General features: G+C 70.2%; 51 protein-coding genes and 1 riboswitch. Of the genes, 32 read left to right on the forward strand and 19 right to left on the reverse strand.

The annotated features are described in order from the left end of the window. Positions 1-31 precede the first annotated feature (31 nt). The 6 genes from QL987_RS08415 to QL987_RS08440 all read left to right on the forward strand — a co-directional run bounded on the left by QL987_RS08415 (position 32) and on the right by QL987_RS08440 (position 5,767). The gene (locus QL987_RS08415; RefSeq protein WP_290157244.1) at positions 32-928 is read left to right on the forward strand and encodes a sugar phosphate isomerase/epimerase; all 897 of its coding nucleotides are present in this window, start codon (positions 32-34) and stop codon (positions 926-928) included. A gap of 43 nt (positions 929-971) precedes the next feature. Then, positions 972-2,042, forward strand: a complete 1,071-nt coding sequence (locus QL987_RS08420; RefSeq protein ID WP_290157198.1) for a Gfo/Idh/MocA family oxidoreductase — start codon at positions 972-974, stop codon at positions 2,040-2,042. Between the two features lie 3 nt (positions 2,043-2,045). Continuing rightward, positions 2,046-2,915 (forward strand): sugar phosphate isomerase/epimerase family protein, encoded by an 870-nt coding sequence (locus QL987_RS08425; RefSeq protein ID WP_290157200.1) that lies wholly within the window; start codon positions 2,046-2,048, stop codon positions 2,913-2,915. Beyond that, a complete protein-coding gene (locus tag QL987_RS08430; RefSeq protein WP_290157202.1) occupies positions 2,912-4,024 on the forward strand; it encodes a transaldolase family protein in 1,113 nt (370 codons plus the stop codon). Before QL987_RS08425 ends, QL987_RS08430 begins: the two co-directional genes overlap by 4 nt. 16 nt (positions 4,025-4,040) lie before the next feature. Then, the gene (locus QL987_RS08435; RefSeq protein ID WP_290157245.1) at positions 4,041-5,234 is read left to right on the forward strand and encodes a Gfo/Idh/MocA family oxidoreductase; all 1,194 of its coding nucleotides are present in this window, start codon (positions 4,041-4,043) and stop codon (positions 5,232-5,234) included. Between the two features lie 125 nt (positions 5,235-5,359). Then, positions 5,360-5,767, forward strand: a complete 408-nt coding sequence (locus tag QL987_RS08440; RefSeq protein WP_253467653.1) for a tautomerase family protein — start codon at positions 5,360-5,362, stop codon at positions 5,765-5,767. Between the two features lie 55 nt (positions 5,768-5,822). Here QL987_RS08440 and QL987_RS08445 read toward each other — a convergent pair whose 3' ends face one another. Continuing rightward, positions 5,823-6,581 (reverse strand): GntR family transcriptional regulator, encoded by a 759-nt coding sequence (locus QL987_RS08445; RefSeq protein ID WP_290157204.1) that lies wholly within the window; start codon positions 6,579-6,581, stop codon positions 5,823-5,825. Between the two features lie 112 nt (positions 6,582-6,693). Further along, positions 6,694-7,356, reverse strand: coding sequence for an exonuclease domain-containing protein (locus QL987_RS08450; RefSeq protein WP_290157205.1), 663 nt, complete (start codon positions 7,354-7,356; stop codon positions 6,694-6,696). Positions 7,357-7,403: 47 nt separating this feature from the next. Here QL987_RS08450 and QL987_RS08455 point away from each other — a divergent pair, with 47 nt between their 5' ends. The 4 genes from QL987_RS08455 to QL987_RS08470 all read left to right on the forward strand — a co-directional run bounded on the left by QL987_RS08455 (position 7,404) and on the right by QL987_RS08470 (position 10,443). Then, on the forward strand, positions 7,404-7,943 hold the full coding sequence (locus QL987_RS08455; protein ID WP_290157206.1) for a hypothetical protein: 540 nt from the start codon (positions 7,404-7,406) through the stop codon (positions 7,941-7,943). A 61-nt stretch (positions 7,944-8,004) separates the two neighbouring features. Then, on the forward strand, positions 8,005-9,078 hold the full coding sequence (gene ychF / locus QL987_RS08460) for a redox-regulated ATPase YchF (protein WP_111075696.1): 1,074 nt from the start codon (positions 8,005-8,007) through the stop codon (positions 9,076-9,078). Between the two features lie 36 nt (positions 9,079-9,114). Further along, complete coding sequence (locus QL987_RS08465) at positions 9,115-9,408, forward strand: hypothetical protein (protein ID WP_290157207.1); 294 nt, start codon at positions 9,115-9,117, stop codon at positions 9,406-9,408. 135 nt (positions 9,409-9,543) lie between these two features. Continuing rightward, positions 9,544-10,443 carry an Abi family protein gene (locus QL987_RS08470; RefSeq protein ID WP_290157208.1) on the forward strand — a complete coding sequence of 300 codons (900 nt, stop codon included), beginning with the start codon at positions 9,544-9,546 and terminating at the stop codon, positions 10,441-10,443. Between the two features lie 23 nt (positions 10,444-10,466). Here the strand turns inward: QL987_RS08470 and QL987_RS08475 are convergent, their stop codons facing one another. Further along, a complete protein-coding gene (locus QL987_RS08475) occupies positions 10,467-10,931 on the reverse strand; it encodes an XRE family transcriptional regulator (protein WP_290157209.1) in 465 nt (154 codons plus the stop codon). A gap of 150 nt (positions 10,932-11,081) precedes the next feature. On the opposite strand from QL987_RS08475, the gene QL987_RS08480 reads away from it, so the two are divergent. Continuing rightward, the gene (locus tag QL987_RS08480) at positions 11,082-11,423 is read left to right on the forward strand and encodes a hypothetical protein (RefSeq protein ID WP_290157210.1); all 342 of its coding nucleotides are present in this window, start codon (positions 11,082-11,084) and stop codon (positions 11,421-11,423) included. A 61-nt stretch (positions 11,424-11,484) separates the two neighbouring features. Here the strand turns inward: QL987_RS08480 and QL987_RS08485 are convergent, their stop codons facing one another. Then, positions 11,485-11,772, reverse strand: coding sequence for a hypothetical protein (locus tag QL987_RS08485; RefSeq protein ID WP_111075694.1), 288 nt, complete (start codon positions 11,770-11,772; stop codon positions 11,485-11,487). 345 nt (positions 11,773-12,117) lie between these two features. Beyond that, entirely contained in the window at positions 12,118-12,894 is a 777-nt protein-coding gene (locus tag QL987_RS08490) for an isocitrate lyase/phosphoenolpyruvate mutase family protein (protein ID WP_290157211.1), read from the reverse strand. Positions 12,895-13,056: 162 nt separating this feature from the next. Here QL987_RS08490 and QL987_RS08495 point away from each other — a divergent pair, with 162 nt between their 5' ends. From QL987_RS08495 to QL987_RS08505, 3 genes are all read left to right on the forward strand, one after another. Continuing rightward, on the forward strand, positions 13,057-14,244 hold the full coding sequence (locus tag QL987_RS08495) for an aminotransferase class I/II-fold pyridoxal phosphate-dependent enzyme (RefSeq protein WP_290157212.1): 1,188 nt from the start codon (positions 13,057-13,059) through the stop codon (positions 14,242-14,244). Positions 14,245-14,450: 206 nt separating this feature from the next. Then, positions 14,451-14,648, forward strand: a complete 198-nt coding sequence (locus QL987_RS08500; protein ID WP_290157213.1) for a hypothetical protein — start codon at positions 14,451-14,453, stop codon at positions 14,646-14,648. A gap of 2 nt (positions 14,649-14,650) precedes the next feature. After that, positions 14,651-15,031, forward strand: coding sequence for a hypothetical protein (locus QL987_RS08505; RefSeq protein ID WP_111075691.1), 381 nt, complete (start codon positions 14,651-14,653; stop codon positions 15,029-15,031). A gap of 38 nt (positions 15,032-15,069) precedes the next feature. Here QL987_RS08505 and QL987_RS08510 read toward each other — a convergent pair whose 3' ends face one another. The 3 genes from QL987_RS08510 to QL987_RS08520 form a co-directional block, all read right to left on the reverse strand. Continuing rightward, entirely contained in the window at positions 15,070-15,276 is a 207-nt protein-coding gene (locus QL987_RS08510) for a hypothetical protein (RefSeq protein WP_110823655.1), read from the reverse strand. 44 nt (positions 15,277-15,320) lie between these two features. After that, the gene (locus QL987_RS08515) at positions 15,321-16,220 is read right to left on the reverse strand and encodes an SDR family oxidoreductase (protein ID WP_221851164.1); all 900 of its coding nucleotides are present in this window, start codon (positions 16,218-16,220) and stop codon (positions 15,321-15,323) included. A gap of 81 nt (positions 16,221-16,301) precedes the next feature. Continuing rightward, on the reverse strand, positions 16,302-16,799 hold the full coding sequence (locus QL987_RS08520) for a GNAT family N-acetyltransferase (protein ID WP_290157215.1): 498 nt from the start codon (positions 16,797-16,799) through the stop codon (positions 16,302-16,304). 69 nt (positions 16,800-16,868) lie between these two features. On the opposite strand from QL987_RS08520, the gene QL987_RS08525 reads away from it, so the two are divergent. Beyond that, positions 16,869-17,753 (forward strand): LysR substrate-binding domain-containing protein, encoded by an 885-nt coding sequence (locus tag QL987_RS08525; RefSeq protein ID WP_290157216.1) that lies wholly within the window; start codon positions 16,869-16,871, stop codon positions 17,751-17,753. 49 nt (positions 17,754-17,802) lie between these two features. Here QL987_RS08525 and QL987_RS08530 read toward each other — a convergent pair whose 3' ends face one another. The 4 genes from QL987_RS08530 to QL987_RS08545 form a co-directional block, all read right to left on the reverse strand. Next, entirely contained in the window at positions 17,803-18,072 is a 270-nt protein-coding gene (locus tag QL987_RS08530; RefSeq protein WP_290157218.1) for a hypothetical protein, read from the reverse strand. Continuing rightward, positions 18,069-18,551, reverse strand: coding sequence for an FBP domain-containing protein (locus QL987_RS08535; protein WP_111075686.1), 483 nt, complete (start codon positions 18,549-18,551; stop codon positions 18,069-18,071). Before QL987_RS08535 ends, QL987_RS08530 begins: the two co-directional genes overlap by 4 nt. An 80-nt stretch (positions 18,552-18,631) precedes the next feature. Beyond that, positions 18,632-19,369, reverse strand: a complete 738-nt coding sequence (locus QL987_RS08540) for a M56 family metallopeptidase (protein WP_181439315.1) — start codon at positions 19,367-19,369, stop codon at positions 18,632-18,634. Positions 19,370-19,382: 13 nt separating this feature from the next. After that, a complete protein-coding gene (locus QL987_RS08545) occupies positions 19,383-19,757 on the reverse strand; it encodes a BlaI/MecI/CopY family transcriptional regulator (protein ID WP_290157219.1) in 375 nt (124 codons plus the stop codon). Between the two features lie 111 nt (positions 19,758-19,868). Then, positions 19,869-19,976: riboswitch (glycine riboswitch) on the forward strand. A gap of 177 nt (positions 19,977-20,153) precedes the next feature. On the opposite strand from QL987_RS08545, the gene gcvT reads away from it, so the two are divergent. The 7 genes from gcvT (at position 20,154) to QL987_RS08580 (ending at position 30,477) form a co-directional block, all read left to right on the forward strand. Continuing rightward, positions 20,154-21,269 carry a glycine cleavage system aminomethyltransferase GcvT gene (gene gcvT, locus QL987_RS08550; protein ID WP_290157220.1) on the forward strand — a complete coding sequence of 372 codons (1,116 nt, stop codon included), beginning with the start codon at positions 20,154-20,156 and terminating at the stop codon, positions 21,267-21,269. A gap of 5 nt (positions 21,270-21,274) precedes the next feature. Beyond that, positions 21,275-21,652: a glycine cleavage system protein GcvH gene (gene gcvH, locus QL987_RS08555; protein ID WP_111075682.1), complete on the forward strand. Its 378-nt coding sequence runs from the start codon at positions 21,275-21,277 to the stop codon at positions 21,650-21,652. Further along, on the forward strand, positions 21,649-24,582 hold the full coding sequence (gene gcvP, locus QL987_RS08560; RefSeq protein WP_290157222.1) for an aminomethyl-transferring glycine dehydrogenase: 2,934 nt from the start codon (positions 21,649-21,651) through the stop codon (positions 24,580-24,582). Before gcvH ends, gcvP begins: the two co-directional genes overlap by 4 nt. Positions 24,583-24,997: 415 nt before the next feature. Further along, positions 24,998-26,638, forward strand: a complete 1,641-nt coding sequence (locus QL987_RS08565; protein ID WP_290157224.1) for an ABC transporter substrate-binding protein — start codon at positions 24,998-25,000, stop codon at positions 26,636-26,638. Between the two features lie 230 nt (positions 26,639-26,868). Next, on the forward strand, positions 26,869-27,798 hold the full coding sequence (locus tag QL987_RS08570; RefSeq protein WP_204608988.1) for an ABC transporter permease: 930 nt from the start codon (positions 26,869-26,871) through the stop codon (positions 27,796-27,798). After that, positions 27,788-28,738, forward strand: a complete 951-nt coding sequence (locus QL987_RS08575) for an ABC transporter permease (protein WP_221851183.1) — start codon at positions 27,788-27,790, stop codon at positions 28,736-28,738. The genes QL987_RS08570 and QL987_RS08575 overlap by 11 nt, the downstream gene beginning before the upstream one ends. Continuing rightward, entirely contained in the window at positions 28,735-30,477 is a 1,743-nt protein-coding gene (locus QL987_RS08580; protein WP_221851185.1) for an ABC transporter ATP-binding protein, read from the forward strand. The genes QL987_RS08575 and QL987_RS08580 overlap by 4 nt, the downstream gene beginning before the upstream one ends. A 170-nt stretch (positions 30,478-30,647) precedes the next feature. Here QL987_RS08580 and QL987_RS08585 read toward each other — a convergent pair whose 3' ends face one another. From QL987_RS08585 to QL987_RS08595, 3 genes are all read right to left on the reverse strand, one after another. After that, the gene (locus QL987_RS08585) at positions 30,648-31,247 is read right to left on the reverse strand and encodes a hypothetical protein (RefSeq protein ID WP_290157230.1); all 600 of its coding nucleotides are present in this window, start codon (positions 31,245-31,247) and stop codon (positions 30,648-30,650) included. Between the two features lie 178 nt (positions 31,248-31,425). Next, positions 31,426-31,905: a peroxiredoxin gene (locus tag QL987_RS08590; protein ID WP_290157232.1), complete on the reverse strand. Its 480-nt coding sequence runs from the start codon at positions 31,903-31,905 to the stop codon at positions 31,426-31,428. Between the two features lie 153 nt (positions 31,906-32,058). Continuing rightward, on the reverse strand, positions 32,059-33,741 hold the full coding sequence (locus QL987_RS08595) for an ABC transporter family substrate-binding protein (protein ID WP_290157233.1): 1,683 nt from the start codon (positions 33,739-33,741) through the stop codon (positions 32,059-32,061). Between the two features lie 144 nt (positions 33,742-33,885). Between QL987_RS08595 and QL987_RS08600 the strand changes: the two genes are divergently transcribed. The 3 genes from QL987_RS08600 to QL987_RS08610 are packed head-to-tail and all read left to right on the forward strand — an operon-like array spanning position 33,886 to position 38,141. Beyond that, positions 33,886-34,869, forward strand: a complete 984-nt coding sequence (locus QL987_RS08600; RefSeq protein WP_111075731.1) for an ABC transporter permease — start codon at positions 33,886-33,888, stop codon at positions 34,867-34,869. Position 34,870: 1 nt separating this feature from the next. Then, the gene (locus QL987_RS08605; protein ID WP_111075674.1) at positions 34,871-35,881 is read left to right on the forward strand and encodes an ABC transporter permease; all 1,011 of its coding nucleotides are present in this window, start codon (positions 34,871-34,873) and stop codon (positions 35,879-35,881) included. Positions 35,882-35,909: 28 nt separating this feature from the next. After that, complete coding sequence (locus QL987_RS08610; protein ID WP_253467727.1) at positions 35,910-38,141, forward strand: ABC transporter ATP-binding protein; 2,232 nt, start codon at positions 35,910-35,912, stop codon at positions 38,139-38,141. Between the two features lie 87 nt (positions 38,142-38,228). Here QL987_RS08610 and QL987_RS08615 read toward each other — a convergent pair whose 3' ends face one another. From QL987_RS08615 to QL987_RS08625, 3 genes are all read right to left on the reverse strand, one after another. Continuing rightward, positions 38,229-38,879, reverse strand: coding sequence for a hypothetical protein (locus QL987_RS08615; protein ID WP_290157236.1), 651 nt, complete (start codon positions 38,877-38,879; stop codon positions 38,229-38,231). A 23-nt stretch (positions 38,880-38,902) separates the two neighbouring features. After that, positions 38,903-40,741 (reverse strand): alpha/beta hydrolase, encoded by a 1,839-nt coding sequence (locus tag QL987_RS08620; protein ID WP_290157237.1) that lies wholly within the window; start codon positions 40,739-40,741, stop codon positions 38,903-38,905. Between the two features lie 98 nt (positions 40,742-40,839). Further along, on the reverse strand, positions 40,840-41,589 hold the full coding sequence (locus QL987_RS08625) for a CPBP family intramembrane glutamic endopeptidase (protein WP_221849958.1): 750 nt from the start codon (positions 41,587-41,589) through the stop codon (positions 40,840-40,842). A 192-nt stretch (positions 41,590-41,781) separates the two neighbouring features. On the opposite strand from QL987_RS08625, the gene typA reads away from it, so the two are divergent. From typA to QL987_RS08660, 7 genes are all read left to right on the forward strand, one after another. After that, on the forward strand, positions 41,782-43,704 hold the full coding sequence (typA, locus tag QL987_RS08630) for a translational GTPase TypA (RefSeq protein WP_111075669.1): 1,923 nt from the start codon (positions 41,782-41,784) through the stop codon (positions 43,702-43,704). A gap of 103 nt (positions 43,705-43,807) precedes the next feature. Further along, on the forward strand, positions 43,808-45,001 hold the full coding sequence (locus tag QL987_RS08635) for an amidohydrolase (protein ID WP_290157238.1): 1,194 nt from the start codon (positions 43,808-43,810) through the stop codon (positions 44,999-45,001). Positions 45,002-45,144: 143 nt separating this feature from the next. Further along, positions 45,145-45,693 carry a hypothetical protein gene (locus QL987_RS08640; protein ID WP_221849960.1) on the forward strand — a complete coding sequence of 183 codons (549 nt, stop codon included), beginning with the start codon at positions 45,145-45,147 and terminating at the stop codon, positions 45,691-45,693. Positions 45,694-45,768: 75 nt separating this feature from the next. Next, entirely contained in the window at positions 45,769-47,025 is a 1,257-nt protein-coding gene (locus tag QL987_RS08645) for a PIG-L family deacetylase (protein WP_290157239.1), read from the forward strand. Positions 47,026-47,064: 39 nt separating this feature from the next. Further along, the gene (gene fdxA / locus QL987_RS08650) at positions 47,065-47,379 is read left to right on the forward strand and encodes a ferredoxin (protein ID WP_110903275.1); all 315 of its coding nucleotides are present in this window, start codon (positions 47,065-47,067) and stop codon (positions 47,377-47,379) included. A 3-nt stretch (positions 47,380-47,382) separates the two neighbouring features. Further along, positions 47,383-48,501: a succinyldiaminopimelate transaminase gene (gene dapC / locus QL987_RS08655; RefSeq protein ID WP_290157242.1), complete on the forward strand. Its 1,119-nt coding sequence runs from the start codon at positions 47,383-47,385 to the stop codon at positions 48,499-48,501. A 179-nt stretch (positions 48,502-48,680) separates the two neighbouring features. Then, positions 48,681-49,979 (forward strand): citrate synthase, encoded by a 1,299-nt coding sequence (locus QL987_RS08660; RefSeq protein ID WP_111075664.1) that lies wholly within the window; start codon positions 48,681-48,683, stop codon positions 49,977-49,979. 85 nt (positions 49,980-50,064) lie between these two features. On the opposite strand, the gene QL987_RS08665 is transcribed toward QL987_RS08660, so the two are convergent. Further along, positions 50,065-51,335 (reverse strand): M60 family metallopeptidase (locus QL987_RS08665; protein ID WP_290157243.1); only part of this gene is annotated, 1,271 nt, incomplete at its 5' end.

Below are 51,335 nucleotides of genomic sequence, written 5' to 3' on the forward strand. Positions count from 1 at the left end.
CGCCCCCGCCACCGACGCGGCGCCCGCCTCGATCCGCATCGGCACCGCCCCGGACTCCTGGGGCGTGTGGTTCCCCGACGACCCGAACCAGGTCCCGTGGCAGCGCTTCCTCGACGAAGCCGCCGCTGCCGGGTACCAGTGGATCGAGCTCGGACCGTACGGGTACCTGCCGACCGACCCGTCGCAGCTGTCCGACGAGCTCGAGTCGCGCGGGCTCAAGCTCTCGGCGGGCACCGTGTTCACCGGGTTCCACAAGGGCGAGGACCAGTTCCAGCGTGCCTGGGACCAGGCGGTCGCCGTCGCGGGCCTGGCGGCGAAGCTGGGCGCCCAGCACCTCGTGACGATCCCGGACCTCTGGCGCTCCGACGCCACCGAAGAGGTGCTCGAGGCCCGAACGCTCACCGACGAGCAGTGGGAGCGACTCGGCCGCGGCCACGACCAGCTGGGCAAGGCGCTGCTCGAGGAGTACGGCGTGCACCAGCAGTTCCACACCCATGCCGACAGCCACGTCGGGACCTACAAGGAGACCGTGCGGTTCCTCGAGGTCACGAACCCCGCGTACACGAACCTCTGCCTCGACACCGGGCACTTCGCCTACTACGGCGGCGACAACCTCAAGCTCATCGCCGCCCACCCGGAACGAATCGGCTACCTGCACCTCAAGCAGGTCGACACCGACCTGCTGTTCGACGTGCTGAAGAACGACGTGCCGTTCGCGACCGCCGTGTCGCAGGGCATCATGACCGAGCCGCCGCACGGCACCCCGGAACTCGCCCCGATCATCGAGGCCGTGGCCGCGATCAACCCCGAGGTCTTCGGGATCGTCGAGCAGGACATGTACGGCTGCTCGGTCGATGCTCCGGGGCCGATCGCCGAGCGCACCTTCCAGCACATCTTCGGCGCGACCTCCGCCGCGCGCGCCTCCTGACGCGCCGTCCACGCAGCGTCAGCAACCCCAGGAGAAGAACACCATGACCACCACGCAGAACCTCCGCGTCGCCGTCGTCGGCGCAGGCATGATGGGCGCCGACCACGTCCGCCGCATCACCGCCAAGATCTCGAACGCCGACGTCGTCGCGGTCGTCGAACCGGATGCCAGCCGGGCTGCTGCCGCTGCGGCCCTGGCACCGGGGGCGATCACCGCGGCCTCCTTCGAAGAGGCGCTCGACGCCACCGAGATCGACGGCGTCATCATCGCGACCCCCGGCTTCCTGCACGAGCCGATCCTGGTGACCGCGCTCGAGCGGGGCCTCGCCGTCCTCTGCGAGAAGCCGCTCACGACCAGCGCCGAGGACAGCCTGCGCATCGTGGAGCTCGAGCAGGAGCACGCCAGGCGGCCGATCATCCAGGTCGGGTTCATGCGCCGCTTCGACAGCGGGTACCAGGAGCTCAAGGCCCTGCGTGAGTCGGGCGCGAACGGCGCGCTGCTCGCCCTGCACCACGCCCACCGGAACCCGACGACCCCGCCGAACTTCAGCGAGTCGATGCTCATCCACGACTCGGTGATCCACGAGATCGACATCATCCCGTTCCTGACGGGTGAGGCGATCACGAGTGTCGAGGTCAAGAAGCCGCGGAAGAACTCGCTGGCCCCGGCCGACCTGCCCGAGCCGCAGTTCGTGCTGTTCACCACCGAGTCCGGGACGATGGCGATCGTCGAGATCAACGTGAACGCCCAGTTCGGCTACCAGGTCACGACCGACGCCGTGTTCGAGTCCGGCGTCGCCTACATCGGCCGCGACACCTCGCAGACGATCGTGTCCGCCGGGGTCTCCGGGCAGGGCGTCACGCCGTCGTTCAAAGAGCGGTTCGCCGCGGCCTACGACGAAGAGGTGCAGCGCTGGGTGGACGCGGCCCGCGATGGCGGCATCGACGGCCCGAGCGCCTGGGACGGCTACACCGCGTCCGTCGTCGCCGAGGTCGCGGTCCGCGCGCAGCAGTCCGGCGCGACCGAGCACGTCGAGTACGCGGTGACGAAGCCGGCGTTCTACGACCTGACGGCAGCGGCCGACGCGACGGCCGACGCGACGGCCGGGGTGTAGTCCGTGCCGAAGATCGCGCTCGACCCGACCCCGTTCCACCACGACCTGGGTCTGCTGGAGTTCCCGCGGAAGGTCGCCGACCTCGGCTACGAGTACCTGCAGCTGACGCCGCACCGGGACTTCATCCCGTTCCACCGGCACCCGAAGGCGGACGACGACCTGGTCGACGCGTTCGCGGCCGCCTGTGCCGACGCCGGAGTCCAGGTGGCCTCCGTCCTGCCGGTGCTCCGCTGGTCCGGGCCCGACCGCGAGACGCGTGAGACCGCCGTCAAGCAGTGGAAGCGCGTCATCGAGATCACCAAGCGACTCGGCGTGGACACCATCAACACCGAGTTCTCCGGTCGTCCGGAGCGGGCCGAGGACTCCGAGGCGCAGTTCTACTGGGCGATGGAGGAACTGCTGCCGATCATCGAGGACGCGGACCTCCGGGTGCTCATCGACCCGCACCCCGACGACTTCGTCGAGGACGGGCTCGAGGCGCTCCGGGTGATCCGCGGGCTCAACTCGAAGAACATCGGGTTCGTCTACGTCGCCTGCCACACCTTCCACTACGGCGGCGACATGGAGGCGATCATCGACGCCGCCGGTGACTCGCTGCAGCTGATCCACGTCGCCGATGCGTACGACCACCGTCGTTCGCACGGCCTGCGCTACATCACGAACCCGCCCGGCAACCCGGTCCGGGTCCACCAGCACCTGCCGGTCGGGCAGGGCGACGTCGACTTCGACGCGTTCTGGCGTGCGCTCGACCGCGTCGGTTTCTCGGACCGCGACGACACCGTCGCCGTGTCCAGCGTCTTCGCCGAGGACGAGAACGCCGATGCGGTGTCGCGGTTCCAGCTCGACCAGATCACGAAGGGACTCCACCGATGACGAGCACACTCGAGACCCGAGGGGCGGCCGTGGTCGACACTCGTCCGGTCACCCTGCAGGCCACGGAACAGACCCCGACGGCACTGTGGAACGACTCCGCCGACCCGCACGAGCTGGCGACGGCGATCTCGGAGTACGGAGCGGTCGGGGCGACGTGCAACCCGGTCATCGCCTACACCTGCATCCAGCAGGACCCCGAGGTGTGGGTACCGCGCATCCGACAGCTCGCCGAGGAGCACCCGACCGCGGGGGAGTCCGCGCTCGGTTGGATGGCCGTCGAGGAGCTCTCGGTCAACGCCGCCGCGCAGCTGCTGCCGGCGTTCGAGGCCTCGGGTGGCCGCAACGGTCGGCTCTCGATGCAGACCGATCCGCGTCTGCATCGCGACCGTGACGCCCTCGTGGAGCAGGCGGTGCGCTTCTCGGGCCTCGCGCCGAACATCATCGTGAAGATCCCCGCGACGAAGGTCGGCATCGCGGCCATCGAGGAAGCCGCGTACCGCGGCGTCTCGATCAACGCGACCGTCTCGTTCACGGTGGCCCAGGTCGTCGCCGTCGGTGAGGCCATCGAGCGCGCCCTCGACCGCCGCGCCGCCGATGGTCTGCCCGAGCAGGAGTTCGGACACGTCGTCACGCTGATGGCCGGTCGGCTCGACGACTGGCTGAAGACCGTCGTCGCGCGTGACCACGTCATGATCGACCCCGGGTACCTGGAGTGGGCCGGCGTCGCCGCGGTGAAGAACGCGTACCGAGTGTTCCAGGAGCGCGGGTTCCGCTCGCGGGTCCTCGTCGCGGCCTTCCGCAACGCGCTGCAGTGGTCCGAGTTCCAGGGCGGTGACCTCGTCGTGTCGCCGCCGTTCCAGTGGACGAAGGACATCAACGACAACGCGTTCCCGTTCCGCCCCGACGCCATCGACGACGAGGTCCCGGCACACGTCGTCGACGCCCTCCGCCGGGCGACGCCGGAGTTCGCCCGCGGCCACGACGTCGACGGCATGACCATCGACGAGTTCGACCGGTTCGGCGCCACGGTCAAGACGCTGCGGCAGTTCCTGGACGCCGACGCGAAGCTCGACGCCCTCGTCCGCGACATCATCGTCCCGGCCGAGTAGGGCGGCGCCGATGGTCATGGACACGGTCGGGGTCGGCCTCATCTCGGTCGGGTGGATGGGACGTCTGCACTCCCGCGCGTACCGGGCGCTGCCGGACCACTTCCCGGAACTCGGGCTCCGCCCACGCCTGGTGGTCGCGGCGGATCCGGTTCCGGAAGCCCGTGAGCAGGCCACGGAACGGCTCGGGTACGAACGTGCCGTGGCCGACTGGCACGAGGTCCTCGCCGACCCGGACGTCGACGTCGTCTCGATCTGCTCGCCGAACTTCCTGCACCGCGAGATGGCGGTCGCCGCGGCGCAGGCCGGCAAACCGTTCTGGATCGAGAAGCCGATGGGCCGGTCCGCCAGCGACTCCCGCGACATCCACGAGGCCGTCCAACGGGCCGGGGTCATCACGAGCGTCGGGTTCAACTACCGACACGCTCCCGCGGTCGAACGTGCCCGCGAACTCGTCCGCAGCGGGCGACTCGGACGGATCACGAACGTCCGTGGCTCCCTGCTCGCCGACTACTCGTCCGACCCAGCTGCCCCGCTGACCTGGCGGTTCGAACGGGAACGCGCCGGTTCGGGGGTCCTCGGCGACCTGCTCTCGCACGGCCTCGACCTGGCGCAGTACCTGGTCGGCCGGATCGCGAGCGTCACCGCCCTCGCCGAGACGTTCATCACCGAGCGACCGCTCCCCGGCGCGGGGATCGTCGACCGCAGTGCTGCCGCGACCGGCGACCGCAAGCCCGTCGAGAACGAGGACTACGCCGCCCTGCTCTTCCGGTTCGACGACGGCGCGGTCGGCACGATGGACTCCAGCCGCGTCATGCACGGCCCGCACGCCGAGTACACGATCGAGGTCTACGGCACCGCCGGGTCGATCCGCTGGGACTTCCAACGGATGAACGAACTACAGGTCTGCCTCGACGGGCAGGAGGCCGCCGGCTACACGACCGTCTACGTCGCGCCCGGGGACGGCGAGTTCGCCCGCTTCCAACCGGGAGCCGGCACCGCGATGGGCTACGACGACCTCAAGACGATCGAGGCGGCGCAGTTCCTGGCGAGCGTCCGGAGCGGCCGGCAGCTCGCGCCGTCGGTGGCGGACGGGCTCGCCGCAGCGTCGATCGTGGAAGCGGCCGAAGCGTCGCTCGCCGACGGGGCGTGGCATGAGGTGGCGCGCGTCGACGGACCGCTCACATTCGACGCCCCGACTCCGGTGATCTGACCAGAGCCGCGGGCCGCTGCCAGACGACCACACGACGGACGGGAGGCGCGTCACTGTCCGGATCGCGAGCGCCACGACCGACGCGGTAGTATGTCCTGACAAAGTCACCACAAGCAGGAGGCACCATGCCGCTCGTCCGATTCGACCTCGCCACCGGCCGCACCCCCGAGGCGGTCCGCGCGATCGCCGACGCCACGCACCAGGCGATCGTCGACGTCTACGGGATCCCGGAGCGCGACCGCTTCCAGGTCATCACCGAACACCCGGCGACGCAGATCATCGCGCAGGACGCCGGCCTCGGCTTCGAGCGCACCGAGGGCGTCGTCATGATCCAGGTCTTCACCCAGCGCGGCCGGTCCGATGAGGCGAAGCAGGCGCTCTACGCCGCGATCCACGACGCGCTCGCCGGGGTCGGCGTCGCGTCCGAGGACGTCTTCATCGGGTACGTCGAGAACGGCCCCCAGGACTGGTCGTTCGGTTTCGGTCGCGCCCAGTACCTGACCGGCGAACTCGGCGTTCCCGACGCCAGCTGAACTCGGCGTTCTCGACTCCAGCTGACCGGCGCGCCGGACGCCAGTTGGCCGGGCCCTACTTGTCGACGAGCGTGACCTCGAACGAGTACCGGTCCGGCCGGTAGCAGTGCAGGCCGTACTCGACCGCGCGACCCGAGGCGTCGTACGCCGTGCGGCTCATCGTCAGCACCGGGTCGCCGTCCTCGATCTCGAGCAGGCCGGCCTCGTCGTCCGTCGCAGCACGAGCACCGATCCGCTGCTTCGCGACCCGCATCGTCACCCCGCGTGACCGGAGCAGCTGGTACAGCCCGTGGGCGCGGAGGTCCTCGTCGGTGATGTCGGCGAACTCCGGCGGCAGGTAGTTCTCGAGTACCGCCATCGGGACGTCCTCGGCGAACCGGACGCGGAGGACGTGCACGACGGTGGCCCCGACCTCGACGCCCAGGGCCTCGGCGACCGCCTGGGTGGCCGGCACGTCGGAGCGGTCGAGGAGCTTCGTCGTCGGCTGCTGCGACCCCTGCGTCAGGTCGTCGTACAGGCTGGTCAGCTCGACCTTGCGGGTGACCGGTCCGTGCACGACCTGGGTGCCGATGCCACGACGGCGGACGAGCAGCCCCTTGTCGACGAGGTCCTGGATGGCGCGGCGGATCGTCGGGCGAGACAGGCCGAGGCGCTCCCCGAGGGCGATCTCGTTCTCCAGGCGGGCACCGGGTGGCATCGCGCCGTTGCGGATCGACTCCTCGATGCGCGAGGCGACCTGGTGGTAGAGCGGCATCGGCCCCGACCGGTCCAGGTCCATGAACAGGTCGGACGGCAGCTGGCCATCGTTGGTCATCGCGGTCCTTCGCAGGGGAGAACGAGCCCGAACACCTGTGCCGGGCGGATTGTCGTGACAATACCACCGGGCGTGGCGGCGGCCCGGACCACCAGGCGTGGACAGGACCGCGTCAGTCGGAGAAGACCATCGGACGACGCGAGAGCCGGGGCTGCGCGGCCGACTTCGGCTTTTCGACACGGGCGCGCACGGGGTTGATCGTCACCCGGGTCACCGCACCGAGGGCCTCGACCGTCGGCACCCCGTGGAACCCGGCAGCGTGCACGACGATCGCGGCGCAGGCCTCTGCGTCTGCGGCGGCGTCGTGGTGCTGGAAGCCCGAGAACCCGGCGGCCATCGCGGCCATCGGCAGGCGGTACGAGTCGAGGGTGTAGGTCTTGCGGGCGACCTGCAGCGAACACATCGAGTGGTGCTCAGCGATCTCGATGCCGGTCGCCGCGCACCCGCCGGCGATCACGCCCATGTCGAACCGGGCGTTGTGCGCGACCAGGACGTCACCCTCCGCGAACGCCACCAGGTCCGGGTACTGCTGCTCCCACGACTTCGCGTGCGCGACGTCCGTTTCGACGATCCCGTGGATGCGGGTGTTCCACTCCAGGAAGTCGTCGTGCCCGGCCGGCGGGCGGATGAACCACGAGGCCCGGTCGACGACGCGACCGCCGCGCACCTTGACGAGTCCGACCGAACACGCGCTGGCGGGCGAGTTGTTCGCGGTCTCGAAGTCGATGGCGGTGAAGTTCAGCACGCCATCGATCGTTGCACGGAGAACCGACATCACCGGAACCGGCCCCGGCGTGGTGCCCCCGCTCCTACCCTGAAGAGATGGAGAAGAACCCACCGCCGAGCAGTCCACTCGTCCTGGTCCTCGCAGGTACGGGCTACGGCCAGCAGGCGCCCCTCCTCTGGTGGACGGACGCCATCGCCCGGCAGGCCGACTGCGCCGTCGTCGCACCCCGGTGGACGGTCGACGAGAGCGCCGCAGCCGACCCGGTCCGCTTCGTCGAGCACGAACTGACGAGCGCGCTCGCGGGGCGCCGACCGGACCTCGTCGTCGCCAAGTCGTTCGGGTGCGCCGCCCTGCCGTGGGCGCTCGCCGAGGGTCTGCCCGGCGTCTGGCTCACGCCGGTCCTCACCGACGACGCCGTCCGCCAGGCGCTCGCCGCAGCCGACGACACCCACGTCGCGCTCGGCGGATCAGCCGATCCCGTCTGGCGGCCGGAACTGGTGCGTGGGACGCGGGCGCGCCTCCAGACCGTCGACCAGGCCGACCACCGGCTCGAGGTGCCGGGCGACTGGCGGGCGTCCCAGCGCCTCCAGGCCGACGTCCTGGCCGTCGTAGAGGAGCGCGTCGCGGCCACGTGACGGTGCCGGACTGGAGGCTCGGGTCGGCCCCGGCGGGCTGCCGCCGGTAGGCTGTCCTCCCGTGGCTCTCACCATCGGAATCGTCGGTCTCCCGAACGTCGGCAAGTCGACCCTGTTCAACGCCTTGACCAAGAACCAGGTGCTCGCGGCCAACTACCCGTTCGCCACCATCGAGCCCAACGTCGGCGTGGTGAACCTGCCCGACCCGCGTCTCGACCAGCTCGCCGAGCTGTTCCACTCCGAGAAGACCGTGCCGGCGCCGGTGTCGTTCGTCGACATCGCCGGCATCGTCAAGGGTGCGAGCGAGGGCGAGGGACTCGGCAACAAGTTCCTCGCGAACATCCGCGAAGCCGACGCCATCGCGCAGGTCGTCCGCGGTTTCACCGACGACGACGTCGTGCACGTGGCGAACAAGGTGTCCCCGAAGGACGACCTCGAGGTCATCAACACCGAGCTGATCCTCGCCGACCTCGAGACCATCGAGAAGGCGCTGCCCCGCTACGAGAAGATGCTCAAGCTGAAGCAGGCGGAGCCCGCCGTGCTCGAGGCGGCGAACGCCGCGAAGGCAGAGCTCGAGAAGGGCGTCCTGCTCTCGGCGAGCAAGGTCGACCTCGAGCCGATCAAGGAGCTCGGGCTGCTCAGCGCCAAGCCCTTCATCTTCGTGTTCAACGTGGACGAGGCGATCCTCACCGACGACGCCCGCAAGGCTGAACTCGCCGCCCTCGTCGCACCGGCGCAGGCCGTGTTCCTCGACGCCCAGGTCGAGTCCGAGCTGATCGACCTCGACCCGGAGGACGCCAAGGAGCTCCTCGAGTCGACCGGTCAGACCGAGTCCGGCCTCGACCAGCTCGCGCGCATCGGGTTCGAGACCCTCGGGCTGCAGACCTACCTGACGGCAGGCCCGAAGGAGTCCCGTGCGTGGACGATCGGCAAGGGGTGGAAGGCTCCCCAGGCTGCCGGCGTCATCCACACCGACTTCGAGAAGGGCTTCATCAAGGCCGAGGTCATCTCGTTCGACGACCTCGTCGCCACCGGCTCGATCGCTGAGGCTCGGTCGCAGGGCAAGGCCCGCATCGAGGGCAAGGAGTACGTCATGCAGGACGGCGACGTGGTGGAGTTCCGCTTCAACAACTGACGCTCGGGCACGCGTCGCGCTCCTAGGATCACAGGCGTGGGGGAACGCAGAGCTGCAACCGGGCGCTCAGACCAGTCGGACGAGTTGCCGACGGTCTTCCGTGCCGTCGCGGAGATCCGTCCCTCGCGATGGCTGCGGCGGCCGAAGCGTGTCATCCGCTACGACGCCCGCTGGCACGACGGTCGCGTCGAGACGGACGTCCACCTCGTCGCGCTGATGTACCGCCGCGCTCCCGCGGACTACTCGGTGGTCAAGCGGGTGATGGACGAGCAGTGCCCGGAGACCGGTGCCGGCCCGTGGGTGCTGTACCCGACGGGTGACGGGCTCTGACGTCAGCCTGACCTGACAACTGAGCACTCCTGCCACCCGCGCAGGGCGGCGGTTCGGCTAGAGTGGAAGCAATCGACCCCCTCCCAAGCCTCTCCACGATGCTCAAATGGGAGGGGCCTTTTCGTTCCCGGGGGGATGCGCGTGAAGCCGAGTCTGTCTTGGACTGAGCAGGTTGCCCTTCTGCTCCGACGGGGGCTCGCGATCGGCGACGAGCCAGCTTGTCGCCGGTTCCTGGCGGCATCGAACTACTACCGTTTCTCCGGCTACGCGCGGTACTTCCAGGTGGCCCCGCACCTCGGGAACAACGACTTCCACCCCGGCACGACGTTCGAGCAGGTCCGCGCTGTCTACGACGCCGACCAAGCTGTCCGGATCGCTCTCGTCCGACCGCTTGCGGAGGTCGAGCTGCTCCTCCGATCGCACACGGCTCGAGTCATCGCTGACCAGCATGGGCCCTACGTCCGCTACCTCGAGCGGGACTTCTACACAGACGTCCCCGGCCGCGAGGCGACCGTTGCATCCTGTAGTCGGGACATCGCTCGGAGCAGAGACCGACACATCCTGCGCTATCGCCTCGAGACGGGCGAGCACTCGGACTTCAGCGAGCTCCCTGTCTGGTCGGCAGTCGAGGCCCTGTCCTTCGGGACGCTGTCCAAGACCATCGAACGAGGTGGTCGAGGATCACTAGCCGGCGCGGTCGCCTCGAGTATCGGGATCGCGAAGTCGGGATTCGCTGCGCGCGTGAAGGCGCTCGTCTACCTCCGCAACCGTTGCGCCCACCAGAGTCGGCTGTGGCATCACTCGGTGGTCGATGCAGGGCCCACCCCGAACAACGTCCGAAGCCGCGCCAAGAAGCTTGCCGGGCAGTTCGGCCCGAGATCTGTCTTGGACGTCGTCGTGTCGCTCGACGACATGACCAGCCGGAGCGGCACTTCGGCGCCGATGTTGCCGCTACTCGTCGAGCAGAACGCGCGGGAGTCCGATTTCTGGCGAGGTCTCACCGCTCCGGAGGGATCGCGCGACCATCGGAGTTGAGCGGCCGAACGGTGTGGCCGCGGTCACAACGGAACGGCGTCGTCCCGCACGTGCGCGAAGTACTCGTCGTCGAGCTGCTCCTGAGTCATCACATCGACGGGGAACCCGGTGAGCCCTTCGACGGCGACGACGAAGCCGCCGAGGTCGAACAGGTCCGCGCCCGGCTCGGTCCCGACGACCAGGTCGATGTCGCTCCGAGCTGTGTCGGTCCCGCGGACGACCGATCCGAACACCCGCACGTCGCGAAGACGATGGCGCGTGGCCTCGGCTCGGATACGGTCGGCGTGGACGGCGAGCGGGATGCTCGGCCGCATCTCGGTCGCCGCGGTGATCAGGTGCAGTGTCTCGGGGTCTGGTGTCTCGGAACCGGCCTCGTAGGCCGCGATCGACGACGCCGCCTCGCCGACGCTGGCAGCCAGCGCCTCTTGACTCATCCCGATGTCCTCACGCGCAAGCCGGATCATCCGCGCGATGTGCTCGTGCTGCATGGCAACTCCTCACCGCTCGACGATTGACGCTACCGGGCTGTGGGTGAAGCGAGCGCACACCGCCAGTTGTCCACCGCCCGCGCCTCCCGCCGGATCCTGTACTGCGTGCTCCACCCCGGTGCCTACCGTCGGCACGAGGGAGGTCGACACGTGAAGTACATCCACTACGACGGCACGGACATCCTGACGGGGGACCGCATCGCCGACGCGGTCGCGGACTACGCGGCGGTGCTCGGGGCGAACACCCGGACGGACACGATCGCGGTGCCGACGGTCGGGGAGGACGGCTCGCTCGAGCGGACGACGATGCTCGTCGGACCGTCGAGCGAGATCGTGGTGCGGCAGGCGCCGGACGACGAACTCGAGCCGGAGGACCCCGCCTTCATCCGCCGACTCCGGGACGCAGCAGCGCTGTGCGGCGGGCGGCAGCCGGTGAACGCCGACGGCGGGCGACGGTTCGTCGGCGCGGCCGAGGGCGACCGGGAGCACTAGGCCCGCCCAGGACGACGGAACGCCGCCCCCGAAGGGACGGCGTTCCGTTGTGCTGCAGAGGTCAGGCGGCCAGGGCCAACTCCGGAGCCTGCACGGCGCGAGCCTGCAGGATGGTGCGGCTGGCCTCGCCCCGCCAGGAGCGGCCGGGCACGACCCAGCCCGCTTCGCCGTCGACGGCGACGCGGACGCCGGGCGTCAGGAACAGCCCGAGGTCGTCGGCCGGCATGCGCACGAGGTACTCGCGCTGCGAGCGGTCCTCGCGGACGGGGAACTCGGCGATGCGGTCGGGGGAGACGGTGGGAGCCGCGATGGCGGTCCCGGTGATGATGGTGCGTTCGTTCGTGGTCATGGTGCTGTCTTTCTTCAGTCGTTCGGCGTCGCGCTGGGCCGGACGGACTCCGTGGTCTCGTCGGCCGCAGGAGCGCGGACGCGCACGTCGGCATTCGACGTGCATGCTCGCCAGTCGGGGAGCGGTGGTCTCGCTGGAATGCGACCCAGGGGGATCGGTTCGAGACGGTCGGTGTGCGCGAGTCAGATGGGTTCGCTGCAATGCACCAACAATCAACAGTACGCCATGATCTCGGTTCTGTCTACCTGGCGTCGCCGTGGCCGGCACGACGACGGACGGGAGGCCCGGTACCAGCTGGTACCGGGCCTCCCGCCCGTCAGGTGGCGGGTTCGCCACCGCTGCCGTTCAGTTCAGCGTCGGGGTGTCCTCCGGCACGACGCCCCCGAGGTAGAGGTCCGCGGCGAGGTCACGGAGCGCGCGCAGGGCGACGCGCTGCGTGAGCGGGCCGTACGAGATGCGGGCGACACCGAGCGCCTGGTACTCGGACGCAGGCAGGGCACCAGGCAGGCCGATGACGCTGAGCTTGCCGCGGCCGAGGCCCTCGACCAGCTGCTCGACGACGTCGCGCTGGTGGCCGCCCGGGACGAACACGAGCGGTGCGCCGGCGTCGAGGAACGCCTTGCCGCGGGCGATGGCGTCCGCGATGCTCTCCTGGATCGGTCGGTCACCGCCACGGGCGATGGCGTCGGTGCGGGCGTTCAGCTGGAAGGGGACGCCCTCCTGCTCGGCGGCGCGCATGATCGCGGCCACGCGGGCGACGGACTCGTCGAACGGACGCAGGCGGTCCTCGACGTTCGCACCGACGACGCCGATGCCGATCGCGCGGCGGATGGTCTCGGCCGGGTCCTCGTAGCCGTCGTCCAGGTCGGCGGTCACCGGCAGGTCCACGGCGTCGACGACGGTCTTCGCGCCGGCGAGGGCGAGGTCGAGCGACATGCCGCCGTCCTCGTAGCCGTACATCGCGGCGATCGAGTGCCCGGCGGTGGCGATCGCGCGGGTCTCGGGCAGCGCGGCGACGGTCTTGGCGCTGATGGCGTCCCAGACGTTCACGACGCGCAGGATCTCGGGGGCGGAGTGCAGGGACTGGAGGGTGGTCGCCTTCTCGGCGGTGCTCGTGGTCATGCCGCCGACAGTAGGCGGGTGCTGCCGTCAGGGTTCGCGCTGAGCGACAGCCCTCGCGCACCACCGGCCGAGGACTGTCGCTCAGCGCGAATCCGGGCGCAGACGACGCAGGATGACGCGCCGACTCGCTCCGAGCCTCCCGGCCGAGGCATGCTGGGACGCATGGCGAGCGACGAACAGGACCCGGTCGGCACGCTCCGCGGGGTCCGCACGAGCATCAAGTGGACGCGGTACGCACCCGACGTGCTGCCCCTGTTCGTCGCCGAGATGGACCACGAGGTCGCGCCGGAGATCCGACAGGCCCTGGTCGAGCGGGTGCAGCAGTCGGACCTCGGGTACCTGGACGGGCCCGGGCCGCTCGCTCCTGCGTTCGCCGGGTTCGCCCGCGACCGCTGGGGCTGGGACGTCGACCCGGCGCGCGTGTACCTGGCGACGGACGTCAGCGTGGGGATCGTAGAGACGCTGCGGCTCGCGCTGCCCGACGGCGGCCGGGTCGCGATCACGCCGCCGGTGTACCCGCCGTTCTTCGAGCTCGTGGACGAGGCCCGATGTCAGATCGAAGAGGTCCCGCTCCGTGAGCAGTGGGGTGTCTACCGGCTGGACCTGGACGGCCTGGAGCGGGCGTTCGCCGACGGGGTCCGGGTCTTCCTGCTCTGCAACCCGCACAACCCGATCGGTCTGGTGCACGACCGTGCCGACCTCGTCGCGCTGGCGGAACTCGCGGCGCAGTACGACGTCCTGGTCATCAGCGACGAGATCCACGCTCCGCTGACCCATCCGGGCGTGCAGTTCACCCCGTTCGCGATGATCGCCGAGCCGCTCGGGGCGCGGAGCGTCTGCGTGACCTCGGCGAGCAAGGGCTGGAACCTGGCCGGCGTGAAGTGCTCCGTCATCGTCGCCGGGGATGCCCGCACCGCCGCGCTCCTCGACACGCTGTGGGAGGAGGTCGCGTGCCGGACGAGCATCCTCGGGCTGCACGCGAACCTGGCGGCGTTCACCCTGGCCGTCGGCTGGCTCGACGACGTCATCGACCGGATCGTCGCCAACGACCGGCTGCTCGCGAAGCTCCTGGCCGAGCACCTGCCCGGCGTGGTCTACGCCCGGCCGCGTGCGGGCTACCTGGCGTGGCTCGACTTCCGGGGGCTCGGGCTCGGCGAGGACCCGGCGGTGCCGCTCCGGGAGCACGCGTTCGTCGCGCTGAACTCGGGGCTGCCGTTCGGGGCCGAGGGCAAGGGGTTCGCCCGGATCAACCTGGCGTGCTCGCCGGAGACCCTGCGCGAGGCGGTGTTCCGCATCGCGGCGGCCTACCCGTCGAGTGCGCAGGAGGGGGTTGTCTGGCACGTGGCCTGACGGTTGCGCCGTCGGGTGCACCGAGCGACGGGACGCCGTCCTCCACGATGACGGCCGGGTGCCCGCTCATCCACAGGCATCGGTGCCGGCGACGACAGTGCCACGGCGAACAGCGATCGTGCTCGTGTGAGCCGCACCGATCAAGATCCCACTGGATCGTCCATCACCCCTAGACAAACTTGTCCAGCCGGCGTTGGACTCCTATCGTGAAGCGTGCGGACCTCATCCGCGACCTCCGTCAACGGGCAGATCGACTCGGCGTCCCCTTCGTGCTCCTGCGGCACGGCGGACGACATGACGTCTTCCTCTTCGGCGGTGAACGCATCGAGATCCCACGGCACCGGGAGGTCCGGGAGATGCTCGCTCGCGCGATCATCCGCGCGTGTGACGACGGGAAGGACTGACTATGATGACGACACACACCGTGCGCGCACAGCGGGACGGGCGCTACTGGCTCGTCTGGATCGACGGTGCACTGCGGACCCAGGCGCGGCGGCAGAGCGAGATCGAGCCGATGGCGCGCGACTGGCTGGCGAACATGCACGACCGGCCAGCCGTCGACTTCACGGTGCGGATCGAGATCGTGCTGCCCGACTCCGTGCGGGCGCACCTGGACCGCGCGGGCGAACTCCGTGCCGACGCGGACCGCGCTCGGCGGGCAGCCGGACGCGAGACCGCGGCCGCTGCGAAGGAGCTCCACGACGCCGGTCTGACGCTCCGCGAGATCGGCCCGCTGTTGGACGTGTCGTACCAGCGGGCGCAGCAGCTGGTGGCAGCCGCCGACTGACCGCTCCGATCAGAGCTGTGAGCCCGAGATCGCTGTGCTCAGGCGACCGGGGCGAAGTGGTTGCGACCGATGACCGTCACGTGCAGGTCGACCTCGCGCGAGGGCACCTGGTCGGTCAACGAGATCCACTCCCGCGCCACGAAGGCGACCGACGGCCACCGTCGGACCTCGGTCACGGGGAACCCGTCGATGAACACCTGCCACATGCCCTGTTCGCGGACGGCCTGGACCTCGTGCGTCGCCATGCCGTGAGCGTAGCAACGCGACGCACGAGGAACACCCGGGCGGGTCAGGGTGTGACCATGCCGCCGTTCACGTTGAGGGTCTCGCCAGCGACGAAGCTGGACTCGTGCGACGCCAGGAACACGTACGCGGGCGCCAGTTCGGCGGGCTGTCCGGGGCGCCCCATCGGCGACTCGCTGGACCCGAAGTCGGGCAGGGTCTCCGGGTCGACCCCGGCGGACACCTGCAGCACGGACCAGGTCGGCCCGGGAGCGACGACGTTCACCCGGATGCCACGGCCGATGAGCTGCTGCGCGAGACCCTTCGAGAAGTTGTTGATCGCGGCCTTGGACGCGGCGTAGTCCAGACGGTCGGGGGCGGGCTGGTACGCCTCCATCGACGCGGTGGTGATGATCGTCGACCCGGGCTCCAGGTGGGGGAGTGCGGCCTGGACGAGGCGGAAGAGCGAGAGGACGTTGACCGTGAAGGTGTCGACGAGCTGGTCGTCACTGATGTCGGTGATCTCGGCCTGCCAGTGCTGCTTGCCGGCGCAGGCGACGATGGCGTCGAGCCCGCCGAGTTCGGCGACGGCGCGTTCGACGAGCACGGCGGGGTAGTTCCGGGCAGTCAGGTCGCCGGGGATGGTGACGGCCTTCCGGCCCTCGGCCTCGATGAGGGCGACGATCCGCTGGGCGTCCTCTTCCTCGTCGGGCAGGTAGGCGAGGGCGATGTCCGCACCTTCCCGCGCGTACGCGATGGCGACGGCTGCGCCGATGCCGGAGTCCGCGCCGGTGATCAGTGCGCGGCGTCCGGTGAGCCGTCCGGTGCCGCGGTACGAGTCCTCGCCGTGGTCCGGCTTCGGGTCCATCCGCGACTCCAGGCCCGGTTCCGGCTGCTGCTGCGGCTCGGGGCTGGTGTTGGGGTACCGGGTGGTCGGGTCGCTGAACTCGTACTGGTCGCGGGGCATGCGACGGACGGTACGCGGACCGGCCGGGAGGCCCGTCAAGCGGTGCGCGCTCCGGCCTGGCCCGACAGGTGGCCGGGGTCGTCAGAGGTCGAGTGCCATCGCCACGTCCGCCCGGACGTAGGGGCTCGGCGGGTGCTCGTCGGCGCCCAGGTGCCGGAACCCGGTCGTCTCGTACAGGTGGATCGCGCTGACGAGGGAGCTGTTCGTCTCGAGCAGCACCCGGCGGGCGCCGAGTGTGCGAGCCCGGTCGATCGCGGCGCGGATGAGTCGACGGCCGGTGCCGTGTCCCTGGTGGTCGGGGTCGACGGCCATCTTGACGAGTTCGAACTCGTCGACCCCGTGTGGGGCGAGTCCGACGCAGCCGACGACCACGTCGCCGAGGCGGGCCACGAGGACGACGCCGCCGGGGGCGACGATGTGCTGCACCGGGTCGCCGAGCAGCCGGCGGTCCTCGTCCTCGAGCGTGAAGAACGTCGTGATCCACCGCTCGTTGAGGGACTGGAAGGCTGCGGCGTCGGCGGCGGTGGACAGGTCCTCGACGACGACCTGGTCGCCGGTGATGCGGGTGGTGGTGGGCATGGGTCCATCCTCGGGACACGGATGCAGTGCTGTCCAATACTCGTTCGGACGGATCGATACGATCACTGCATGGATCGTGCACCCGAGGTCGACCTCCGGCAGCTCCGGGCGTTCCTGGCGCTCGCCGACGAGCTGCACTTCGGCCGGGCGGCGGCGGACCTCGGCATCGCGCAGCCGGCCCTGTCGCAGCTCATCCGCCGGGTCGAGGTCGCCCTCGGCGTCGACCTGTTCGCCCGGACCTCCCGGAGCGTCGCCCTCACGCCGGCCGGTCGGGTGCTGCAGGGGCGGGCCCGGTCGCTGCTCGCCCAGGCACGACGGGACCTCGACGAGACCGTCCGTGTCGGCCGGGGCGAGGCCGGGCGGCTCGACGTCGGGTTCGTCGTGTCGGCCCTGCCGCTCGGCCCGATCGAGCGGGTGCAGCGGTTCCGGCAGCGCTACCCGCTTGTCCGGGTGGAGCTGACGGAGGGCTTCTCCTCCCGACTCGTCGCCGCCGTGCAGCGCGGCGAGCTCGACCTGGCGGTGGTGCGCGACCCGGACCCGGTCGACGGGGTGCGCTTCGCTCAGTTCCGCAGCGAACCGTTCGTCGCCGCCGTGCCGCGGGGCCACCGGTTCGCCGGCCGTTCGTCCGTGCGCGGGCCGGAGCTGCTCGACGACCCGTTCGTGTTCTTCCCCGCCGAGGCCGGCACGCTCGCTACCGAACGGAACACCGCACCCGTGGCCGACGGCGGTCGACGGCCGCGCATCGTGCAGGAGGCGACGACCTGGGCGACCGTGCTGCACCTGGTCGGTGTCGGCCTCGGCGTCACGGTCCTGCCGGAGAGTGCGGCGCTCGCCGCCCCGGACACCGTGGTGCTCCTGCCGCTCGAGGGCAGCACGCACCGCAGCGAGCTGGTGTGGGCGTCACGGGCGGACGACGACCGGGAGGTCCTCCGCAACTTCGCGGCCGCCGACTGAACGGCGGGCCGGTCCGGTCCGGGCGTCAGCGCATCAGCGCATCAGCGCATCAGGTTGTCAGGGCCAGCGGCAGCACCGGCGCCCGCTGGTCACCGAGCTCGTCCGGACGCCACGGCCGCGCGCCGGTCAGCGCGAGTCCGATCTGCGTGAGCACGAACCCCACGTGCGGTTCGACGTCCGGGTCCCACGGCCCCTCGACACCCAGGCCGAAGGAGCCGAGTTCGTCGTCCGCCTCGTCGCGGATCGTCAGACGCCAGCGGCCGTCCCCGAGTTCCTCGACGACGGCCCAGCGTGCCGAGCGGAACCGGTCCGAGCTCACGCCGTCTTCATGATGTCGGCCGTGAAGTTGTGCAGCCGTGCCAGCAGCGACTCCGAGCGCATCGCGATCGTCGCCGGCGGGTTGAGGTGCGGCGGCGCGGTGCGGATGAGCATCGGGCACCCGAGGTCCTCGCAGATGTACGAGCCGATCGTGTTGCCGTTCCGTCCGGCCTCCCCGGCGCGGGCGGCCGAGAACAGCCGAACCTGCGTGGCCGGCTGCGGGGAGTGGCAGAACGAGCACATCGCGGCGATGCCCGGGCGGAGGGACCCTCCGGCCGCGCGGACGACGATGCCGACCGGCTTGTCATCCATCCACGACACCATGTAGCCGCGGCGGGCGGCCTGCGGGTCGCGCCAGCCCAGGAACTCGCGTTCGTTCCACAGGGTCTCGTGCAGCCCCGGGATCGGGAGCTGGGCGAGTTCGTCGGGCATCGCGTTGACGAAGGACGATCGGATGTCGGATTCAGTGAGCGGCTGCACGGTTCCCCTCGCGGTGGCGGACCGGACCAGGCTAGCCCCGCGCGCCGACAGGCGGGCGCAGGGCGGGCCTCCCGTCCGCTTCAGGACAGCCTGGAGGCCCGGACCGCGCCGAGTGCACCCGTCCCGTCCGCCACCAGGACCGCCCGGCGCAACGCGTCGCGGCCGACCCGACGAGCGGCGGCGTCGTCCGCGGCGAACTCGACGAGGACGCGGGTCGACCGGGCCATCGCCCGCGCTCCCGGCACCCACGGGACGGCACGTTCGACGGACTCGGCGAAGCCGACCACGGCCGTGTGGTGCTGGCGCAGGTGGGCGCGTTCGTGGGCGACCACGGCCTCCAGTTCGTCGGTGCGCAGCTGTTCCGCGAGCCCGGTGCTGACGAGGACCCCGCCGGAGCGGCCGGGGACCGCGCAGGCCAGGGCGGTGTCGGCCTGCAGGACGGCGACCAGGGTGCCGTCGACCTCGCGGTGCGGGGCGGCACCGGTGCGGATCGCCTCGCGGACGGCCTCGTGCTCGGGGCCCGGGCGGACGCGGACGGCGACGGCGAACGCGATGACGGCGAGGACGGCGACCCCGACGTTCAGGCCGTGGCTGGGGGAGTCGTCGATGCCGAACGGGTCGGTCAGCGGCCGGCCGGCGAGGACCACCAGGGCGATCCCGACGACGAAGCCGGCGACCCCGACGACGACGGCTGCCTGCCAGGCGGCGATGGCGGTCAGCGGGCGGTCGATCGTCCAGGCGGCCCGGGTGAGCACCCGTGGGGCGAACGCGACGACGGCGAGGGCGAGGACGACGAGGCAGACGCCGGTGACGACCACGGGGCCGGTCCGGTCAGGGACGGGTTCGGGAGTCGATCGCGCGGCGGAGGACCTCGAGGTCCCCGGAGGCGAGCGAGCCGGTGAACTGCAGGAGCGCTGCCTCGCGGTCGGAGGACGCCGCCAGTGCGTTCGCCATGAGGGAGGCCGTGTGGTCCTCCCGCGAGTGCGCGGCGTGGAAGGTGAGCGGGGCGTCGTCGTGCTGCTCACGGACCACGGTGCCCTTGCGGCCGAGCCGGTCGAGCACGGTGAGGACGGTCGTCAGGGCCGGGCGCGGTTCGTCGAAGGCCTCGAGGACCTGGCGGGCGGTGAGGCCGGCATCCGCGGTCCAGAGCGCCTCGAGCACCGCCTGCTCGAGCTGCCCACGGGGGCGCGATCGCTGTCCTGCCACGGCGCCACTCTACGTGATGTCGAACGCCGGCCTGGTCGCTGCCCGCAACCGTGACACATGCCCGTAACGCAGGCTCGGTATGCTCGCCGGACAACAGAACACGACGGCCGACCACCCGCCGCGGGAGAGCCCTGTGACCCGGACGCAGTCCATCCGGGTCCGGGCACCGAAGGAGCAAGCTCCCCGCCAATCTCTCAGGTCCAACACCGCAGCGGGCAGGCCACTCTGAAAAGCAGACACGAGCCGTGGGCGCATCCCACGGAACCGTCGTCTCGCCCACGGTGAAAGCCGCCGGACCTCACGGGCCGCGGTGAAACTCTCAGGCCCATGACAGAGGGGGAGTTCCGCACCCGACGATCGTCGTCGGGCCCTGCCGATGCCAGGAGAACTCCGTCCATGTCTGAACCGCTGCGTTCGTCGCCGCTCGAAGCCGCGCACGAAGCCGCCGGTGCCACGTTCACCGACTTCGCCGGCCACCGCATGCCGGTCCGCTACTCGTCCGACCTCGCCGAACACCACGCGGTGCGCGATGCGGCGGGGGTGTTCGACCTGTCGCACATGGCCGAGATCGGTGTGCAGGGGCCGGACGCCGTCCCGTACCTCGACGCGGCGCTCGCCGGGTCCTTCGGCGCGATGCCGGTCGGCCGGGCCAAGTACTCACTGCTCCTGACCCCGGACGGCGGGATCCTCGACGACCTCGTCGTGTACCGCACCGGTGACGACGTGTTCCTCGTCGTGGCGAACGCCGGCAACCGGGACGTCGCCGTCCAGGCCCTGCAGGAGCGGGCCGCCGGACACGACGTCACCGTCACCGACGACTCCGACCGGACCGCCCTCGTCGCGATCCAGGGGCCGGCGGCCGCGGGCACGCTCGACGACCTGGTCGTCACGGACCGCCTGCAGCCGGAGACCCCGCTCGACGAACTCCGCTACTACCGGGTCCTGCACGCGCTCTTCGACGGCAGCGAGGTCCTCATCGCCCGCACCGGCTACACGGGCGAGGACGGCTTCGAGCTGTACTGCGACACCGACGCCGCGCCGGCGATCTGGGACGCCCTGCTCGCCGCCGGAGCCGAGCGCGGGGTCGTGCCCGCCGGACTCGCCGCGCGTGACACCCTCCGGCTCGAAGCGGGCATGCCGCTGTACGGGCACGAGCTCGACACCTCGGTCCGCCCGGCACAGGCCGGACTCGGTCGGGTCGTCGCGACCTCGGGCTCCTTCGTCGGGGACGCCGGTGTAGTGCCCGCCGCCGACGCCCGCGTGCTCGTCGGCATCACGATGGACGGCCGCCGAGCCGCACGCGCCGGGTACGCCGTGCTCCGTGACGGTGTCGTCGTCGGCAGCGTCACGTCCGGCGCCCTGTCACCCACGCTCGGCCACCCCGTCGCGATGGCCTTCGTCGACCCGGACTGCGCCGACGGGGGACAGGTCCTCCACATCGACGTCCGCGGTACCGCCATCCCCGGAACCGTCACCGCTCTCCCCTTCTACCGTCGCGCTTCGAGAGGCTGATCCCCATGACCGACCAGACCGCACTGCAGTACACCAAGGACCACGAGTGGATCCTCGTCGAGGGCGACGTCGTCACCGTCGGGATCACCGACCACGCGGCCGAACAGCTCGGTGACGTCGTCTACGTCGAGCTCCCCGCCGTGGGCACCACCACGACCGCCGGCGAACAGCTCGGCGAGATCGAGTCCACCAAGAGCGTCGGCGAGCTCTTCGCGCCGATCGAGGGCGAGGTCGTCGAGGTCAACGACGCCGTCGTCGCGACGCCCGACACCGTCAACCAGGACCCGTTCGGTGCCGGCTGGCTCGTCAAGCTCCGCGTCGAGGGCACGTCCTTCCCCGAGGACCTGATGGACCACGACACCTACCGGGCGTCCATCGCATGACCAGCATCCTGCGGCAGGACGACAACCTGCAGACCACGTTCGCCGACCGGCACATCGGGACGACCCCGGCCGACCAGCGCGCCATGCTCGACGTCGTCGGGCAGCCCTCGCTCGACGCCCTCGTCCGTGCGGCCATCCCGGAGTCCATCCACGCCGCCCCGGTGACCGACTCGTCGATCCCGACCGCTGTCGGGGAGACCGAGGCGCTCGCCGAACTCCGTGCCGTCGCCGGCCGCAACACGGTCCGCCGCGCGATGATCGGCCTGGGCTACGCGGACACCCACACGCCCGCCGTCATCCAGCGGAACGTCCTCGAGAACCCGAGCTGGTACACCGCCTACACGCCGTACCAGCCGGAGATCTCCCAGGGCCGCCTCGAAGCGCTCATCAACTTCCAGACGATGGTCTCCGACCTCACCGGCATGGCCACCGCCGGAGCGTCCATGCTCGACGAGGGCACCGCCGTGGTCGAGGGCATGCTCCTGGCCCGCCGCGCCTCGAAGGTCAAGGGCGACGCGTTCCTGGTGGACGCCGACCTGCTGCCCCAGACGGCGGCGCTGCTCGGTCACCGCGCCGAGGCGGTCGGGATCACCCTGCGCGGCTTCGACGCCGCCGACGGCCCCACCGACGAGCAGCTCGACGGCGCGTTCGGCGTCGTCCTGCAGTACCCCGGTGCCTCCGGTCGCATCGTCGACCCCACCCGTACCATCGAGCGCGTCCACGCCGGTGGCGGCATCGCCGTCGTCGCGGCCGACCTGCTCGCGATGACCCTGCTCGCCAGCCCCGGTGACCTGGGCGCCGACGTCGCGGTGGGCACCAGCCAGCGCTTCGGCGTCCCGCTCGGCTTCGGTGGCCCGCACGCCGGGTACCTCGCCGTCCGGGCAGGCCTCGAGCGCCAGCTGCCCGGTCGTCTCGTCGGGGTGTCCTTCGACGCGGACGGCAGCATGGCCTACCGCCTCAGCCTGCAGACCCGCGAGCAGCACATCCGCCGCGAGAAGGCGACGAGCAACATCTGCACCGCGCAGGTGCTCCTCGCCGTGATGGCCTCGATGTACGCGGTCTACCACGGGCCCGAGGGGCTGCGGTTCATCGCGCACCGGGTCGCCCGGACGACGACCGCACTCGCCGACGTCGCCCGTGCCGCGGGCGCCGAGGTCGTGCACGACGGCTTCTTCGACACCCTGACGCTCCGGTTCGCCGGCCGCGCCGAGTCCGTCGTCGCTGCCGCACACGACGCCGGGTACCTGCTGCACTTCGTGGACGCCGACACCCTGCAGGTGTCCGTCGACGAGACCACCGTGCCGGAGGACGTCGTCGCCCTGGCCGCCGTCTTCGGCGCCGCGGACGTGACCGTCCCGGGCACCGAGACCGCCGTCCGTGACGCGGGCACGGGTTTGCCGTCCGGCCTCGAGCGCGAGAGCGCGTTCCTGACCCACCCGGTCTTCTCGGCGCACCGCAGCGAGACCCGGATGATGCGCTACCTCAAGCACCTGTCCGACAAGGACTACGCGCTCGACCGCGGCATGATCCCGCTCGGCAGCTGCACGATGAAGCTCAACGCGGCGACCGAGATGGCCGCCGTCACCTGGCCCGAGTTCGCCCGTCTGCACCCGTTCGCCCCGCGCGAGGACGTGCAGGGCTACCTCGACATGATCGGCGATCTCGAGACCTGGCTCGCCGAGGTCACCGGGTACGACACCGTGTCGGTCCAGCCGAACGCCGGCAGCCAGGGTGAGCTCGCCGGGCTCCTCGCGATCCGCGGCTACCACCGCTCGCGGGGCGACGAGGCCCGCACGGTCTGCCTCATCCCGTCGAGCGCGCACGGCACGAACGCGGCGTCGGCGGTCCTCGCCGGCATGCGGGTCGTCGTCGTGGCGTGCGACGAGGACGGCAACGTCGACCTCGACGACCTCTGCGCGAAGACGACCGAGCACGCCGACGCCCTCGCCGCGCTGATGATCACGTACCCGTCGACGCACGGCGTGTACGAGCACGACATCACCGCGATCTGCGACGCCGTGCACGATGCCGGCGGCCAGGTCTACGTCGACGGCGCCAACCTCAACGCGCTCCTCGGTCACGCGCGCTTCGGCGACTTCGGCGGGGACGTCTCGCACCTCAACCTGCACAAGACGTTCTGCATCCCGCACGGCGGTGGCGGACCGGGCGTCGGTCCCGTCGCGGCCAAGGGACACCTCGCGCCGTTCCTGCCCGGGCACCCGATGGCGCAGGACGCCGACCGTCGTACCGGTGCGGACGCGAACGCCGACGGCGGTCGTCTGGCCCACGCCGGCGGCCCGGTCTCGGCCGCGCCCTACGGCAGCCCGAGCATCCTGCCGATCACCTGGACCTACGTCCGGATGATGGGCGTCGAGGGGCTCACCCGCGCGACCGAGGTCGCCGTGCTCGGCGCGAACTACCTGGCGGCACGCCTGCGCGAGGCGTTCCCGGTCCTCTACACAGGCGAGTCCGGGCTGGTCGCGCACGAGTGCATCCTCGACCTCCGTCCTCTGCGTGAGGCCACCGGCATCACGGTCGACGACGTCGCGAAGCGCCTCATCGACCACGGCTTCCACGCGCCGACGATGTCGTTCCCGGTCGCGGGCACGCTCATGGTCGAACCGACCGAGAGCGAAGACCTCACCGAGCTCGACCGCTTCGTCGACGCGATGCTCGCCATTCGTGCCGAAGCGGACGCCGTCGCCCGGGGTGACTGGCCGGCCGAGGACAACCCGCTCGTCAACGCGCCGCACACGGCCGCGTCGGTGATCACGGGGGAGTGGCAGCACGCCTACACGCGTGAGCAGGCGGTGTACCCGGCGGCCGGACAGGTCGGTCGGAAGTACTGGCCGCCGGTGCGCCGGATCGACCAGGCGTACGGGGACCGCAACCTCGTCTGCGCCTGCCCGCCGGTGGAGGCGTTCGCGTAGGACGGCGCCCGAGCCGACGAGGCAACAGACGGACGGGAGGCCCGTGGCGGGATCGCCACGGGCCTCCCGTCCGTCTGTGGTGGTCCGTCTGTGGTGTGGTCATCACGACCGACGGTCGCGCATCATGCGGGGTGGAGCGCTCCGAATGCAAGCGGTTGCGGACAACACCTGTGGTTCACCCGGGCGTCACCTCCACGCTGCACGGACGTTGATGCAAACGCAATGGATCGGCGGCGCTCCGTCCCAGACGCGGGGATGTTGCAGGATGCCGCAACGATCCTGCAACTTGGTTTCGGGCGTGTAACCGATGCGCCCAGGGTTTGGTCGGTCCTCTCTGCACTGCCTACAGTTCAGGAGTCAAACGTGCCGGGAGGGACCTCTGTGCCCGGCGCGTCCCATGCACCAGGAGGAACTCTTGATCAAGAAGCGCGCTGGGCTCACTGCCCTCGCCGTGCTCGGGGCCACAGCAATTGCCCTGACCGGCTGCTCCGGCAACGGTGGCGGAAGCGGCTCGGGCTCCGGCTCCGGCTCCGGTTCGGCCAACGCCGCCGGCATCGTCACCACGAACGGCAGCGAACCGCAGAACCCGCTCATCCCGTCGAACACCACCGAGACCGGTGGCGGCAAGATCATCACGTCGCTGTTCGATGGTCTGTTCACCTACGACGCCGACGGCAAGCCGGTGAAGGAACTCGCCAAGAACGTCGAGACCACCGACTCGAAGACCTTCGACATCACGATCAACTCGGGGTGGAAGTTCACCAACGGCGAGGCGATCACCGCCGAGTCCTTCACGAAGGCGTGGAACTGGGCAGCCCAGAAGTCCAACGCTCAGGGCGCGAGCTACTTCTTCGAGAACATCGAGGGCTACGACGCCGACAAGGACTCCGAGCTCACCGGCCTCAAGGTCAAGAGCGACGACGAGTTCACGGTGACGCTGAAGTCGGCGCAGTCGGACTTCCCGCTGTCGCTCGGCTACAACGCCTTCGTGCCGCTCCCCTCGGTCTTCTACAAGGACACGAAGGCCTTCGGTGAGAACCCGATCGGCAACGGTCCGTACAAGCTCGCGAGCAAGAGCGCCTGGACGCACAACCAGGACATCAAGCTCGTCACGAACAAGGACTACCAGGGCAAGCGCAAGCCGAAGAACGGTGGTCTGACGATCACGTTCTACACGTCCCAGGACACCGCGTACTCCGACGCCCAGGGCGGCAACCTCGACGTCCTCGACGCCGTGCCGGACGCCGCTTTCTCGACCTACAAGTCGGACTTCCCCGACTCGAACGTCAACCAGGCCGCCGCGATCTTCCAGGCGATCTACCTGCCCTACTACCTGGACCACTGGAAGGGCGAAGAGGGCAAGCTCCGTCGCGAGGCGGTCTCCCTGTCGATCAACCGCAAGCAGATCACCAACAAGATCTTCCAGGGCACCCGCACCCCGGCCAAGGACTTCACCTCCCCGGTGATCGACGGCTGGACCGCGGACCTCAAGGGCTCCGACGTCCTCGACTACAACAAGTCGGAGGCCAAGAAGCTGTGGAAGCAGGCCGACGACATCTCGCCGTACAACGACACGCTCACCATCGCGTACAACGCTGACGGTGGACACGAGGCCTGGGTCACCGCGGTGACCAACTCGATCTCCAGCACGCTGGGCATCAAGGCCGAGGGCAAGGCCCTCCCGACGTTCGCCGAGGCGCTCGCGCTGCAGACGGACGACAAGCTCACGGGCGGTAGCCGCACCGGTTGGCAGGCCGACTACCCGTCGCTGTACAACTTCCTCGGCCCGACCATGGGCAAGGGCTCGTCGAACAACTACTCGCGCTACGACTCGTCCGAGTACAACGAGCTGCTCGCCAAGGGCCGTTCGGCCTCGTCCGTCGAAGAGGGCAACAAGTTCTTCGACCAGGCTCAGGAGCTGCTGCTCAAGGACCTGCCCGAGATCCCGCTCTGGTACTCCAACGTGACCGGTGTCTGGTCTGCAGACAACGTGAAGAACGTCAAGTTCGGTTGGGACTCCGTCCCGCTGTACTACGACGTCGAGGTCACCAAGTAACACCCGGTCTCCTCGGAGACACATCGCGGACAGGTATCCTGCTCCGCGGCCAACCGGACGGGGGTTCGGGGACCACGGTCCCCGAGCCCCCGTACCACGGCGGTCAACACCTTCCCCCACGAACGCGGGCGCCGCCGCCCGCACCGGACACCCGTGCCGACCCTCGGACCGTCCACCCCTCACGACATGAACCTGAACGACATGCGCGCTGTGAACCAGGCAGGGATCTGATGCTCTGGTACCTCGGCAAGCGCCTCCTGCAGCTCATCCCCGTCTTCTTCGGGGCCACGTTCCTCATCTACTTCATGGTGTTCTCGTTGCCCGGGGACCCCGTCGCCGCACTGTTCGGCGACCGCCAGCCGTCACCGCAGGTGATCGAGGCGATCCGGCAGCAGTACAACCTCGACAAGCCCTTCTTCGTCCAGTACCTGCTCTGGATCGGTGGCCTGTTCCGCGGTGACCTCGGCACGACGTTCTCGGGCCTGCCGGTCAGCCAGCAGCTCGCCGCGGCGTTCCCGATCACCGCGCGCCTGGCGATCCTGTCGCTCGTCTTCGAGGCCGTCGCCGGCATCGTCGTCGGTGTCATCGCCGGTCTCCGCAAGGGCAAGCTGTTCGACGCGACGGCCCTCGTCGTCTCGCTGCTGCTCATCTCGGTGCCGACCTTCGTCGTCGGGTTCCTGCTGCAGTACGTCCTCGGCATCAACCTCGGGCTGTTCCGCGTGACGGTCTCCGGTCAGGCGCCCTGGTCGGAGCTCGTGCTGCCCGCCATCGTGCTGGCGTCGGTGTCGTTCGCGTACATCGTCCGCCTGACCCGCGCGAGCGTCGCCGAGAACATGAGCGCCGACTTCGTGCGGACCGCCACCGCGAAGGGCCTGTCCCGCCGCCGCGTCGTCGGGGTGCACATCTTCCGCAACTCGCTGATCCCGGTCGTGACCTACCTGGGTGTCGACATCGGCAACCTGATGGTCGGCGCGATCGTGACCGAGGGCATCTTCAACATCCACGGTGTGGGTGGCACGGTGTTCCAGGCCGTCAAGCTCGGCGAAGGCCCCACGGTGGTCTCCTTCGTCGCCGTGATGGTCATCATCTTCATGCTCGCCAACCTCCTGGTCGACCTGCTGTACGCCGTCCTGGACCCGAGGATCCGTTATGCCAAGTAACACTGAACCCCGCTCGGCGACGCACTACGTCGCGCCGATCGAGGAGACTCCGCTCCTGGCGGTCGACCAGGTCAACGAGGACGAGAAGACCCGTTCGCTGTGGACCGACGCCTGGGAGTCCATGCGCCGCCGTCCCACGTTCTGGATCTCGTCGATCCTCATCCTGCTGATCATCGTCGTGGCGATCGCGCCCGGGCTGTTCACCCACGTGGACCCGCGCGCTGCGAACCTCAACGACAGCAACGAGGGTCCGCGTGCCGGCCACCTGCTCGGCTTCACGCGCCAGGGGTACGACGTGTACGCCCGCGTCATCTGGGGCGCGCAGAACTCGCTCATCGTGGGGCTGCTCGCGACCGTGCTCGTCACGATCGTCGGCATCGTGATCGGTGCCTTCGCCGGGTTCTACGGCGGCTGGCTCGACACGATCGTCTCCCGCATCGGTGACGTGTTCTTCTCGATCCCGACCGTCCTCGGCGCGATCGTCTTCATGTCGGTGCTCCCGGCGCGGAACGCCGTGACGGTGTCGCTCGTGCTCGCGGTGTTCGCCTGGCCGCAGATCGCCCGCATCATGCGCGGTGCCGTGCTCAGTGCGAAGCAGGCCGACTACGTCACCGCCTCCTCAGCGCTCGGCGTCAGCCGGTTCACCACCCTGGTGCGCCACGTGATCCCGAACTCGTTGGCACCGGTCATCGTCGTCGCGACGGTCTCGCTCGGCACGTTCATCGTGGCCGAGGCGACCCTGTCGTTCCTCGGCATCGGTCTGCCGGCGTCGGCACTGAGCTGGGGCCTCGACATCAACGCCGCGCAGTCGTCGATCCGCACCAGCCCGTCGACGATCTTCTGGCCCTCCGCCGCCCTTTCCATCACCGTGCTCGCGTTCCTCCTCCTCGGTGACGTGGTCCGCGACGCACTCGACCCGAAGGCGAGGGCCCGCCGATGAGCGAGACACTCACCTCGCCGAACGCCAAGGCGTCCGGCACCCCCGGCGCCCCGCTGCTGGAGATCACCGACCTGCACGTCGGGTTCAAGACGCAGAGCGGTCTCGTGCAGGCCGTCCGTGGTGTGAACATGACCCTCGAGCAGGGCGAGCGCCTGGCGATCGTGGGGGAGTCCGGTTCGGGCAAGTCCACGAGCGCCCAGGCGATCATCAAGCTGCTCCCCGGCACCGGCCAGATCACCGGCGGCTCGATCAAGCTGAACGGGCGCGAGCTCGTCGGCATGAACGAGAAGCAGATGGCCGAGATCCGCGGCACCGAGATCGGGTACGTCCCCCAGGACCCGATGTCGAACCTCAACCCGCTCTGGAAGATCGGGTTCCAGGTCGAAGAGGCCATCAAGGCCAACGGCATGGCGACCGGCAAGTCCGCGATCCGTGCCCGCGCGATCGAGGTCCTGCAGGAGGCCGGGCTCGGTGACGCCGAGAGCCGCCTCAAGCAGTACCCGCACGAGTTCTCCGGCGGCATGCGCCAGCGCGTGCTCATCGGCATCGGTCTGTCGAGCCGCCCGAAGCTGCTCATCGCCGACGAGCCGACTTCTGCCCTCGACGTCACCGTGCAGCGCGTCATCCTCGACCACCTCGAGAGCCTGACGCGTGACTTCGGCACCTCCGTCCTGTTCATCACCCACGACCTCGGCCTCGCCGCCGAGCGCGCCGAGAAGCTCGTGGTGATGTACAAGGGCCAGGTCGTCGAGGCCGGTCCGTCGAAGGAGATCCTGGCGAACCCGCAGCACCCGTACACGCAGCGCCTCGTCGCTGCGGCACCGTCGCTCGCGAGCCGCCGCATCCAGTCGAAGGTGCAGCACCAGACCGTCTCGATCTCGGCGGACGGCAGCGAGGACGACGAACTCCTCGCCCGCGCCCACGCTCGTGAGAGCGCGCCGGCGAAGGACCTGATCATCGTCAAGGACCTGCAGAAGGTCTACAAGCTGCGTGGTCAGGGCATCGCGACCCGCGAGCTCAAGGCCGTCGACGGCGTCTCGTTCGCGATCCCGAAGGGCACCACCACGGCGCTCGTCGGCGAGTCCGGTTCGGGCAAGTCCACCGTCGCGAAGCTCGTCTTGCAGCTCGAGTCGATCACGTCCGGTTCGGTGCAGTTCGACGGCATCGACATCGGCGCGCTCAAGGGCAAGGACCTGTTCGACTTCCGTCGTCGCGTCCAGCCCGTGTTCCAGGACCCGTACGGCTCGCTGGACCCGATGTACAACGTCGGCAACACGATCGCCGAGCCGCTCAGCACGCACAAGGTCGGCGACAAGGCCTCGCGTCGCGCCCGGGTGCTCGAGCTGCTCGACCAGGTGGCCCTGCCGAAGTCGATGGTCAACCGGTACCCGAGCGAGCTGTCCGGTGGGCAGCGACAGCGCATCGCCGTCGCACGTGCCCTGGCGCTCAAGCCCGAGGTCATCGTCCTCGACGAGGCGGTCTCCGCCCTCGACGTGCTCGTGCAGGGCCAGATCCTGGACCTGCTCACCGAGCTGCAGTCGGAGCTCGGCCTGACCTACCTGTTCATCACCCACGACCTGGCGGTCGTCCGCCTCGTCGCGGACAACGTGTGCGTGATGCGCAAGGGCCAGATCGTCGAGAAGGCGACGACCGACGAGGTCTTCGCCAACCCGCGTGAGCAGTACACGAAGGACCTGCTGGCCGCCATCCCCGGCGCCGGCTTCGAGTTCGGTCGCTGACCCGCACCACCAGCGACACACGGAACGCGCCGCCCCGGCTCCGGGACGGCGCGTTCCGTCGTTGCGGGCACCGGACGAGAGGCACGCCCCACGTCGCGCAGGACTGCTCCGGTCCGGCGTCAGGGTGCGTCGGGGTGCGCGGGGCCCCGTCAGGCTCCGTCAGGAGCGGATCAGAGGCGTGCGCCGGCCATGCTGCCGGCGATGCCCAGGACGACGAGGGCGACGACCGCCCAGCCGTGCACGCGGTGGACGATCGGTGCAGCCGTCACGGTCGCCGGGGGAGCGCCGTCGTACTCGAGTGCTGCGGGCACCCGCGCACGCATCTCGTCGGCCGCAGCGGCGACGGTGACCGGCACCGTGCCTCCCGGCCGTTCGAGGGCGAGCCGTGCCGTCGGCCGCGGCGCGATCCAGACCCGCTGCTCACCCTGGTCGGTGACGACCTCGAGGCCGTACTTCGACCGCACGTCCTGCACGCGCCGCCAGGCGAAGCGCGTGGTCCGGCGGACGTCGACCACGACCAGCTCGTCCTCGGTCAGTTCGATGCGCGGACGCCAGAGGACCACCCAGGCGAACCAGGCGGTGAAGAGGGACGGCACCGGCACCAGCAACGCGGCGCGGAGGCCGTTCGTGAGGAGTCCGATGACGACGAGGGCGACCGCCACGACCCAGAGGGCGACGGCGAAGCGTCGGAGGTTCGTCGCGACGATCCGGACGGGCTCGGTCGGCCGGGCGGGCGCGGTCGGCCGGGCGGGCGCGGTCGGTTCGGGCATGGGGGCAAGCCTAGGAGACGGCGGGTGCCCGATCGACGAGAGCGCCTCTCCGGGACCACCCACCGAGCGGACCAGACAGGCCGAGCGCGTACCGGCAGGAGACCCGATGTCCCGGAGAGGCGAACCCGGAGGTCTCAGGGCGTCCATCGTCACCCCGTCGGCCGCTCCTGTCAACGCCTCATTCGACGAGGAGCTCGATCTGGGCCCGGATGACCTCGGCGCGCGGGAAGCGGAGGCCGACCAGGCCCACGTGCCGCCACCGCACCAGGCCGTCCGGACCGATCACGAAGACCGATCGACGGAGTCCCAGTCCGGGTACGTGCACGCCGTAGGCACGGACGACGTCGCCGGCGACGTCGGAGAGGAGGGGGAAGGACAGCGAGGCGTTCCGGGCGAAGCCCTCGTGCGAGTCGAGGCCCTGCGGACTGATGCCCCAGACCACGGCACCCAGGTCGCGGAAGTCGTCGAGCTCCTGCTGGTACGAGCAGAGCTGGGCGGTGCAGACGGGGGTGGCGTCGCCGGGGTAGAAGGCGAGCACCACCGGGCGACCGAGTTCGGCGGTGAGTGCGTACTCTGCGTCGGTGCGCACGCCGTCGCGGACGATCATGCCGGGGAGGGTGAAGTCCGGCGCCGCGGTGCCCGGCTCGGGGATGGCCATGGGGCAACAGTACGGTCCGCGCACTCGATGTGACGGGGACCGCACCGTCCGTGTCCTGCGAGAGCGCACACCGGCTCGCCGAAGACGCACGGTTCCGGACGCACGAAGGGCCGGACGCAACGCGTCCGGCCCTCGGTGTCTGTCCGTCGGTGGCTACTTGGTGAAGCCGACCTTCGTCCAGTCGATGTTCTGCGCACCCGCGAACGCGCCGTAGTTGGCGAGCTTCGGGTTCTGGGCGACCAGCGCGGGCTTCGCGGTGATCGGCATCGAGTGTCCGATCGACCAGACCTGCTTGTCGATCTTGTTCCAGATGACGTTGGCCTTGTCCGAGTCCGGCTCGGACAGTGCCTGCTTCGTCAGCTTGTCGATCGCATCCGAGCTGACACGGCCGTAGTTCTGGCCGGTGGCACCCGAGGTGTAGATCGTCGCCGAGCTGGAGTGGAAGCCGGTGCCGCCCCAGACGAAGATCGTCATGTCGTAGTTGCCCGGGGTGACGTACTGCTCGAAGAAGTCGTCCGTGGCGACCGACTTCAGGGTGAGCTTGACGCCGATCTCCTTCAGCTGCTGCTGCATGACCTGGGCCAGCTGCTGCGAGGTCGGGGCACCGGACGGGATCGTGATGGCGATCGCCAGCTGCTTGCCGCCCTTCGAGCGGTAGGTGCCGTCGGTCTTCCAGCCGTCGTCGTCCAGCAGCTTCTTCGCCTTCTCGACGTCGAAGGTGGCGTTCGGCTTGATGTTCGACTTGTAGCCCTTGTCCGTGGACAGGAACAGGTGGTTGTCGAGCGTGCCGAGCTTGTAGGGCAGCGTCCCGCCGATGACCTGAGCCAAGGCGTCACGGTTCACGGCGTGCTGGATCGCCAGCCGGAGCTGCTTGTCCTTGAGTAGACCGTTCGTCGAGAAGTCGACGTGCGTGTACTGGGCGGACGTCGACGCGAGGATCTTCGTGTTCTTCGCGTTCTTCACCCGGTCGAAGCGCTCCGACGTCGTCGTGAGGACGGAGTCGATCTCCTTGTTCAGGTACGCGTCCACGTCGGCGTTGCCGTCCAGCGACCGGAAGATCACCTGGTCGAGCTTCGGCTTGTCGCCCCACCAGTTCTCGTCCGGCTTCATGGTGACGGTGCCTGCGGTCTCGTTCAGGTCCGTGATCTTGTACGGACCGGACGACACCGGGACCTTGCCCTTGTAGCCGTTGTTGAACTGGTCCGGCGTGCTGGTCTGGCTGGCCGGGTACAGCGGGCTGAACAGGGACTTCCAGTCCGAGAACGGGGTGGAGAACTTGACCACGACGTCCTTGTCGGTCGCGCCCTTGGTCACGGAGGAGATGTCCTCGTAGCCGGTGGAGCCGGCGATGAGGTAGGCCTTGTCCGTGCCGTTGGTGGTCTTCCACTCGTTCTCGAAGTCACGCCAGGTGATCTCCGAGCCGTCGTTCCACTTGGCCTTGTCGTTGATCGTGTACGAGATCGTGAGCGGGTCGTCGCTCGTGACCTCGGCCTTCGACACGTAGTCGGTGTCCAGGGTGGGGGCACCCTTGCCGTCGATCGTGTAGACGTACGGCATCGTCGCCTGCTCGATCGTCGCCGCGTCGACGAGCGGGCCGTCGACCTGGTTGTAGTTCCACTGCGAGACCCATTGCGAGATCGGCAGACGGAGCGTGCCACCGTCTTCGAGGTCGGAGACGGGCTTCGGGTTGATCTGTGCCGAGGTCGGCAGCGTCTTCTTGCCCGAGTCGTCGGATCCGGACCCGCCGGATCCACCTGATCCGCCCGAGCAACCGGTCACGGCGAGTGCGATCCCGGCGAGGGTCGCCGTCACCGCGAGGACGTTCCTGTGCTTCATTTCGTTCCCCTCTGGAAGTTGTCGCTGAGCCTAGGGCCCCCGAGCGGGGGCAACGGGCATTTTCCGTATCCGACGTACTTTCGTTACGAGCCCGGCGGGGCGACGACATGTACCGGAAACAAACGAGGCCCTATGGTGGCCTCCATGATCCGCTTCCTGGCGCGTCGATTCGTGTACTACGTCGTGCTCGTGTTCCTCGCGACCTCGCTGACCTACTTCCTCGCGTCAGCGACGTTCAGCCCCCGTTCCGTCTACGCCCAGCGGAACCCTGCGCCGTCGGCACAGGTCATCGACGCCAAGCTCGACGACATCGGCGTCAACGACAAGACCCCCGTGGTGATCCGGTACGGGCACTGGCTCGACGGGGTCGTGCACGGCGACCTCGGCCAGACGATCCAGGACCGTTCGGTCAACGACCAGTTCTTCCCGCGGCTGGGGGTGAGTCTCCGGCTGCTGGTCGTCGGATCGATCGCCGGCATCGTGCTCGGCGTCCTCGTCGGCGTGTGGAACGCGATCCGGCAGTACAAGATCTCGGACCGGGTCAGCGCGGCGATCTCGATCGTCTTGTTCTCGACACCCGTGTTCCTGACCGCGGTCATCCTGAAGATCAGTGCAACGAAGCTGAACCAGGACGCCGGCAGCCAGCTCATCAACTTCACGGGCGAGGCGACCCCAGGACTCGACGGGTCGGCGTGGACGCTGCTCGTCGACCGCGGCGCGCACCTGCTGCTCCCGACGATCTCGATCGCGCTGGGCCTCATCGCCATCTACAGCCGGTACCAGCGAGCGACGATGCTCGACGTCCTGGGTTCGGACTTCCTCAGGACCGCCCGGGCGAAGGGGCTGACGCGGGGACGGGCCACGTTCAAGCACGGGCTGCGTACTGCGCTCATCCCGATGACCACGCTCTTCGCCTACGGGTTCCTCGGCATCCTGACCGGCGCGACCCTGACCGAGAAGATCTTCGCGTGGAACGGGCTCGGCTCGTGGTTCATCGACGCGGTGAACGGCAACGACGTCAACGTCGTGACGGCGTACACGCTGTTCGCCGCGGTGGTGGTGCTCATCTCCGGGTTCCTCGCCGACGTCGCGACCGCAGCGCTGGACCCGCGCGTCAGGAGGGCATGACATGACCGACACCCGGATCGAACCCGTCGACCCCTCGCTCATCGCGAAGAGCGACACCCCGGCCCGCCCGAAGCGGCAGGGCAACCGGTTCCTGCAGACAACACGACGGCTGTTCATGAACCGCGGCGCGGGCATCGGCGTCATCGTCATCGTGCTGCTGTTCGCCTTCGCGTTCCTCGGCCCGCTGGTCAGCCCCTGGCAGTACTCGCAGATCGACTACACGGCGTTCACCCGGCCGCCGAGCGCCACGCACTGGTTCGGCACGAACGGCATCGGCCAGGACGTCTTCTCCCAGACGGCCCGCGGCATGCAGAAGAGCCTGCTCATCGGCCTGCTCGTCGCCGTGTTCTCGACCGCCATCGCCGCGATCACGGGCGCCGCCGCCGGGTACTTCGGCGGCTGGGTCGACCGCATCGTGATGTTCTTCGTCGACATGCTGCTCGTGCTGCCGTCGTTCCTCATCATCGCGATCATCAGCCCGCGCATCCAGAACGCCGGATGGATCGTCCTGGTCGTGCTCATCACGCTGTTCGGCTGGATGATCACCGCCCGTGTCGTCCGCTCGATGACCCTGTCGGTCAAGGAGCGCGAGTTCGTCCGCGCCGCCCGGTACATGGGGATCGGCCCGTTCCGGATCATCTTCCGGCACGTCCTGCCGAACGTGGCGTCGTTCCTCATCATCGACGGCACGATCCAGGTCGCGACCGCGGTGCTCGGCGAGACCACCCTGAGCTACTTCGGCTTCGGCGTGCAGTCGCCGGACGTCTCGCTCGGCACGCTGATCGCCCAGAACCAGGACAACGCGCTGACCAGCCCGTGGCTGTTCTACTTCGCGGCCGGCGCGCTCGTGGTCTTCGCGATCGCGGCGAACCTGATCGGCGACGGGCTGCGTGACGCCCTCGACCCGACCTCGACGACCGGCAAGCGTGAGAAGCGCAACCGCCGTCGGGACCAGAACCAGGCGGCCGTGGACGTGGCCGCGTTGAACACACAGGCCGGTTCCGGCGCATGACCGCCGCACTGACGACCGGGGAAGCAGCATGAGCACCATCACGAACGGGTCGGCCGCGACGCCGACGACCAGCACCGAGCCGATCCTGCGGGTCCGTGACCTGCACGTCCGCTTCCCGACCCCGCGGGGGACCGTGCACGCGGTCCGCGGCGTCGACCTGGAACTCCGCCGTGGCGAGGTCCTGGGCATCGTCGGCGAGTCCGGGTCCGGTAAGTCGGTGACGAGCCTGGCCGTCCTCGGCCTGCTGCCCGACACCACGAAGGTCACCGGCTCCGTCCAACTCGACGGCGATGAACTGCTCGGTCGCTCCGACAAGCAGATGAGCCGCCTGCGCGGTGACAAGGTCGCGATGGTCTTCCAGGACCCGCTGTCCGCGTTCACGCCGGTGTACACGATCGGTGACCAGATCGCCGAGACCGTCCGCCTGCACCGCGGTGCCTCGAAGGCCGAGGCCCGGGCCCGTGCCATCGAGCTCCTCGGGCTCGTCGGCATCCCCGAGCCCGCCCGCCGCGTCGACGCCTTCCCGCACGAGTTCTCCGGCGGCATGCGGCAGCGCGCCATGATCGCGATGGCGATGGCGAACGACCCGGACGTGATCCTGGCCGACGAGCCCACCACAGCACTCGACGTCACGATCCAGGCGCAGATCATCGAGGTGCTCCGGACCGCCCAGCGCGAGACCGGCGCCGCCCTGGTGTTCGTCAGCCACGACCTGGGTGTCATCGCGGGCATCGCCGACCGGATCGCCGTCATGTACGCCGGTCGGATCGTCGAGACCGCGACCGCCGAGGAGCTGTTCGCCCGGCCACGCATGCCGTACACGATCGGGCTCATCGGGGCGCTCCCGCGGCTCGACGCCACCGACCGGTCGCCGCTCGTGCCGATCCCCGGGTCGCCGCCGTCGCTCATCGGCCTGCCGGACGCCTGCCCCTTCGCGGCGCGCTGCCCGCTCGTCAGCGAGGTCTGCCGGTCGACCGAGCCGGTCCTCGCACCGCCGGTCGGCATCGGGGTCACCGCCGTCGACGCCGCTGCGGGCCTCGACACCGCCGACGCCGCAGCTGCCGGCCTCGGCGCGGCCGCCGCTGGGGCGCCGTCGCACGCCGCCGGCCACACCGCCGCGTGCCACCGCACCGCCGAGGTCGCCGCCGCGCACGCGGACGCCGGCCGGATCTTCTCCCTGCCCGTCATCCCCGAGCACGCCGCCGCGGTGGCGGCGTCCCGCACCGACCGCGAGCCCGTCGTGCACGTCGAGGGCCTGACGAAGACCTTCCCGCTCGTCAAGGGCGCCGTCTTCCGCCGCAAGGTCGGCGAGGTCTTCGCCGTCGACGGTGTCGACCTCGACATCCGCCGGGGCGAGACCCTCGGCCTGGTCGGCGAGTCCGGCTCCGGCAAGTCGACGACCCTGCACCAGCTGATGGACCTCGAGCGTCCGGAAGCGGGCACCGTCGAGCTGTTCGGTGAGTCCCTCGCGGACGCCACGGCACGCGGCGCAGCCGGTACCCGGGCACTGCGGCAGCGCATCTCGATGGTCTTCCAGGACCCGTCCGCCAGCCTCGACCCGCGCATGTCGGTCTACGACGTCGTCGCGGAGCCGCTCCGGGCGATCGGCGCTCCGGCCTCCCGGATCGACGAGCGCGTGCCGGAACTGCTCGGCCTGGTCGGACTGCGGGCCGCCGAGGCCGACCGCTACCCGCACGAGTTCTCCGGCGGGCAGCGGCAGCGCATCTCCATCGCCCGAGCCCTCGCGGTGGAGCCCGACCTGATCGTCCTCGACGAACCCGTCTCGGCCCTCGACGTGTCGATCCAGGCCGGCGTGCTCAACCTGCTCGCCGAACTCAAGGCGCGCCTCGGGCTGTCCTACCTGTTCGTCTCGCACGACCTGTCCGTCATCCGGCACGTCGCCGACCGCGTCAGTGTCATGTACCTCGGCCGCACCGTCGAGGAGGGTGCGGTCGACGAGGTGTTCGAACGCCCGATGCACCCCTACACGGCAGCGCTCATGTCCGCCGTGCCGGTGCCGGACCCCGTCGTCGAGCGGGCCCGCACGACGATCCTGCTGCCGGGCGACCCGCCCAGCCCGACCGAGCGGCCGACCGGCTGCCGGTTCCGCTCGCGCTGCCCGCTCTTCGCGATCCTGCCCGAGGCGGAACGTCGCCGCTGTGAGACGGACGAGCCGGAGAAGGCGCCCCGTCGTGGCGAGGACGTCGACCACCGGGCGGCGTGCCACTACCCGGAGAAGGTCGCCTCGATCGCGGCGTAGCCAGCGACGGACGGGAGGCGGTGCGCACGACGTGCGCACCGCCTCCCGTCCGTCCGTGGTCGGGTGCGCGACCGTCCGTGCCGCTGCTCAGATCTTCGGTGGGCTGGTGATCGGCGACTCCCACGTCGGCGGTTCCGGGTACTCGCCGGGTCGCGAGGACGACGGGTGCCGTCCGCCGGTGCGGCCGCCCACGGCTTCGGAGAGTGCGTCGGCGTCGTTCGTCCAGAACAGATCGCTGAAGACGTCGAGCGAGTAGTGACCACTCGGTTGGACGAGGTACTGGATGCGCCAGCCGTCGTCGGTGTACCCGTCGAGGTAGTAGGTGTCCGTGATCCGCTCGACGTGGTGGCTCCAGCCCTTCGCGGCGAAGTAGTCGATCAACGGCTCGAGATCGGACCGTGATCCGTGCGCACCGGCCGGGTCCCAGGACCGGCCTGACTCCAGCGCGTACGTGTTGTGCGTGTCGGCCCCGGCCATCGGGCGTATCCCGTCACCGCCGATCTGCGGGATGGCATCGCCGCCGTTCCAGTGCCACTCACCGTCGGAGAGCTGCCGTTGCGCGTCCGCCAGGACCTGCTGCATCGTCCGGTAGTGCTCGCGGTACCGGTCGTACTCCTCGTGCAACGAGAGCGCGGCAACCTCCTGCCGTGTGAGTCCTCCGGCGTCGTGCTCCATGGTTCCTCCTCCGGACGTGCACCCGGCAGCCAGTCCGACCGTCAGGACGACGGCGATGATCATGCGGACCGTCCTGCTCCAGGCCGTCATCCCGGCCTCCCGGTCGCGATGATCTCGATGATGTGACGCTGCGCCGTGGCGTCGGGTGACAGGTACCCGACGCCGGTCGGCGGGTACATGTCGTGGCCGGTGACCGCTTCCGTCCCGGGCCCGGCCTCGGACGAGAAGACGTGGACGCCCGGGAGGTCACGAGGGTCGGTCCGGCCGATCCGGCCGAGGCGCGCCGTGTGGTCCTGTTCGCCCTCCGTGGCGAAGACCTGGCGGACGTTGAGGTGCTCGGGCCGCGTGTCGTCCGTGAACCCGACCGAGCCGTAGGTGACGACGGCGTCGACCCGGTACCGCGTCTGCGCAGCCGCTTCGACCGCCACCGCAGAACCGTACGAGTGTCCGAGCACCGTGAGGCGTCCCGGAGCGTTGCCGTCCCGGCTGTCGTGGACACCGTCGAGGAACGAGGCGAGCGCCGCCCCGCCGTCGATCGCGCGTCGGTGCGCGGGCACCTCGACGAGTTCCGGTGCCCGGTAGCCGATCCAGGAGACGACGGCGAAGGACGACGCCGGGGCGAGCCGAACGGCGCCGCGCAGCAGACCGGCGGCGGCACGGACCTGCCCGTCCGTGCTGTCGAGCGTCGTGGTCGCGCCCGGCACGTTCACCGTGACGTTCGAGGCCGTGTCGAGGTCCCCGAGCGACACCGCTGCCACGAGTGCGCCGTCCGTGGCGCCGAAGCCGACGAGCTGCGCGACCGCGGCGGAGGGTGCCTCCAGCTCCTGCGCGAGACGGTCCGCCCGCCGCACGCCCTTCCACAGCGCCGCGACCTGCTGCCGGAACTCGTCCATCGTCGCGGCGCCGTGCGTGTACCGCAGGCCGAGCATCCGGTACACCCGCTCCGGGTTCCCGAGCGCTGCCCGCAGCACCGCGCGCGAGGCGATGTCACGTGCCGCAGCGGGGACACCGTCGAGGTTCGCGATCTGCAGCGTCGTGGTCAGGGGGAGTGCGCGCAGGTCGTGCTCGGACAGCCCGAGCTCCGACCACGCCGCCGCGACCTCGGCCGAGGTGACTGCCGGGTCGAACACCCGCTGGAGTCCGGTCGGCAGCGTCGACGTCCCGGCGACGTCGAGCACGCCGTCCGCCAGGGACACCCCGCTGCCCGCGGCCGCGAAGGCGTTCGCGATCCGACGCACCCAGGCGGTGTCCTCGACGTCCTCGGCGAGGTGGTCCCCGAAGCCGGCGACCAACGTGGCCTCGTCCACCGGCACCCAGGCACACCGCGCGGTGAAGCCGGCCCACGCGTTCCGGACCCGGTGGAGGTCCTGCTCGGTCGCGGCGTCCTGGACCTCGGCGGACCCGCTGAACTCCCGGAGTCGACGCGGATCGGCTCCGCTCCGACCCGCTGTGCCACCACCGCCACCGCTCCCGGTGCTGCGCTGCCGTGGCCGTGCGCGGAAGGCCGCGGACACCGGGGTCGGGCGCACCGGGGTCGCGGACGGCTCGGGGTCCCACGCGCCGCTCGCCCAGTCCAGGACCGACCCCGGCGGGACGCCGACGGCGACCAACGCGTGGTCTCGTCGCCGTTCGCGTTCCTGCCAGGCGATCCGGGCCTCCAGTCGGCGACGCTCCTCGTCCGCCTGTCGGGTGACGACGTGGAGCTGGACCGTCAGGTCCTCGAGCGCCCTCGTCAACCGGCCCCGGTCCTCCGACTCGATCGTGCGCGCCGCCGCGAACAGCCGGGCGTACGCACCGTGGAAGTCCTGCAGCGCGCGCTCCGCGCTCGCTCGTCGGCCGGCGCCGCTGGCTCGGAGGCGCAGCGCCACGTCCGTCAGGCACGCGACCAGCCGTGACACGGCCACGTCGTCGAACTCGATCCCCATCGTTCCCCACATCGCTCGGAGCAGTGTGTGGAACGTAGCATTTCATCCGGGCGGCCCGGAAGCCCTCGGGATGTCTGTGGAGAAGTCGGTCCCCGGTGTCAGGAGAAGAGGGCCGGGAATGCGTGCGCGACGAACGGGTACCCGACAAAGACGGTGGCGTCGAGGAGCACGTGCGTGATGACGAGGGGCAGCAGGCGTCCCCACCTCGTGTAGATCCAGCCGAAGACGACGCCCATCACCGCGTTGCCGACGAACGCGCCGAAGCCCTGGTACAGGTGGTAGCTGCCGCGGAGGACCGCGGTGGACAGGATGACCTGCCACCGCCCCCATCCCAGGTCGCCGAGTCGCGAGTACAGGTAGCCGACGACGATCACCTCTTCCTGCAGCCCGGAGCGGACGGCGGACAGCAGGAGCACCGGGATCGTCCACCAGTACGAGCCGAGGGCGGCCGGGTCGACGGCGACCGTGATGCCGAGTGCGCGACCCGTGAAGTACAGGGCGAGTCCGGGGATGCCGATGCCGAGGGCGATGAGCGCCGCGCCGCCGAGGTCAGGACGGACACGGAAGCGGTCGATGCCGAGTCGGCCGAGGTGCGGGCGTGACGAGCTCCAGAGCAGCATGCAGACCAGCGCGACCGGCGCCAGGTCGGCCGCGATGCCCAGCAACTGGCGGGCGAGGTCGACGTACTGCACGGTCGTCGTCGAGGTGTTCAGCGCCGTCGACTGCTGCCCGAGCGGTGTCGTCTGGGACAGGTCGTCGATGATCTGCAGGACCGAGTAGAGCGCACTCGCGCCCAGCGACAGCATGAGCACGATGGTGATCTCGGTCCACGTTCGCCGACGGCTCATACGCTGTACTCCCTCTGCTTGCGAACTACCGGTAGACTGGCGAGTCGGGCATGGTCCCGAAATCCGTCGGGCACGGTCCCGCACCTCGGGCTGGTCCCGAGAACACCTCGGGCTCGGCCCGGGAACCCTCGGGAACGGCCCGAACCCCGGGCACTCGCCCGATCATCTTCCGAACACAAAAGGATGTCCTGTATGGCGCTCGCCACTCGGTCCGACCTGCGCAACGTCGCCATCGTGGCACACGTCGACCACGGCAAGACCACCCTCGTCGACGCGATGCTGACGCAGACCAACTCGTTCGACGCCCACTTCGAGGGCGAAGACCGCATGATGGACTCGAACGACCTCGAGCGCGAGAAGGGCATCACCATCCTCGCGAAGAACACGTCGGTCCTCTACAACGGCAAGCACGCCGCCGAGTTCGGCGCGGGCGGCCCCATCACGATCAACGTGATCGACACCCCGGGCCACGCTGACTTCGGTGGTGAGGTCGAGCGCGGCCTCTCCATGGTCGACGGTGTCGTCCTGCTCGTCGACGCGTCCGAGGGCCCGCTGCCCCAGACGCGCTTCGTGCTCCGCAAGGCGCTCGCTGCCAAGCTCCCGGTGATCCTGCTCGTCAACAAGACGGACCGCCCGGACTCCCGCATCGACGAGGTCGTCTCGGAGAGCCAGGACCTGCTCCTCGGTCTCGCCTCCGACATGTCGGACGAGGTCGACGACCTCGACCTCGACGCGATCCTCGACGTCCCGGTGGTCTACGCCTCCGGCCGAAACGGTGCCGCGTCGCGCAACAAGCCCGAAGACGGCACGCTGCCCGACAACGACGACCTCGAGCCGCTCTTCGAAGCGATCCTCCAGCACGTCCCGGCCCCGACGTACGACGACGAGCACCCGCTGCAGGCGCACGTCACCAACCTCGACGCATCGCCGTTCCTCGGTCGCCTCGCCCTGCTCCGCATCTTCCACGGTGAGATGAAGAAGGGCCAGACGGTCGCCTGGGTCAAGCACGACGGCACCGTCGTCAACGCCCGCATCACCGAGCTCCTCATCACCAAGGCACTCAACCGCTTCCCGGCCGAGTCCGCGGGCCCCGGTGACATCGTCGCCGTCGCCGGCTTCGACACGATCACCATCGGTGAGACCCTGAGTGACCCCGAGGACGTCCGTCCGCTGCCGACCATCACGGTCGACGCGCCGGCGATCTCGATGACGATCGGGACCAACACCTCGCCGCTCGTCGGCAAGGTCAAGGGCCACAAGCTCACCGCCCGCATGGTCAAGGAGCGCCTGGACCGCGAGCTGGTCGGCAACGTCTCGCTCAAGGTCGTCGACATCGGCCGCCCGGACGCCTGGGAGGTCCAGGGTCGTGGCGAGCTCGCACTCGCCATCCTGGTCGAGCAGATGCGTCGCGAGGGCTTCGAGCTCACCGTCGGCAAGCCGCAGGTCGTCACCAAGCGTGACGAGAACGGCAAGCTGCAGGAGCCGTACGAGCACATGACCATCGACACGCCGGAGGAGCACCTCGGCGCCATCACCCAGCTCATGGCTGCCCGCAAGGGCCGCATGGAGAACATGGTGAACCACGGCACCGGCTGGATCCGCATGGAGTTCATCGTGCCGTCGCGTGGCCTCATCGGCTTCCGCACGTCCTTCCTCACGGAGACGCGCGGCACCGGCATCGCCAACGCGATCTTCCACGGCTACGACGAGTGGGCCGGCGCGATCCAGACCCGGATCAACGGCTCGATCGTCTCCGACCGCTCCGGTGTGGTCACCCCGTTCGCCATCACGAACCTCCAGGAGCGCATGTCGTTCTTCGTCCAGCCGACGGAAGAGGTCTACGAGGGCATGGTCATCGGCGAGAACTCGCGCGCCGACGACATGGACGTGAACATCACCAAGGAGAAGAAGCTCACCAACATGCGTTCGGCCAACGCCGACACGTTCGAGTCGATGACGCCGTCCCGGCAGCTGTCGCTCGAGGAGTGCCTCGAGTTCGCCCGCGAGGACGAGTGCGTCGAGGTCACCCCGGACGCGGTCCGCATCCGCAAGGTCGAGCTGGACGCGTCGGCTCGCCAGCGCTCCTACGCGCGCCTCAAGCGCCAGGACGCGTAAGCCACACCCTGGAGGCCCGTCCTCCGTCCCACGGCCCGGTCACCGCTCGCAGGTGGCCGGGCCGTCGGCGTCGGGAGGCACGGTCGGGAGATACGGTGGACGGGTGACTCTCGACCTGCTCTCCATCTACCAGGACCTGCACGCCCACCCGGAACTCGGCTTCCAGGAGCACCGCACCGCGGGCGTCGTCGTCGACCGCCTGACCGAGATCGGCGGCGTCACCGTCACCACGGGTGTCGGCGGGACCGGCGTCGTCGGGGTCCTCGAGAACGGTGACGGACCGGTCGTCTGGCTCCGCGCCGACATGGACGGGCTGCCCGTGCAGGAGCGCACCGGCCTGCCCTACGCCAGCACCGCCCGCGCGACGGATGAGGACGGCAACGAGGGCCCGACCATGCACGCCTGTGGGCACGACATCCACGTGACGTGGCTGCTCGGCACCCTCGAGCGCCTGGTCGCGACCCGCGCGGACTGGAGCGGCACCGTCGTCGCGGTGTTCCAGCCGGCGGAAGAGGTCATCTCCGGCGCCCGCGCGATGATCGACGACGGACTGGTCGAGCGCTTCCCGAAGCCCGCCGTGGTCCTCGGGCAGCACTCGGCCCCGGCTCCGGTCGGCGTCGTCGCCGTGGGGTCCGGCGCCGTGATGGCGTCGAGCGACCGCTTCACCGTCACGTTCAACGGCCGCGGTGCCCACGGGTCCGCGCCGCAGGCGTCCCTCGACCCGATCGTCACGGCGGCCTCGGCGGTGGTCCGACTGCAGACGATCGTCTCGCGCGAGGTCGGCCCGAGCGACGCGGGTGTCGTCACCGTGGGCTCGTTCCACGCCGGCACGCGGCCGAACATCATCCCGGACACGGCCGTCATCGAGATCTCCACCCGAGCGCGCAACGAGGAGACCCGCGCCGCGATCATCGCCTCGATCGAACGGATCGTCCGCGCCGAGAGCGACGCCGGGGGACTGGCCGCCCCGACGATCGAGCGGGCCCCGGGCGCCGACGTCCTGGTGAACGACGCCGACCAGGCCGCGGTCGTGCTCGAGGCCGTGCGGGCCGTCGTGCCGCACGCCGTCGACATGGAGTCGGGGTTGGCGATGGCGTCCGAGGACGTCGGCCAGCTCGCCACCGCCGCAGGGGCCCCGATCGTGTACTGGTTCACGGGCATCACCGACCCGGAGCTGTTCCGTCGCGGCGAGGACATCCCGAGCAACCACTCGCCGTTCTACGCGCCGCAGGCCGACACCGCGATCCCGGTCGGGGTCGACGCCCTGGTCGCGGCAGCCCGGGCGACGCTCGACTGACGCGCCGCGCTGGGTCGTCCACGGCGGCGGTGACCCCGGCGCCGATGACCCGGCGCCGATGAGCCGGCGCCGATGACCCCAGTGCGGGTGATCACCCAGCCGATGCTCGACCAGTTCGAGGTCGGGGCGGTTACGGTACCGGCATGCGTCACCCGATCCGCACCTCCCTGACCGCCGCCGTCGCCGCCGGTGTCGCCCTCGCCGGCCTGAGCGGCTGCTCCACCGAGACGCTCACCCAGGCGACCGACCTCGGTTCGTCCGTGGCGTCGAGTGTCTCCGAGTCCGTGCAGGGCATCGACGGCGCCGCGATCCAACAGGGCATGGCGAAGGTCGCGGGTGGGATCGACGGCGCCCTCGACACCGCACTCAAGGGCACGAAGGTGACGAGCGACGGGCAGGTGCCCGCGGGCTTCCCGTCCGCGGCCGTCCCGCTCGTCGACGGCACCGTCCTCGGTGGGGGAGCCGGACCCGCGGGCTCCGGGTGGGTCGTCCAGGTGCACACGTCCTCGGTCGACGACTTCGCCCGGGCCGCGCAGCAGCTCGCGGACGCCGGCTTCACCAAGTCGGCCGAGCGTGCCGACTCGTCGAGCGCCTTCGGGCTGTTCCGGAGCGACGACCACCGCGTCGTCGTGACCTTCTCGTCCGACCACGACGGTGGCGCCACCGCGACGTACATCGTCACACCCCGCTGACCTCCGCTCCGTCCGGCCGCTCACCTCCGCTTCGTCCGGCCGCTGCCCGGACGACGTCCCGTACGCTTGCAGGCGATGTCCACGGTCACACGCCCCGAGCGCGTCCTCTTCGTCCACGCGCACCCCGACGACGAGACGCTCGCGTCCGGCGGCACCATCGCGACGCTGCTCGAACTCGGTGCCCACGTGACCGTCCTGACGGCCACCCGTGGTGAGCGCGGCGAGATGCTCACCAGCGAGCTCGCGCCGTTGGCGGGGGACGGCCTCCGGGTCGCCGCGCACCGTGAGACCGAGATCGCTGCCGCGCTGGCTGCCCTGGGCGGTCCCGCGCACCTCTGGCTCGGCGGTCCCGGAGCCCGGCCCACGGACCTCCCGGCACGGCGCTACACGGACTCCGGCATGCAGTGGGGGCCGGACGGCCGGGCCACCTCGGCCGGCGACGCTCCCGCCGACTCGCTGACCCGTGCGGACCTCGGCGAGGTCGTCGACGACGTCCGCGCCGCCATCCGCTCGACCGGCGCCGACGCCGTCGTCAGCTACGGCGACGACGGCGGCTACGGGCACCCGGACCACCTCCGCATCCACGCCGCAGCCCGGTACGCCGCGCAGGCCGAAGAGGTCCCGTTCTCGATGATCGTGGACGCCGACTCCGGGCTCGCCGACCTGACCGTCGACGTCCTGCCGGTGCGTGGGCGGGTCCGAGCGGCGCTCGAGCAGTACCGCAGCCAGGTCGCCGTCGACCCCGTCGACCCGCAGGACCCCGCGTCGCTGTCGTACGTGATGCCGCACGGCGTCCGGCACCAGGTACCCGCGGTCGAGGCCTTCCGGCACGACGCACCCCCGGCTCCGGCCGCCCCGCAGACCTACGCCGAGATGTCCGGGCAGGGCAAGGCCACCGCGGTCGTCGTGGCCGCCGTCGTGGGTGTCCTCGTCGGCGCCCTCGGCACGATCACCCACCAGCAGACCGTCGAGATCGGCTCGTGGAGCACCGCCCCGATCGGCATGGTCATCACCAGCCTCATCGTGATCGGCATCGTCGTCGGCGTCCGGCTGCTGTACCGGTCGCGGTTGCTCGTCGCGGCGGTCGGCATCGGGATCATCCTCGCCACCCAGGTGCTCGTCGCCGTGGCCGGAGCGACCTCCCCGCTGGTCCTGGCGAACGCCGCCGGCTACGTGTGGACGTTCGGTCCGGCGGTCGTCGCGATGCTGGTCCTCGCCTGGCCCGACCTCACCGGGCTCCGTGCCCACCCGCCGACGAACGGGCACCGCCCGACGGACGGACAGCAGCCGTCGGACGGGGCGCGGTCCGTGGTCGCAGCCCCGCACGAGTAGGCTGGCAGTCGCTCAACCCCCGGAAGGGAGCACTCGCTCGTGACCTACGTGATCGCCCAGCCCTGTGTCGACGTCAAGGACCGCGCGTGCATCGACGAATGCCCCGTGGACTGCATCTACGAGGGTGACCGGTCGCTGTACATCCACCCGGACGAGTGCGTCGACTGCGGTGCCTGCGAGCCGGTCTGCCCGGTCGAGGCCATCTACTACGAGGACGACCTCCCCGAGCAGTGGGCCGACTACTACAAGGCGAACGTCGAGTTCTTCTCCGAGATCGGTTCGCCCGGTGGTGCAGCCAAGGTCGGCGTGATCCACGCGGACCACCCGGTCGTCATGGCGCAGCCGCGGGCCTGACCCGTGCCGCTCGACCTGCCCGACTTCCCCTGGGACCAGCTCGCCCCGTACAAGCAGCGCGCCGCGGCGTACGACGGCGGCATCGTCGACCTCAGTGTCGGGTCGCCGGTCGACCCCACCCCGGACGTCGTCCGACGCGCCCTGGCCGACGCCACCGACGCGCACGCCTACCCGCAGGTGGCCGGCACCCCGGCCCTCCGTGAAGCGATCGCGGCCTGGTACGGCCGGCGACAGGGCGTCGAGCTCACCGCCGACCACGTGCTGCCGACGATCGGGTCGAAGGAGTTCATCGCGGGCCTGGCGCTCTGGATGGGCCTCGGCCCGGGCGACACGGTCGTGTTCCCGGAAGCGGCGTACCCGACCTACGAACTCGGCGCCGCCCTGGTGCGCGCCGACGCCCTGGCCGCCGACGACCCCGCCGCGTGGCCGTCGAGCACGAAGCTCGTCTGGCTGAACTCGCCGGGCAACCCCGACGGACGCGTGCTCTCGATCGAGCAGCTGCGCGCCGCCGTCGTCCGCGCCCGCGAACTCGGCGCCGTGATCGTGGGCGACGAGTGCTACGCCGAACTCGGCTGGGACGCCCCGTACGACACCTCGCCGACCCCGACCATCCTCGACCCCCGTGTCGTGGGCGACTCGTTCGACGGCGTCCTCAGCGTCTACTCGCTGTCCAAGCAGTCGAACCTGGCCGGCTACCGCGCCGCGTTCGTCGCCGGCGACCCGGCCCTGCTCGCCGACGTCCTGGCGATCCGCAAGCACACCGGCATGATGCCGCCGCTGCCCGTCCAGCACGCGATGATCGTCGCGCTCGAGGACACCGCCCACGTCCACCAGCAGAAGACCCGGTACCGCAACCGACGGAACGTGCTCCGGACGGCATTCGAACGCGCCGGCTTCCGCATCGACGCCAGCGGTGCCGGCCTGTACCTCTGGGCGACCCGCGACGAGCCCGCGCTCGACACCGTCGCCTGGCTCGCCGAGCACGGCATCCTCGTCGCCCCGGGCACGTTCTACGGGGCCGCCGGCGCCCGCCACGTGCGCGTCGCGCTGACCGCGACAGACGACCGGATCGCCGCCGCAGCCCAGCGTCTCGCCAGCGCAGGCCGGGTGGCCAACGGCTGACGGGCCTCCCGTCCGGCCACCAGCCCATCGGCGACGCGTCTGCACAACAGCGGTTCCACCCAAACTCCTGAGCAGCTGCATGTACCGGACCGACAGTCGCCGCGATTAGGCTGTCCAGCGTGACTGACACTGCCAACGACGCTCAGAAGACGGCCACACCGCCCACGACGCCCGTGCCCGTGAGCCCCGGCGCCGAACAGGCGACCGAGACGGCCACGCTGACGTACCCGGGGGGAACGGCGGAGTTCCCGATCCTGCAGAGCGTCGACGGAGCCTCCACGATCGACATCTCGACGCTGAAGAAGCAGACCGGGCTGAACACGCTCGACTACGGCTTCGTGAACACCGGCTCGACGAAGAGCGCCATCACCTACATCGACGGCGACCAGGGGATCCTGCGGTACCGCGGCTACCCGATCGACCAGGTCGCCTCGAACTGCACCTTCCTCGAGGTCGCCTGGCTCCTCATCTACGGCGAGCTGCCCAGCCCGAGCGAGCTCGACGCGTTCGACAGCCGGATCCGGCGGCACACGCTGCTGCACGAGGACCTGCGCCGCCTGTTCGACGCGCTCCCGCACTCGGCGCACCCGATGTCCGTCCTGTCCAGCGCGGTCAGCGCCCTGTCGACGTACTACGAGGACGACATGGACGTCGACGACCCGGAGAAGGTCGAGCTGCAGACCGTCCGGCTCCTCGCCAAGCTGCCGGTCATCGCCGCGTACGCCCACAAGAAGGCCATCGGGCAGGCGTTCCTGTACCCGGACAACTCGCTGTCCTTCGTCGACAACTTCCTCCGGCTCAACTTCGGCACGATGGCCGAGCCGTACCAGCCGAACCCGGTGCTCTCGAAGGCGCTCGACCGGCTGCTCATCCTGCACGAGGACCACGAGCAGAACGCCTCGACCGCCACGGTGCGCCTGGTGGGGTCGACGAAGGCGAACATGTTCGCCTCGATCTCCGCCGGCATCAACGCCCTCTACGGTCCGCTGCACGGCGGCGCGAACGAGGCCGTGCTCGAGATGCTGCAGCAGATCAAGGACTCCGGCGAGCCCGTCACGCGCTTCGTCGAGCGGGTGAAGAACAAGGAGCGCGGGGTGAAGCTCATGGGCTTCGGACACCGCGTGTACAAGAACTACGACCCCCGCGCGAAGCTCGTGAAGGAGTCCGCGGACGAGGTCCTCGAGGCCCTCGGCGTGCAGGACGACCTGCTCGACATCGCGAAGGAGCTCGAGCAGATCGCGCTCGAGGACGAGTACTTCGTCAGCCGCAAGCTCTACCCGAACGTCGACTTCTACACGGGCATCATCTACAAGGCGATGGGCTTCCCGCCGCGGATGTTCACGGTGCTGTTCGCCATCGGCCGGCTGCCCGGGTGGATCGCGCAGTGGCGCGAGCTCAACAACGACCCGCTCAACAAGATCGGCCGCCCGCAGCAGCTGTACGTGGGGTACCCGGAGCGGGACCTGCCGCAGCGCTGACGTGGTCGCCGCTCGCGTCGGCGTGCGCTGACCGACGGGAGGCCCGTGACCGGTCTGCATGACCGGCCACGGGCCTCCCGTCCGTTCAGTCCAGGGCGTCGAAGTCGTCCCAGATCGGCGCCTCGAGTGCCGGGTACTCGGCGAGGTGCGGGCGGAGGTCGTCCTCCACCTGGACGCCCCACTGCTCGAAGAACGGGGTGAGGTCGTGCCCCGCGACGTGCGTGGCCTGCAGGACGAAGGCGCGGCGTGCCTCCCGGTCGCTGCCCGCCGCGACGTCCGAACGCACGCGTGCGGAGACGGTGGCGATGAAGTCCTCGCCGTAGGCGCGGCGGAGCTGGTCGAAGACCAGGTGCCGGGTCATCCCGTTCATCTGGTTCGACCAGAAGTCACGCTCGGCGACCGGCTGCTGACGGAACTGCTCGACCTTCGCGCGCCACGAGTCCAGCGGGTTGCGCTGGTGTACCTGCTCTTCGAGGACGACGCTCGCCAGGTCCTGGGAGATCGTCCCGTCGGTCTGCCCCCGGTCGTTCCTCCACCGCAGTGCGTCCTGCTGGAAGACCCGACCGACGGCGTTCCGGAGCGCCTGCTCGCCCGCCGCGGAGCCGTCGCTCGTGAACAGGTTGTGCGGCGACGCGGAGTCGGTCGGGAACGCCACCCAGCCCGGGTGGACGTTGGTCGGCGCGTTCGCACCGGCGACGCCGTAACTCGGGGTCTCGATGTGCACGCGGTGACCGGTGTCCTCGACGCCCCAGAACCGCTCGTTCGCTCGGACCGTCGCGTCCCAGCGGGCCATCCGGACGTCCAGGTCGTCGCCGGCGATGAGCTCCTCGTTCTGGTCGCTCCTCGGCGAGGTGGCGTCGGCACGGAGGACGTCCGCCTGCACGCGCTCGCCGATCAGGGAGAAGAACGGCGATCGGTCCCAGTTCTGCAGCTGCGTGTCGAAGTCCGCACGTGCGGTGACCCCGGCGACGAAGGTCGGGACGGGTGCCCCACCGCGGACCACGATCGTGCCCCGGTCGCTGGTGCTCCGGTCGATGATGCCGACCAGGCCGTCGTGCGGCGCGGTGATCAGGTTCTGGCCCGGGTGCAGCGCCTGGGTGGCGACGCCCAGGTCGCGGCAGCCGTTGACGCCGAAGTAGGTGCCGTGCTGCCCGATCGCGACCTCGGCGTCGGTGACGCCCTCGGGGACCTCGACGACGAACGTCTGGTGTGCGCGGATCCAGCGGCCGGCCTGGCGGAGGTCGCTCCGTGCCGCCTGGGTGCCGTCACGTTCCTGTGCGGCGGCGGCGCTGCCGAGGGGGATGACGGGGACGTCGGTGTGGCCGCTCGTGACGGTGGGCCAGGTGTGCTCGGGGG

It is taken from the genome of Curtobacterium sp. APC 4022, from assembly GCF_030407555.1.
Lineage (GTDB): Bacteria > Actinomycetota > Actinomycetes > Actinomycetales > Microbacteriaceae > Curtobacterium.

Coding starts and splice junctions, on each gene's coding strand:
- QL987_RS08420 (WP_290157198.1), top strand. CDS start 972: ATGACCACCACGCAGAACCTCCGCGTCGCCGTCGTCGGCGCAGGCATG.
- QL987_RS08430 (WP_290157202.1), top strand. CDS start 2,912: ATGACGAGCACACTCGAGACCCGAGGGGCGGCCGTGGTCGACACTCGT.
- QL987_RS08435 (WP_290157245.1), top strand. CDS start 4,041: ATGGACACGGTCGGGGTCGGCCTCATCTCGGTCGGGTGGATGGGACGT.
- QL987_RS08440 (WP_253467653.1), top strand. CDS start 5,360: ATGCCGCTCGTCCGATTCGACCTCGCCACCGGCCGCACCCCCGAGGCG.
- QL987_RS08445 (WP_290157204.1), bottom strand. CDS start 6,581: ATGACCAACGATGGCCAGCTGCCGTCCGACCTGTTCATGGACCTGGAC.
- QL987_RS08450 (WP_290157205.1), bottom strand. CDS start 7,356: ATGTCGGTTCTCCGTGCAACGATCGATGGCGTGCTGAACTTCACCGCC.
- QL987_RS08455 (WP_290157206.1), top strand. CDS start 7,404: ATGGAGAAGAACCCACCGCCGAGCAGTCCACTCGTCCTGGTCCTCGCA.
- QL987_RS08470 (WP_290157208.1), top strand. CDS start 9,544: ATGCGCGTGAAGCCGAGTCTGTCTTGGACTGAGCAGGTTGCCCTTCTG.
- QL987_RS08475 (WP_290157209.1), bottom strand. CDS start 10,931: ATGCAGCACGAGCACATCGCGCGGATGATCCGGCTTGCGCGTGAGGAC.
- QL987_RS08485 (WP_111075694.1), bottom strand. CDS start 11,772: ATGACCACGAACGAACGCACCATCATCACCGGGACCGCCATCGCGGCT.
- QL987_RS08490 (WP_290157211.1), bottom strand. CDS start 12,894: ATGACCACGAGCACCGCCGAGAAGGCGACCACCCTCCAGTCCCTGCAC.
- QL987_RS08495 (WP_290157212.1), top strand. CDS start 13,057: ATGGCGAGCGACGAACAGGACCCGGTCGGCACGCTCCGCGGGGTCCGC.
- QL987_RS08505 (WP_111075691.1), top strand. CDS start 14,651: ATGATGACGACACACACCGTGCGCGCACAGCGGGACGGGCGCTACTGG.
- QL987_RS08510 (WP_110823655.1), bottom strand. CDS start 15,276: ATGGCGACGCACGAGGTCCAGGCCGTCCGCGAACAGGGCATGTGGCAG.
- QL987_RS08515 (WP_221851164.1), bottom strand. CDS start 16,220: ATGCCCCGCGACCAGTACGAGTTCAGCGACCCGACCACCCGGTACCCC.
- QL987_RS08520 (WP_290157215.1), bottom strand. CDS start 16,799: ATGCCCACCACCACCCGCATCACCGGCGACCAGGTCGTCGTCGAGGAC.
- QL987_RS08525 (WP_290157216.1), top strand. CDS start 16,869: ATGGATCGTGCACCCGAGGTCGACCTCCGGCAGCTCCGGGCGTTCCTG.
- gcvT (WP_290157220.1), top strand. CDS start 20,154: ATGTCTGAACCGCTGCGTTCGTCGCCGCTCGAAGCCGCGCACGAAGCC.
- gcvH (WP_111075682.1), top strand. CDS start 21,275: ATGACCGACCAGACCGCACTGCAGTACACCAAGGACCACGAGTGGATC.
- gcvP (WP_290157222.1), top strand. CDS start 21,649: ATGACCAGCATCCTGCGGCAGGACGACAACCTGCAGACCACGTTCGCC.
- QL987_RS08570 (WP_204608988.1), top strand. CDS start 26,869: ATGCTCTGGTACCTCGGCAAGCGCCTCCTGCAGCTCATCCCCGTCTTC.
- QL987_RS08575 (WP_221851183.1), top strand. CDS start 27,788: ATGCCAAGTAACACTGAACCCCGCTCGGCGACGCACTACGTCGCGCCG.
- QL987_RS08580 (WP_221851185.1), top strand. CDS start 28,735: ATGAGCGAGACACTCACCTCGCCGAACGCCAAGGCGTCCGGCACCCCC.
- QL987_RS08585 (WP_290157230.1), bottom strand. CDS start 31,247: ATGCCCGAACCGACCGCGCCCGCCCGGCCGACCGCGCCCGCCCGGCCG.
- QL987_RS08590 (WP_290157232.1), bottom strand. CDS start 31,905: ATGGCCATCCCCGAGCCGGGCACCGCGGCGCCGGACTTCACCCTCCCC.
- QL987_RS08595 (WP_290157233.1), bottom strand. CDS start 33,741: ATGAAGCACAGGAACGTCCTCGCGGTGACGGCGACCCTCGCCGGGATC.
- QL987_RS08600 (WP_111075731.1), top strand. CDS start 33,886: ATGATCCGCTTCCTGGCGCGTCGATTCGTGTACTACGTCGTGCTCGTG.
- QL987_RS08605 (WP_111075674.1), top strand. CDS start 34,871: ATGACCGACACCCGGATCGAACCCGTCGACCCCTCGCTCATCGCGAAG.
- QL987_RS08610 (WP_253467727.1), top strand. CDS start 35,910: ATGAGCACCATCACGAACGGGTCGGCCGCGACGCCGACGACCAGCACC.
- QL987_RS08615 (WP_290157236.1), bottom strand. CDS start 38,879: ATGATCATCGCCGTCGTCCTGACGGTCGGACTGGCTGCCGGGTGCACG.
- QL987_RS08620 (WP_290157237.1), bottom strand. CDS start 40,741: ATGGGGATCGAGTTCGACGACGTGGCCGTGTCACGGCTGGTCGCGTGC.
- QL987_RS08625 (WP_221849958.1), bottom strand. CDS start 41,589: ATGAGCCGTCGGCGAACGTGGACCGAGATCACCATCGTGCTCATGCTG.
- typA (WP_111075669.1), top strand. CDS start 41,782: ATGGCGCTCGCCACTCGGTCCGACCTGCGCAACGTCGCCATCGTGGCA.
- QL987_RS08640 (WP_221849960.1), top strand. CDS start 45,145: ATGCGTCACCCGATCCGCACCTCCCTGACCGCCGCCGTCGCCGCCGGT.
- QL987_RS08645 (WP_290157239.1), top strand. CDS start 45,769: ATGTCCACGGTCACACGCCCCGAGCGCGTCCTCTTCGTCCACGCGCAC.